The organism is Acidocella sp. MX-AZ03, assembly GCF_027626035.1.
GTDB classification, from domain to species: Bacteria; Pseudomonadota; Alphaproteobacteria; order Acetobacterales; family Acetobacteraceae; genus Acidocella; species Acidocella facilis.
The window spans coordinates 942934-1000604 of record NZ_CP110774.1; the positions used below are offsets into that span (position 1 = coordinate 942934).

Genomic DNA, 57671 nt, shown 5'->3' on the forward strand with positions numbered 1-57671 from the left:
CTTGGCCAGCCCCAGCGCCAGCGCCGTGGCGACGCTGCCGGCGATGATCGCGATGGCATAGACCCCCAGATGCGTCACCGCATTTGGGATCGGCAGCACGAAAATCCCGCCATGCGGCACCTTCAACTGTACGCCCATCGCCATCGAAATCGCCCCGGCCAGGGCCGAACCGGCCATGTTGCAGGGGATCACCCGGAACGGATCGCGCGCCGCGAAGGGAATCGCGCCCTCGGTGATGAAGGACAGACCCAGCGCGCCGGTGGAGAGGGCGGATTCGCGTTCATCCAGGGTGAAGCGGCTGGGGAACAGATAGGTCGCCAGCGCGATGCCCAAAGGCGGCGTCATGCCCGCGGCCATCACGGCGGCCATCGGTGTGTAGATCTGCGCGGAGAGCAGCCCGACCGCGAAGGCGTAGGCCGCCTTGTTCACCGGCCCGCCCATGTCGAACGCCATCATCGCGCCGAGCAGCAGCCCGAGAATCACGGCCGAGGAGCCCTGCATGGATTTCAGCACATTGGTCATGAAATTCATGATGTCGGCAATCGGGGTGCCGATCACGTAGACCATCGCCAGCCCCGTCACCAGCGTACCCGCCAGCGGCAGGATCAGCACCGGCTTCAGCCCTTCCAGCGCGCGCGGCAGCTTCAGGGTTTTGTTGAACCAGGAGGTGAAATACCCGGCCAGGAACCCAGCCGCGATGGCGCCCAGAAACCCCGCCCCCAGCAGTGAGGAGAGCAACCCGCCGATCATGCCCGGCGCCAGCCCTGGCCTATCCGCGATGGAATAGGCGATGAACCCGCCCAGGATGGGCACGAACAGGGTGAAGGCGGATTTCGCGCCGATCTCAAACAACGCCCCGGCGAAGCTGTGGGCGTGGCTCGGCTCGGTGGCGTAGATGCCGCCAAAGGCGAAGGCCAGCGCGATCAACAGCCCGCCCGCCGTCACGAACGGGATCATGTAGGAGACGCCGGTCATCAGATGCCGGTAGGGGCCGGTTTTCACCCCCGCCGCCTTCTGCGGCGTCGCCGTGCTCGTGGCGCCGCCCTGCAGCGATGCCTGCTCGAAGGCGCGGCGGATCAGATTTTGCCCATCATTGATCGCGGCTTTGGCGCCGGATTCGAACAGCCGCTTGCCGGCGAAGCGGGAGAGATCCACCTGCCGGTCGGCGGCGATGATCACCAGATCCGCCGCAGCGATCTCCTCCGGCGTCAAAGGCGTCTGCGCGCCGACGGAGCCTTGGGTTTCAACCCGGATCTCGTGGCCCAGCGCGGCGGCGGCCTGCAGCAGCCCCTCGGCGGCCATGAAAGTGTGCGCGATGCCGGTGGGGCAGGAGGTGACGGCGACGATCCGCTTCACCACCTGCTTCGGCCCGCCCAGCAAGGCGGCGGGATCGGCCAGCACCTGTTCGATGCTCGCGGTGACACGCGGCGCCGTGGCCTCGGGCAGCGCCGCGCCCTCGCCCACCAGCAGCACCAGGCTGGCCTGCTGCATCTGCGCGGCGCTGAGCTTGTTCAGCACGCCTTCGGAGGTATGCACCTCCACCTCGATGCTGCTTCCCTGCAGCTTGGCCGCCTTGCGCAAGGCCTCCGCCGCCAGCACGCCCTGCACAACCGCCTTGCCCGCGGCAACCGACGCGATAATCTCCGTCATACGCTCATCCCTTCCGCTTCCATTTTTGTCAGGTTTTTCACAACCACTTGGTTTGCCAGCGCCTCGATCTCCTCGCGCGGCGGCAGATTGGCCCCCGCGCGCCCGAGCTTGCCCGCCGCGAAAGCGGTGCCCAGCCGGGCGATCCGCTCCAGCCCCGCCCCGTCGCGCAGCGCCGCGATGATCCCCGCCATCATCGCATCCCCGGCGCCGACGCTGCTGACCACCCGCAAGGGCGGCAAGCCGGCGTGCACGGCCTGCCGGGCGGTGACGAAGACGGCGCCCTCGGCGCCGAGCGAGACGACGACCAGCTCGACACCGCCGGCATTCAATTCGGCCGCCGCCGCCAGCAGCGCCGCGTCGTCAGGCAAGACCCGGCCGGCCAACTCTTCCAGCTCCGCCCGGTTGGGCTTGATGGCGAAAGGCTTCACCGCGCTGCCCAGCCCGGCCTTCAGCGGCGCGCCCGAGCTATCCAGCAACACCCTTACCCCGCGCGCGGCCAGCCGGGCGATCAGACTGGCGTAGAAACCGGGCGCGATCCCGGCTGGCAGGCTGCCGGCCAGCAGCACCACGCCGCCAGGCACCGCCAAGCTCTCCAGACGGTCCGCCAGGGCAGCCTCCATCCCGGCCGGCACAATGAGGCCGGGCAGGTTGATGTCGGTAGTGTCGCCATCATGGCTGAGCTTGATGTTGGTGCGGGTTTCGCCGGGGAGGCGCAGAAACCCGTCCTCGATCCCCTTGGCGGCGAACAAAGCGGTGAAGGAAGCCTGGTTATCCGCCCCCAACAGCCCGCTGGCGGCAACCGGGCCGCCGCCCCAATCCGCGAGGCAGGCGGCGACATTCACCCCCTTGCCCCCGGCATGCACGAACGCCGCGCTGGCGCGATGCACCTGGCCGGGGTGCAGCCCGTCCAGCAGCACTGTCTGGTCCAGCGCCGGGTTCAGGGTGACGGTTAAAACCGGCGCGCTCACGGCAGCTCCAACGCCCGCACCTCGGCGGCGCTCGCGGCCTCCAGCGCCTGCTCGGCCAGCGCCTTCAGGGCGCTGAAGGCAACGCCGCGCAGCTTGGCCTTCACCGCGGGAATGTCGCGCGGGGTCATCGAAAGCTCGCTCACCCCAAGCCCAGCCAGCAAGGCCGCGCCCAGCGCATCGCCGGCGATGCCGCCGCACACGCCCACCCAGCGCCCATGCGCCCGCGCCCCCTGCACGGTCTGCGCGATCAGCCGCAGCACGGCGGGGTGCAGGCTGTCCGCCTCCGCCGCCAGCTCCGGGTTCTGCCGGTCGATCGCCAGCGTATATTGCGTCAGATCATTGGTGCCGATGGAGAAGAAATCGCAATGCGCGGCCAGGCTGTCGGCCTGGATGGCGGCGGCGGGCACCTCGATCATGATGCCGATCGGCAGCGCCGGCCCGTTCACCGCGGCGCGAACCTCCTCGCAGATCTCGCGCAGCCGGATGATCTCGGCCACCGAGGTCACCATCGGGAACATGATCGACACGTTCCCGCCCTGCCCCGCCGCGCGGTAGATGGCGCGCAGCTGCGGCAGCAGCAGATCCTGCCGGCGCAACAGCAGCCGGGCGCCGCGCACGCCCAGGAAGGGATTTTCCTCGCGCGGCAGATGCAGATGCGCCACCTGCTTGTCGCCGCCAATATCCAGGGCGCGGATGATCAGCGGCCGGTCCTCCAGCGCCTCGATCATGCCGCGATAGATCGCCAGCTGCTCATCCTCGCTGGGCGTGGCGCCGCTTTCCAGAAACAAGAATTCGGTGCGCATCAGCCCGACCCCCTCGGCGCCTTCGGCCAGCGCCATCGGCACCTGGTCCGGCCGGTTCACATTCGCCGCCACCTCGATAGGCACGCCATCTGTGGTGGTGGCCGGGCGGGCGCGCTCAGCCTCCTCACGCTCCCGGGTGGCGCGCAAGCCCGCCGCCCAGTTTTCCGCCGAGGCCACATCCTCCGGCGAAGGGTTGAGATAAAGCCGCCCGGTCTGGCCATCGACGATGGCGAGCTGGCCGGAAAGCGCCTCCTGCGCCAAGGCCTCGCCGCCGGCGACGATGGCGGGCAGACCCAAAGTGCGGGCCAGAATCGCGCTATGCGCGGTCGGCCCGCCCTGGATCATCGCCAGCCCCAGCACGCGGTTGATATCCAGCCCCGCCGTATCGGAGGGGGAGAGATCCTGCGCCACCAGAATGCAGGGCGCCTCCGGCAGTTCGGTGAGCGAGCCCGAGGCGATCGACGGGTCAAGCCAGGAGAGCACCCGCCGCCCGACATCGCGCAGATCCGCCGCCCGGGCGGCGAGCACCGGGTTGCCCAGCGCGCCGAGCCGGGCGGCCATGCGGTTCACCGCCTCATTCCAGGCAAAGGCCGGGCCATGGCCTTCCACCATCAGCTGGCAGCTCAGCGTGATCAGGTCCGAGTCGTTCAAAAGCTCGGCCTGCGCCTTGAAAATCTGCGCATCCTGGGCGCCCAGGCGGCGGGCGGTGGCATCCGCCAGCGCCACCAGCTGCTGGCGGGTGTTGGTGAGGGCCTCATGCAGCAACTGCCCGCCTTGCGCGAGCGCCACCGGCTGGTCCGGGATCTCCAGCGCGTCGCCCCGCAGCACATGCAGCCTGCCGATGGCCAGGCCCGGGCTGGCGGCGATGGCGGAAATCGTCAAGGGATTGCCGGGCGGGGTCCAGCCGCGTACCGGGGCGGCGGCCTGCTTGGCGGCAGCGGCGGCGGCATCCGCCACCTCCTGCGCGGTCAGCCCGGTGATCTTGGCGCGCAACGCCGCCAGGGCCGCCTCGGCGCCCTCACCTTCTGCGGACACCGTCACCGTATCGCCCCGCCGCAGCCCGAGCTGCAGCAGCGAAACCAGGTTGCGCGCATCCGCCATCTCCTGGCCATGGCGCACCCGAATTGGCACGCCATGGGCGCGCACCACATCCACCCAGGCACTGGCCGGGCGCGCATGCAGCCCGGCGGGGTAATCCACAACCCATTCAAAAGCCTGGCTGAAATCCTTTGCCGACGGCGCCTCCTGGCGCGGCCCGTCACTGGCCAGGGCGTGCAGGATGGCATCCGCATCGGCGGTGGAGAACAAAGCCTGCAGCCTGGCATCGTCCTGGATCAAGCGGGTCAGGCGGCGCAGGATGGTGATATGCGCATCGCCCTGGGCGGCAATCGCCACCACCAGATGCGCGCGCTGCCCGGCATTCCATTCCACCCCGGCCGGCACCTGCAGCACCGCGATGCCGTCGCGCTGGATCAGCCCTTTATCCTCGCCCAGCCCGTGCGGAATCGCCACGCCATGGCCAAGGAAGGTATTCGCCACCGCCTCGCGCCGCAGCATCGACTCCCCGAAAGCCGGCGCCACGCAGCCCGCCGCCACCAACAGCTGGCAGGCTTGCGCGATCGCCTCCTCCTTGCTGGCGGGCGTGGCGTTCAGCCGGACAAATTCCCGGCCCAGCAGGTGATCTGGCGGTGTCATCGACATGGCATTTCCTCAGACATATTTGAGGTCAACTGAAATCGTTTTCAGTTTCCATGTCAAGCATTATCCAGCATCGCAAGGCCATCAAGACGCAACATCATGCTTGTCTCTTGCTTTTTCCGGCGATTCAGCGCTCATTTGACTGAGAACGATTTCGTGCTTTTAGGCGAAACCGGAGGAAGCATGAGCGTAAGCATCAAAGACGTTGCAGCCAGGGCGAATGTGTCCCCCGCCACCGTATCCCGCGCCTTGGCCGGCGGGCAGGTGAGTGCCGCCTTGCGCGCCAAGGTCGAGGAGGCGGTGAAAGCCACCGGCTACCGCCCCAACCTCTCGGCGCGGCGGCTGCGCTCGCAGGAGTCGCAGACCATCGGGCTGATCGTGGCGGATATCTCCAACCCGTTCTTCACCGCCGTGGCCCGCGCCGTGGAGGATGAAGCCTACAAGGCCGGGCTGCGGGTGATCCTGTGCAATACCGACGAGAACCCAGAGAAGGAGGCGCTTTACCTGCAACTGATGGAGGAGGAGCGCGTCACCGGCGTCATCTTCGCTCCTACCCGCGCCACGGTGGGCAAACTCGCCAAACGCCAGTTCAATTTCCCGATGGTGCTGATCGACCGCGCCGAACCCGGCAGCGGCCAGGACGCGGTGGTGCTGGACAATGCTGGCGCCGCGGCCCTGCTGGTCGAGCATCTGCGCGACCGTGGCTACCGGCGCATCGAGGGGCTGTTCGGCAACGCCTCCACCACCGGCGTCGAACGCCGCCTGGGCTATGAGGAGGCGATGCGCCGCTTCGGCCTCACCCCCTCGGCGCGCTTCATCCCCCCAGCATCAAGGCGGCGGAGGAGGAGGTGGCGGGCTGGTTCAAACGCGGCCCCGCGCCGGAAGCGGTCATCGCCTCCAACGGGCTGCTGCTGATGGGGGTGGTGCGGGCCCTGCGCGCCGCCGGCAAATCGATGCCGGACGATCTCGCGGTGGCGGGTTTCGACAATGAGAGCTGGACCGATCTGATCGGCCCCGGGCTGACGGTGATCGAGCAGCCGGTGGCGACGATGGGCCGCACCGCCATGCAGCTCCTGCTGGAGCGGCTGGAGGAGCCAGACGCGCCACTGCGCAAAATGGTTCTCGGCGGGCGCTGCCTGACGCGCGGCTCCACCACCGGGCGCGAGCGGCCCTGAAGCTCACCCCGGCTCAGTCATTCCTGTAATCGGCGACATTCGCGGCGACGCTGTCCGCCACATGCTCCTTGGTAATCACGCCGCGCACATCCTCGGCGCGCGGGGCGCCGACGCCATCGCCCACCACCACCGCCATGATCGCCTGTTTTCCCCAGAGCCGGCGGATGACATCGAAAGCCATGGTGTTTTCGCGCACGATGGTGAAATCCCGGCTGGCCAGATCGCCGAGCGTGATCCCGCGCTCATCTTCCGCCAGCCCTCGCCGCAGCGCCATATTCACCCGCAGCACGCCGCGGATCTGCCCGGCTTGCGTCACCACCACATGGCGCATCCGCCCCGTCTCCTCCTCAGCGCTCAGGAACGCCTCGAAGCTGGTCTCGGCGGGCAGGATGGTCACGCTCCGCACCATGATGTCGCGCGCCCGGCGGACCAGGAACATGTTGGCATGCCGCGCCCGGGGAATGCTGTGGCCGCGCCCGACCAGCTTGACCGTATAGATATTCTCCGGCGAGAGCAGCCGGCGCACCCCGACCGCCACCGCGACCGCGACGATCATCGGCATGACGATGCCGTAATCGCGCGTCATCTCGAAGATCATCGCCACCGCCGTCATCACCGCGCCGGTGCCGCCGCCCACCATCGCCGCCATGCCGACCATGGCGAAGCTCGCCACGTCGATCGGCAACGGCACATGCAGCGCCTTTAGCAAAGCCGCGAAGGCGCCGCCGATCGCCGCCCCCATGAACAGCGAGGGTGAGAAAATGCCGCCCGAGGAACCGGAGCCGAGGCTGACCGAGGTGGCGAACAGCTTGGCCACGAACAGGAACAGCAGCAAGGCTCCGAGCATCGGCAGGCTGGTGCCGAGCTGGCCGGTGAGGATCGCCTCGATCGTCGCATAACCGACGCCATCGACATAATAATGCCCAAGCGTACGATAGAGCAGGTAGAACAGCAGCCCGACCATCGCCATGCCCAGCGCGTGGCGCAGATAGCGATTCGGGATCCGCTCGAACGCATCCTCCGCCAAATGCAGCCCCCGAATGAAGCCCCAGGCGGCGACGCCGATCAGCCCGCCCAGCACGGCGAACAGCAGCAAGGTCGCGGCGGCGTCCGGTCCGGTGCCCAGCGACGGCAAGGGCGGCACGAAGAACGCCGGCTGGTCGCCAAAAAAGGCACGCCCGATGAAGGTGGCCGCCCCCGTCGCCAGCGCCACCGGCAAAAACGCCGTCACGCCGATTTCGGGCATCATCAGCTCGATGGCGAACATCACCCCGCCGATGGGGGTGTTGAAGGTCGCCGCGATGCCGGCCCCGGCCCCGGAGGCGACCAGAATGATCCGCTGATCCGCCGGCATGCGGATGAGTTGCCCCAGCGTCGAGCCCAGCGCCGAACCGATCTGGATGATCGGCCCTTCCCGGCCGACCGCCGCCCCGGTGCCGATGGCCACCGCCGAAGCCAAGGATTTCACCACCGCCACCACCGGACGAATGACGCCGCTTTTATAGAAGATCGCGTCCATCACCTCCGGCACGCCATGGCCGCGCGCCTCCGGGGCGAAATTCACCACCAGAAACGTCACCACCAGCCCGCCAATGACCGGCACGAAAATGATGAGCGCGCCCCAGGGCGAGCCGGCGGTGAAGTGATTCGCGTCGTAATGCCAGGAGAGCTGCCCCAGGAAGCCGAGATTATGGATCAGCCCGATCAGCGCCCGGAACAAGGCCGCGCCGGCGCCGGTGAAAATCCCCAGCCCCAGCGCGATCAGCGACAAGGAGAGCAAATTGAGCGCGCGCACCGGCCCCCCATCCATCGGCGTCCGCTCTGGATCATCAAACGCCGCGCCGGATTCGACCTCGCGCTCGGATGTGGACAAGCTCATGGCCCTGTTTTCCTCCCATCGCCGGTCTTGCGCCAGGAGGATGGCGGCCGGCCGCCTCTCCCGGCCTCGTTCAGACCGGGTTGTGATAACATGGCGGCGAAGCCGGCAAACGGCAATGCGCAAAGCCGGCAGATCTGGGCTTTGACAGCCCGCGCCACCCCCCGATACTCTGCGCCAGCAGCCCGGGAGCGTCCTCATACTCACCAAATTCGAATATCTCATCGCCCTGGCGCGGGAGAAGAATTTCGGCCGCGCCGCGCAGGCCTGTGGCGTCACGCAGCCCAGCTTCTCGGCCGGCATCCGCGCGCTGGAGGAGCAGGTGGGCTTGCCTCTGGTCATTCGCAGCTCGCGCTTTCAGGGCTTCACCCCGGAAGGCGAGATCGTGCTGGGCTGGGCACGGCGCATCGCCACCGATCTGCGCTCGATGCGGCTGGAGCTGGCCACCGCCAGCGGCGGCCTCGCCGGGCTGTTGCGGATTTCGGTGATCCCGACGGCGCTGGCGGTGGTCGCCGGGCTCACCTCGCCCTTCCGCGCCCGCCACCCGAATGTGCGCTTCAGCGTGGAATCCGCCAATTCCGGAGAGATATTGCGGCAGCTGCAGAACGCTGAAATCGATGTCGGCGTCACCTATCTGGATAACGAGCCGATCGGCAAATTCCGCTTCACGCCGCTTTACAGAGAGCATTACCGGCTGGTGACCAGCGCCCTCTCCGCCTTTGGCGAGCGCGACGCGGTGAGCTGGGCCGAGGTCGCGCAGACGCCGCTTTGCCTGCTGACGCCGGATATGCAGAACCGGCGCATCATCGACCGGCTGCTGAGCCGATCCGGCGCGCATTTGCCGCCGGCGGTGGAATCGAACTCGATCATGGTGCTGCTCTCGCATGTGCGCACCGGCAACTGGTCCTGCGTGCTGCCGGAGAAGCTGGTGGAGATTTTCGGGCTGGGGCCGGGGTTTCGCTCGATCCCGATCAATGACCCCGAGGAGGCGCATATTGTCGGGCTGTTGGCGAGCGACCGCAGCCCGATGCCGCCGCTGGCCCAGGCGATGTTCACCCTGGTCATGGAGGGCGGGCTGGTTTTATAGTTTTGTGCTATCGCAGCACTGAATTACCCGGATTGAAATTCACCTTACGTTCGCGCATCTTCCGGCCATTAAGAGCAAGAAGGTGAAGCGATCCATGTCCGCCAGCTGGGATGCGTCACGCGCGCAAGAGATTGTTAATAAGTATCTGCCTATCAAAGGCCCGATGCTGCCAATCCTGCACGCGCTCCAGGAGGAGTTCGGGTTTATCAGTGACGAGGCAATGCGCCTGGTGGCGCAGAGCCTCAATGTCACCCGCGCCGAAGTCTATGGCGTGGTGTCGTTCTATCATGATTTCCGCCAGGCCCCGGCGGGCCGGCATGTGCTGAAAATCTGCCGGGCGGAAGCCTGCCAGTCGGTCGGCGGCGAAGCCCATGCCAACGCCTTGCTGCAAAGCCTCGGGCTGGAATGGGGCGAGACCACGCCGGATGGGCGGCTGACGGTGGAGCCGGTTTATTGCCTCGGGCTGTGCGCCTGCGGCCCCAACGCGATGCTGGATGGCGAGCCCCGCGCCCGGCTGGATGCGCAAGCCCTGCACGCCCTCGCCGAGGAGGCCGCCTGATGCGTATTTTCGTCCCCCGCGATGCGGTTTCCCTGGCTCTGGGGGCTGACCTTCTGGCCAACGCCATCGCCGCCGAAGCCGCCAGGCGCGGCGTTGCAGCCAAGATCATTCGCAATGGCTCACGCGGCATGTTCTGGCTGGAACCGCTGGTCGAAATCGAGACCCCCGAAGGGCGCACCGGCTTTGGCCCGATGACATTGGCGGATGTGGCCGGATTGTTCGCCGATCCCGCCTCCCACCCCAAGGCACTGGGGCTGGTCGAGGCCCTGCCCTTCCTCGCCAAGCAGCAGCGCCTGACCTTCGCGCGCTGCGGCATCATCGACCCGCTGAGCCTGGCGGATTATCGCGCCCATGGCGGCCTCGCCGGGCTGGAGCGGGCGCGCGGGATGAGCGCCGAGGCGATCTGCGCCGAGATCACCAAATCCGGCCTGCGCGGCCGTGGCGGCGCCGGCTTTCCCACCGGGGTGAAATGGGAGACGGTGCGCAAGGCCGAGGCGCCGCAGAAATACATTGTCTGCAATGCCGATGAAGGCGATTCCGGCACCTTCGCGGACCGCATGATCCTGGAGGCGGATCCGTTCTGCCTGATCGAGGGCATGGCGATTGCGGGGCGGGCGGTGGGCGCCAGCCAGGGCTATGTCTATTGCCGCTCGGAATATCCCAACGGCATCAAAATCTTCAACGAAGCGCTGGCGATCGCGCAGGAAACCGGCCTGCTCGACGGCTTCGCGCTGGAGCTGCGGGTCGGCGCCGGCGCCTATGTCTGCGGCGAGGAGACGGCGCTGTTGGAGAGTCTGGAGGGCAAGCGCGGCATGGTCCGCGCCAAGCCGCCCATCCCGGCGCTGCGCGGCCTGTTCGGCCAGCCGACGGTGATCAACAACCTGATCTCGCTGGCGACCATTCCCTACATCATGGCACAGGGCGCGGAGGCTTATGCGAGTTTCGGCATGGGGCGCTCGCGCGGCACCATGCCGGTGCAGCTGGCCGGTAACATCAAGCATGGCGGGCTGTTCGAGACCGCCTTTGGCATCACGCTGGGCGAGCTGGTGAACGAGATCGGCGGCGGCACCGCCTCCGGCCGGCCGGTGCGCGCGGTGCAGGCGGGCGGGCCGCTCGGCGCCTATTTCGCCCCGGCGCAATTCGAGACGCCCTATGATTACGAAGCCTTCGCCGCGCGCAACGGGCTGATCGGCCATGGCGGGCTGGTGGTGTTTGACGACACCGCCAACATGGCCGCGATGGCGCGCTTCGCGATGGAATTCTGCGCCCATGAATCCTGCGGCAAATGCACGCCCTGCCGCATCGGCTCGACGCGCGGCGCGGAGATTCTGGACCGGGTGGTGGCCGGCGCGTCCCGACCGGGGGATCTCGATCTGGTCAAGGATCTTTGCGAGACGATGAAATTCGGCTCGCTCTGCGCCCTGGGCGGTTTCACCCCTACCCCGTGCTGAGCGCGATCACGCATTTTCCTGAAGATTTTGGCGGCGCCGCGCTGCCTTTGGCGGCGGAATAGGAGTCCAACATGGGTCTGATCCACGAAGTCGATTACGGCACCAAGCCGAGCAACGCCACCAAGCTGGTGAGCCTCACCATCGATGGCCAGAGCATCACCGTGCCGGACGGCACCTCGGTGATGCGCGCGGCGATGGAGCTGGGCACGCAAATCCCCAAACTCTGCGCCACCGATACGCTGGATAGTTTCGGCTCCTGCCGGCTCTGCCTGGTGGAAATCGAAGGCCGCGCCGGCACCCCGGCCTCCTGCACCACGCCGGTGGCCGAAGGCATGGTGGTGCACACGCAGAATGCCAAGCTGGCGAAGCTGCGCCGCGGGGTGATGGAGCTCTATATCTCCGACCATCCGCTGGACTGCCTGACCTGCGGCGCCAATGGCGATTGCGAATTGCAGGACATGGCCGGCGCTGTCGGGCTGCGCGATGTGCGCTATGGCAACGAGATCGAAACCCATCTCGGCCAGGCCAAAGACACCTCCAATCCCTATTTCCAGTTCGACCCCTCGAAATGTATCGTCTGCTCGCGCTGCGTGCGCGCCTGCGAGGAAATCCAGGGCACCTTCGCGCTGACCATCGCCGGCTCCGGCTTTAACTCGAAAGTCTCGCCGGGCATCGGCGAGATGTTCCTGGGCTCGGAATGCGTCTCCTGCGGCGCCTGCGTGCAGGCCTGCCCGACCGCGACGCTGATTGAAACCAGCGTGCTCGAACAGGGCCAGCCGGAGCATTCCGCTGTTACCACCTGCGCCTATTGCGGTGTGGGCTGCGCCTTCAAGGCGGAGATGCGCGGCGAGGAGCTGGTGCGCATGGTTCCCTACAAGGATGGCCAGGCCAATCACGGCCATTCCTGCGTGAAGGGCCGCTTCGCCTGGGGCTATGCCACCCACAAGGACCGCATCACCAAGCCGATGATCCGCGCCAAAATCACCGATCCTTGGCAGGAGGTGAGCTGGGAGCAGGCAATTTCGCATGTCGCCGCCGAATTCAAGCGCATCCAGACGCAATATGGCAAGGATGCGATCGGCGGCATCACCTCCTCGCGCTGCACCAATGAGGAAACCTTCCTGGTGCAGAAGCTGATCCGTGCCGGCTTTGGCAATAACAATGTCGATACCTGTGCCCGCGTCTGTCACTCCCCCACCGGCTACGGGCTGAAGACGACCTTGGGCACCTCTGCCGGCACCCAGGATTTCGACAGCGTGATGGAGTCCGATGTCATCATGGTCATCGGCGCCAACCCGACGGACGGGCATCCCGTGTTCGGCTCGCGCATGAAACAGCGTCTGCGCCAGGGGGCGAAGCTGATCGTCATCGATCCGCGCCGCACCGACATTGTCCGCACCCCGCATGTCGAGGCCGCATACCATCTGGCGCTGCGTCCTGGCACCAATGTCGCAGTGGTGAATGCGCTCTCGCATGTCATCGTCGCGGAAGGGCTGGTGAACGAAGCCTATGTGCGCGAGCGTTGCGATTGGGATGAGTTCTCCGAATGGGCGGCCTTCATTCTGGACCCGAAGAACAGCCCGGAAGCGGTGGAGGAGGTCTCCGGCGTGCCAGCGCAAACCATCCGCGAGGCGGCGCGGCTTTACGCCACCGGCGGCAATGGCGCCATCTATTACGGTCTGGGCGTGACCGAGCACAGCCAGGGCTCCACCACCGTCATCGCCATCGCCAATCTCGCCATGGTCACCGGCAATGTCGGCCGGCGCGGTGTCGGCATCAACCCGCTGCGCGGCCAGAACAACGTGCAGGGCAGTTGCGATATGGGCAGCTTCCCGCATGAATTCCCCGGCTACCGGCATGTGGCGGATGACAATGTCCGGCATATTTTCGAGGCGGAATGGAACGTGCCGCTCTCCAACGAGCCGGGGCTGCGCATTCCCAACATGCTCGATGCGGCGATGGATGGCAGCTTCAAGGGGCTCTACATCCAGGGCGAGGATATCGCACAGTCCGATCCGGACACGACCCACATCACCAACGGCCTCAGCGCCATGGAATGCGTTGTGGTGCAGGATCTGTTCCTCAACGAGACCTCGAACTACGCGCATGTGTTCCTGCCCGGCTCGACCTTCCTGGAGAAGGACGGCACTTTCACCAACGCGGAGCGGCGCATTCAGCGCGTGCGCAAGGTGATGGCGCCGCGCAACGGCTATGCGGATTGGGAAGTGACGCTGATGCTGGCCAAGGCGATGGGGATGGCGCTCGACTACACCCACCCCAGCGAGATCATGGACGAGATCGCGCGCACCACACCGTCTTTCGCCAATGTCTCCTACGCGGCGCTGGAGGAGAAAGGCTCGATCCAATGGCCCTGCAACGACGCCGCGCCCGAGGGCACGCCGATCATGCATATCGGCCATTTCGTCCGCGGCAAGGGCAAGTTCGTCGTCACCGACTATGTGCCGACGGACGAGAAAACCGGCCCGCGCTTCCCGCTGTTGCTCACCACCGGGCGCATCCTCTCGCAATATAATGTCGGCGCGCAAACGCGGCGGACCGCGAATGTCGCTTGGCATGAAGAGGATCTTCTGGAAATCCATCCGCATGATGCCGAGCAGCGCGGGGTGAAGGACGGGGCCTGGGTGAAGCTCGCCAGCCGCTCCGGTGAAACCTCGCTGCGCGCGAAGATCACTGATCGCGTTGCGCCGGGCGTGGTCTATACCACCTTCCACCACCCGATGACGCAGGCCAATGTCATCACCTCCGACTATTCGGACTGGGCGACGAATTGCCCGGAATACAAGGTGACGGCGGTGCAGGTCTCGCTCTCCAACGGCCCGACCGAATGGCAGGAGCGCTACCAGGCACATAGCGAGAAGGCCCGTCAGATCGCGCCTCAGGAGGCCGCGGAATGAAGACCGAGAAACTCGTCTACATGGCCAACCAGATCGGCACTTTCTTCAACCATGAAAAAGAGGACGTGGCCGTGCGAGAAATCGCCGGCCACCTCAAGAGCTTCTGGGAAAAACGCATGCTCGCGAATATCTTCGCGCATCTGGAGCAGGGGGCAGCGGGCTAAATGAGCGTGTTCATAAAGCCTTGTCTCAACTGCACCAGGAACGAAACTGAAATTTTCCAGACATCAAAAAAAAGGGAGGGGAAATTCCCCTCCCTTTTTATTTACCCCTGCACCGGTATCGAGCCTTGCTCAGCCACCGGGGTAGCGGACCTGCCGAAAGACAGATACAGCCCAGCCGCCGTGATGATGACCGCACCGATGATGTTCCCGATCGTCACCGGGATCTCGTTCCAGATCAACCACTGCGCCACACTCACCTTCGCACCGAGCATGATGCCGCAGGGAATCACGAACATGTTCACCACGCAGTGCTCAAACCCTTGCGCGACGAAGGCCATGATCGGCAGATACATCGCGAAGATTTTGCCAATGGTCGAGCGCGTGACCAGCGCCATCACCGCGCCGAGGCTGACCATCCAGTTGCAGATCACACCTTTGAGCAGCGCCGTGCCCCAACCGGCCGCGCCCGCGCTCATATAGGGAACCACTTTCAAGGTGGCGATCGCGATAATTTTCGCCCCAATCGGGGACGGCGCGTCGGTGAAAAACTTCGTATCGATGGCGGCGAAGAGCAAAGCGTAAATCACGCTTCCAATGAGATTGCCGATATAGACCAAGACCAGGCCGGAGACGACCTGGCCGCCGGAAATCCGCCCGCCCATCTGCGCGTAAGGCAGCAGCGCGGCATTGCCGGTGAAAAGTTCAAGTCCGAGCAGGACAAGCAGAATGAACCCGACCGGGAAGAACAAGGCCGAAACCACGATATTGCCGGTGGCCACAAGCGCACTCACGAACAAGGTGGTGGTGAAACCCAAAAACATGCCCGAGAGAATGCCGGTCAGTAAGATGGTCTTTGCCGGAAGATTTGCCTTCTTTGTGCCGGCTTCCAGCATGGCGCCGGCCAGGGCCGGGGGATTAAGCCAATCCATGAATACTCTCCAAGAAAATTACACGCGATTATTGGATATTTTTGCGAGCACGGCGAACGACGGCACAAACGCGCCGAGCCGCCGAGTGCCACACTATCCTGGGAGATTTAACAAATGACAAGTATTTTATGGAGGATAATTCGATCTGTTGATGCGTGCGATGACTTTTTCACGCTAAGCCGTAAGCGCCTTGCGGACCTGCTCCGCGATCCGCACACCGGAGAGATACGCCGCCTCGACGCGTCCGTGATCCGTCCAGTCCCCGCACAGCGCTAGACGATTCTCGGCATCGAGCATCGGCAAACCATCCTGGACCGGCGGACAATTCGCATAGCGCCAACGATGCAGATCCGCGTGCTGCACCCGCAATTTCCCCTCGATCAGACGATCGAGTTCCGCGCGCATCACCGCCTCAACCAGAGACGGGGGTCTTCCATATGAACATCCGCCCAAAGATTATTGGACAGCACCACCAACCCTGGCCCGGCTTCATGCCCTGGCCTGGATTCACAAACCGCCAGCCAACTGAGCGGCCCGCTGATAATTTCCGCGGCATCGAACGCCAATTCCGCAGGCGCCTCCAGCCCCAGCATCAATGCAAAACAGCCCGACATGCGCGCGGCCTGGGCATTGACACGCAAGGCTGACTGATCGGGCAACAAAGCGGCCGCCTGCAACGCCGGCAAGGCGATGACCACGAAGGCAAACGGGCCGAACACCTCCCCGCTGTCACTCTGCAGGCGCCAGCCGGTTCCGGCTTCACGCAACTGCGTGATCCTGGTTTGCAATTTCACATCCAAGCCGCGCGCCCAATAAGCGGAGAGCGCGCTCATGCGGCCCGTCCCGACATAATGCGCCGTGTCATCATTCCAGAGCTGGCGACTTATCTCACACCCATTTTCAATTTTCGAAAACCGGCAGCGCCATGGGGAGACGATGCCGGCGCTGCGCAGCGCCGCAACCTCCGCGACAAAACGGGGATCGCGCGCGGTGAAATATTGCGCGCCGAAATCAAACGCGAACCCCTCCCGGCGGCGATGCGCCAGCCGCCCGCCCGGCCCACGCGCTTTTTCAAAAACGCGCACCGAAAAATGGCGCGAGAGAGCGCGCGCCGCCGCAAGCCCTGCCGTGCCCGCACCGATCACGGCGACGGATGATGAGGTCATGGCAAAATCTCCGTGCCGTCATAAGCGAATAGTTTGCCGGATTGCGCCGGCGTGGCCGCCTCCAGCACATCCAGCATTTGCTCGGCCGCATCCTCGGGCTTGCGCAACTGCCCAGGCGGAACCAGTTTCTGGAATGGACGCGACAATGCACTATCGACGGTGCCAGGGTGAAGGCCCATGATAACCGCGTGCGGCGCGCGCCGGGCGGTTTCGATCGCGGCACTGCGCAGCATCATGTTGAGCCCCGCCTTCGCCGCGCGATAACCGTACCAGCCACCTTTTTGATTATCGGAAATGCTTCCGATGCGGGCCGAAAGGGCCGCGAACCTGGAAGCACGGTCGCGCGGCAACAGCCCCAGAAAATGCTTCATCACCAGGCTCGGGCCGATACAATTTACCGCGAACGACATGGCGAGCGCGTCGGCCCGCAGATCACGCAACGCCTTCTCCGGCAGCATATTGGGCGCATGCAGGAGCCCGGTTGCGACGATGATCGTATCCAACACCCCGTCAGCCCCCAGCCGCGCCGCATGGAAGCTGAGGCTGGCTTCATCCAACAGATCGACCTGCGCGGGATAGATTCCGGGCGCGGCGGCAACCGGCTGGCGCGAGAGCGCATGCACCTCCCCCACGCCGCGTCGCCTCAACGCGTCAACCAAAGCGCCGCCAATGGCACCGCTTGCCCCGAATATAACCGCGCGATCACCGAGCCTACTCATGGCAGCTGACCATCCTCATCGTTACTTATTGATAACAAAAAATTAAAGGACTTCATCAGAATGACTTACGCTGCCAAAGAGAATATGGATCAGTACGCCGCACAGGACTGATCCATAAATTTGCACCCGAACATAACTAAAAATTCATTCTCATGAAGCATATCATCGTACTCCGTCGCCGCATGATCAATCGCTTGCCCCGAATGCGACCAACCTCCCCGCCAATTGTTTTCGCTTTCAGCCATCCCATATCTGGCTCTCAAAACTGCGGATGAGGGAGGCGGAAAATGCCGGGCTGGGCAGGTTTATGTCGATAGCCAACGACATCACGCCCCCCTCCCCTGGACCGCGCGCTGAAGCGCTTTTGCAGCCCGGCCATAATTGCTGGCGCATTGAACAGGCGGAGCGCTTCGCCGTCATCATCGACGCGGCCGATTATTTCATTGCCGTCCGCCAGGCGATGTTGGCGGCCAAACACAGCATCTATCTCATCGGCTGGGATTTTGACGCGCGTATCCGCTTGGGAGATGGGGGCGATGGCGGGCCTGTCGCACTCGGCGATTTCATCCTTTGGCTGGCGCGGCGCACGCCATCCCTGAATATCAGGTTGTTGCGATGGGACACCGGCGCCTTCAAGGCAATATTTCGCGGCGGCACAATTTTCTCAATTATCCGCTGGAAGCTGAATAAGCAGATTCGCCTCAAGCTTGATGGCGAACATCCGCTGGCGGGCTCACATCATCAAAAAATCGTTGTCATTGACGATCGAATCGCGTTTTGCGGCGGCATTGATATGACTCTCGGGCGGTGGGACACGCGCCGTCATCTTGACGACGATCCACAACGTGTCGGCCCCAACGGCGAAAAACTAAAGCCTTGGCATGATGCCACCAGCGCCTTCGATGGCCCCCTGGCCCGGGCCATGGGAGATCTCGCGCGTCAACGCTGGCGGGCGGCAACAGGGGAAGTGCTCACCCCGGAAACCGCCACGCATGATTGTTGGCCAGCCGCGCTACGTCCCAATTTTCATAATATCCGCCTGGCCATTGCCCGCACCATACCCAAAATGCCGGACCGCAAACCGGTTGCCGAGATCGAGCAAATCTATCTCGACCTCATCGCGCGGGCGAAAAAATGGATCTACGCGGAAAGCCAATATTTCGCCTCGCGGCGGGTGGCGCAGGCCATCGCCAAGCGGTTGGCCGAGCGTGATGGTCCGGAAATCGTCATCCTCAACCCGGTCAGCGCCGAAGGCTGGATCGAGCCCATCGCCATGGACTCCGCCCGCGCCCGCCTTGTCGAGGCGCTGCGGCGGATCGACCATCAGGGCCGGTTTCGGCTCTATCACCCGCTGACCAAAGGCGGCAACGATATCTATGTGCATGCCAAGATCACCATTGTCGATGGCGTGTATCTGCGGCTCGGCTCCTCCAACTTCAACAACCGTTCGCTGCGGCTTGATACTGAATGCGATGTCATCCTGCCGGCCCATGAGGCGGACAACCAAGACGGCGAGCTTCATTTCATGCCGTTGCTGCACGATCTCCTCGCGGAGCATTTCGATCGCACCGCCGACGAGATCGCCGCTTTGTTCGCGCAATGCGGCTCGCTGATCGGTACCATCGAAACATTGCGCGAAGCTGCCACCGGCCGCAGCCTCACGCCCTACCAATTGCCGGATCTGGGCGGCGTGAAAGAGTGGCTGGCCGACAATGAAATCCTCGACCCGGAAGGGCCCGACGAAATCTTCGAGCCGCTGAGCCGCCGCAGCCTGTTCAAGGGCTGGCGCTGGCCCGCGTTCAGAAGGCGCTAATTGAACCGGGCGGCGCCCGCCTCCGGCCTGCCGTGGGTGGCGCGGCTTGGGTGGATGGAACGCGGTGTTGGGCTGCAAACCCTCGGCGGGTTCTCGCTTTAGCCCCTGCAAACCCCCTATCCGCCCCATTTGGCGGATTTGACTTGACGCCCTGCCCCGCATCCGCGACGGGTGCGCCATGACACCCGCCGGACAACTCGCCGCCGCCATCGACCTTCTCGGCCTCATTGAGGCCGATCCCCGCCCCGCCGATGCGGTGGCCAATCATTTCTTCCGCACCCGCCGCTTCATCGGCGGCGGGGACAGGCGCGCCGTCTCGGCCCTGGTCTGGGGCGTTCTGCGCACCCGCCGGCATCTGGGCTGGTGGCTGGATTATCACCGCGCCCCGCACACCCCGCGGCTGCTGCTGGCGGCCCAGGCGCTGTTTTCCGGCCAGACGGTGAACAAGATCGCCATGGCCTTCGTCTCCGGCCGCTACGGCCCGCCACCGCTGCAGCCTGAGGAAATGGCGCTGCTGGAGAAGCTCTCCACCCGCACGCTGGAACATCCGGACATGCCCGAAGCGGTGAAATTCGAGATCCCGGACTGGATCCTGCCCAAGCTGCGCGCCCAGTTCGGCCCCACCCTCGCCGCCGAAATGGCGGCGATGAACGAGCCGGCAACGCTGGATCTGCGCGTCAATCTGCTGAAAACCGACCGCGACGGCGCCCGCATGGCCCTGGCCGCCGAGGGCTTGCGCGCCGAGCTGACCGAATATTCCCCCTGGGGCCTGCGCCTGCGCAACCGCCAGTCCGTCACCACCGGCAAAGCCTTCCAGGAGGGGCTGGTGGAGATCCAGGACGAAGGCAGCCAGCTCATCGCCCTGGCGGTGGATGCCAAGCCGGGCATGCGCGTCGCGGATTTCTGCGCCGGCGCTGGCGGCAAGACGCTGGCGATTGCCATGGGCATGGCCAATAAGGGCCATATCATCGCCTGTGACGTGTCCGCGCCCCGGCTGGAGGGCGCCATCAAGCGCCTGCGCCGCGCCGGAGTGCACAATGCCGAGCGCCATCTGCTGGAGCCCGGCGACAAGTGGGTGAAGCGCCAGGAGAAAAAATTCGACCGCGTGCTGGTGGACGCCCCCTGCACCGGCACCGGCACCTGGCGCCGCAACCCGGACGCCCGCACCCGCCTCACCGAGACCGATCTGGCCGAGCTGACGGTGAAACAGGCCGATATTCTCGACCGCGCGCAAAAACTGGTGAAGCCGGGTGGAAGACTGGTTTACGCCACCTGCTCCGTGCTGCAAGATGAGAACGAGGCACAAATCGAGGCGTTCATGGCGCGTCATCCTGAATTCTCCGTCCTGCCCCTGGAAGCGCCCGAGGCGCTCAAAGGTTCCGCGCATCTGCGCCTCTCCCCCGCCCGCAACGGCACAGACGGGTTCTTCGCCGCCATCATGGTGCGTGCCAGTTGATTTCCATACGCCGCGCCCGGTTGTCCGATGCCAGTGGCATTGCCGCCGTGCATGTGGCCACCTGGCGCAGCGCCTATGCCAATCTGCTGCCTGATGATTATCTCGCCAATCTCTCCCTCAACCGGCTTTGTGCCTATTATGAGCATTCCATCCGCGTCGGCGGCGGGCTGCATGTGATCTCCTGCTATGGCGAGCCCGGCGCCCCGCCGATTCTCGGCTTCTCCAGCGCCGCCCGCTGCCGGGAAAAAACCCTCGGTGATGGCGAGATCGAGACCCTCTATATGCATGAGGATTACCGCGACCGCGGGCTGGGCGGGCAGTTGCTGCGCAGCTCGGCCAAGCATCTGGCCCGGCTCGGCTGCCGCTCGGTCTATGCCTGGGTGCTGAGTGAGAATCCGTCCCGCTATTTCTACCAGCATCTCGGCGGCAAGCAGATCGCCTCTGGCACCACCTGGGTTGGCGGCGAGGAAATCCCCCAGATCGCCTTTGCCTGGGACCCGATCGAGACCCTGCTCGACGTAAATGCCTGAACCGCGCTTTCCCTCTGTTGCAAAGCCAAGCGCCCTCCTCTAGTTGGGCGCATGAGCCAGCAAAAAATCCTGATCCTGGACTTCGGCAGCCAGGTCACCCAGCTGATCGCCCGGCGCGTGCGCGAGAGCGGCGTGTATTGCGAGATCCTCCCCTTCAACGCGGATGTGCAGCGTATGCGCGATTTCGGCGCCGCCGGCATCATCCTCTCCGGCGGCCCGGCCAGCGTGGCCGACGAGGGCAGCCCCCGCGCGCCGGACTGGGTGTTCGAGAGTGGCCTGCCTGTGCTGGGCATCTGCTATGGCCAGATGACCATGTGCGTGCAGCTGGGCGGCGAGGCCAAGGGGGCCGAGATCCGCGAATTCGGCCGCGCCCATATCGATGTCGTCGCCGATTGCGAGCTGTTTGAGGGCACCTGGGCCGTCGGCGCGCGCGAGCAGGTCTGGATGAGCCATGGCGACCATATCTCTGCCCCGCCGCCCGGCTTCAAGACCGTCGCCGTCTCCGAAGGCGCGCCTTATGCGCTGATCGCCAATGACGAGCGCAAATATTACGGCATGATGTTCCACCCGGAAGTGGTGCACACGCCGCATGGCGCCCAGCTGATCAAGAACTTCACCCACAAGGTCTGCGGCCTCTCCGGCGACTGGACGATGGCCCGCTTTCGCGAGGCGGAGATCGAGAAAATCCGCGCCCAGGTCGGCACCGGCCGGGTCATTTGCGGCCTCTCCGGCGGCGTCGACAGTTCGGTCGCCGCCGCGTTGATCCATGAGGCGATCGGCGACCAGCTCACCTGCATCTTCGTCGATCACGGGCTGCTGCGCGCCGGTGAAGCGGATGAGGTGGTGAAGGTCTTCCGGGACCAGTTCAACATCAAGCTGATCCACCGCGATGCCTCGGATCTGTTCCTGGGCGAGCTGGCCGGTGTCACCGACCCGGAGCGCAAGCGCAAGATCATCGGCAAGCTGTTCATCGACGTGTTCGATGAGGAAGCCACCAAGATCGGCGGCGCGGAATTCCTGGCCCAGGGCACGCTCTATCCGGACGTGATCGAGAGCGTCTCCGCCCTTGGCGGCCCCTCCGTCACCATCAAATCCCACCATAATGTCGGCGGCCTGCCTGACTATATGAAGCTGAAGCTGGTGGAGCCGCTGCGTGAGCTGTTCAAGGACGAGGTCCGCGCGCTCGGCCGTGAGCTCGGCCTGCCCGAGACCATCGTCGGCCGCCACCCCTTCCCCGGCCCGGGCCTGGCCATCCGCGTGCTGGGCGCGGTCAGCCGCGAATCGGTCGCCATTCTGCAGAAGGCGGATGCGATCTATCTGGAAGAAATCCGCGCCGCCGGGCTCTATGACGCGATCTGGCAGGCTTTCGCGGTGCTGCTGCCGGTGAAATCCGTGGGCGTGATGGGCGATGGCCGCACCTACGACCAGGTCTGCGCCCTGCGCGCCGTCACCAGCACGGACGGCATGACCGCCGATGTCTACCCGTTCGACATCAACTTCCTCTCCCGTGTGGCCGGACGCATCGTCAACGAAGTCCGCGGCATTAACCGCGTGACCTACGACATCACCTCAAAGCCGCCGGGGACGATTGAGTGGGAATGATCCCGCGTCTGGCATAGGCTGGCACCAACCGGCACAAAATCAACAATAAGCCCCTGTAAAAAGGGGCTTTTTTGTACCTATACCCCGCATCGTCTGGCACCCGTTGGCAGCGCCAAGCACTGTTTTTTTATGGCACAATCGATGGTATCAATGGCTTTGGATACCATGGAATGACATTGATACCATGAGGGCCTACACGGGCGCTCATGGTATAAAAATGCCGTAACACAATGATTGTATTGAGTTTTATCTGCAAGACGGCGGGTGATGAAATCATGGTATTTGGGGCTGAATAAGGGGACGAGTCGTGCTGACCGATACCAAGCTGCGCAATCTCAAGCCGCAGGATAAGCTGTACAAGGTGAATGACCGTGACGGCCTCTATGTGGCCGTCACGCCTGCCGGGTCGATCTCATTCCGCTACAACTACGCGATCCACGGCAGGCAAGAGACCGTCACCTTTGGTCGCTACGGCGTTGGCGGCATCACCCTCGCGGAAGCCCGTGAACGGCTAAACGAAGCCAAGAAGATGATCGCCGCCGGGAAGTCGCCAGCGAAGGAAAAGGCGCGGGACAAGGTCCGCATCAAGGATGCGGAGACGTTCGGCGCTTGGGCGGAAAAATGGTTGCGCGGCTACCAGATGGCCGACTCAACCCGCGACATGCGCCGCTTAGTGTTGGAGCGCGAGCTGAAGCCGAAATTCGGCAACCAAAAGCTGGTCGAAATTACTCACGAGGACTTACGTGCGCTGACCGATGCCATTGTGGAGCGGGGTGCCCCCGCAACGGCCGTGCACGCTCGCGAGGTGGTATTACAGGTCTATCGATGGGCCATCGAGCGCGGCCAGAAGGTCGAGAACCCGGCGGAACTGGTGCGCCCGACAACCATTGCCAAATTCGAGCCGCGCGACCGGGCGCTGACGCCCGACGAAATCGGGCTGATGTACCAGTACATGGAACGCATCGGCACGACACCATCTATCCGGGCAGCGGTAGTGTCCGCGCTGTTGGTGGACTTTCATCCCTCGTAACGGTGTAGCGTGAGGTGGTCATCGGATCATTTGGCTATGGTGGAGTTGCGAGACTTCCCCCTGGAGCCTGGAGAACCCGATGACCGAGGAGAGATTACCACTTGCCGAGCTGCTGGCCAAAGCCGGTGACGGCGATTTTCTGCGCAGCGTTGCGGAAGCTGTGGTGCAATTGCTGATGGAGACTGATGTAGACGGCCTGATCGGTGCCGGGCGGTACGAGCGTAGCGGCGAGCGCGCGACGTATCGCAACGGCTACCGGGACCGGGCTCTGGACACGCGGCTTGGCAGCCTGCAACTGCGTATCCCCAAGCTGCGGCAAGGCAGCTACTTCCCGCCCTTCCTGGAGAGCCGCCGGACCTCGGAGAAGGCCTTGAGCGCGGTTATTCAGGAAGCCTGGATCGGCGGCGTCTCGACCCGGCGGGTGGACGAGCTGGTGCAAGCGATGGGGCTGTCGGGGATCAGCAAGAGCACGGTCTCGAAGCTGTGCAAGGACATTGACGAGCGGGTGAATGCCTTCCTCGACCGGCCGCTTGCCGGTGACTGGCCGTATCTGTGGCTGGATGCGACCTACCTCAAGCAGCGCGAGGGCGGGCGGATCGTCTCGGTTGCCGCGATAATCGCCGTGGCAGCGAACACTGACGGCCGCCGTGAGATCGTCGGCCTGCACATTGGTCCGTCCGAGGCCGAGACCTTCTGGGCAACCTTCCTCAAGAGCTTGGTGCGCCGCGGCCTGCACGGGGTTAAGCTGGTCATCTCGGATGCCCATGAGGGGCTGAAGGCGGCGATCCGGCGGGTCATGGGCGCATCCTGGCAGCGCTGTCGGGTGCATTGGATGAGGAACGCGCTGTCCTATGTCCCGAAGGCCCAGCAGAACATGGCATCCGCCGCGTTGCGCCAGGCGTTCATCCAGCCTGACCGCGCCAATGCCAGCCAGACCCTGCGCCATGTCGCCGATCAGCTCCGCGGCAAGTGGCCAAAGCTCGGCACGTTTATCGATGACAGCGAGATCGACGTGCTGGCGCACATGGATTTTCCCGCCCAGCACCGGACCAAAATCCACAGCACCAACCCCTTGGAACGCTTGAACAAAGAGGTCAAACGCCGCGCCGATGTCGTAGGCATCTTTCCAAACGAGGCAGCGATCATCCGGCTGATCGGTGCCGTGCTGCTGGAGGCAAACGATGAGTGGCAGACACAAAACCGGTATATGCAGATCGAGGGAATGGCTGAACTTACACCCCCGCTGATCAACGCTGAACCAAACCAGATTTCCACTGCAGCCGCATGATCGATGGCCACTTCAGCTACACCAGAATGTCCACCACATTGACGGACGCTACCCGGGCAGCGGCCAAGTTGTTGCTGCTCACAATGGTCCGCAAGAGCGAATTGACCAATGCGACGTGGGGAGAGATCAACTTCAGCGATGCCCTTTGGACCATTCCAAAGGAACGAATGAAGCGCCGCAACCCGCATCTGGTGTTCCTGTCGAGGCAGGCGCTGGATATTTTCATTGCCCTGAAAACCTTCGCGGGCGGTTCGGAGTATGTGCTGCCGTCTCGGTACGACTCGGACCTACCGATGAGCAGCGCCACGCTCAATCAAGTGCTGACACTGACGTACCGGCTAGCTCAGAAAGAGGGGAAACCCCTCGCTAAATTCGGGCCTCATGACCTGCGCCGAACGGCCAGCACATTGCTGCACGAAGCAGGCTACAACACCGACTGGATCGAGAAGTGCCTTGCACATGAGCAGCGGGGCGTAAGGGCTGTCTACAACAAGGCCGAGTACCGCGAGCAACGCACCGCAATGCTTCAAGACTGGGCGGACATGATCGACGAGTGGACGAAGCGGCCACGGACAGGGGCGTGATCGATCTAATTGGCCTCTTTGGTTGACACCAAAAAATAGGCAGGGAAACCTAGGAGGTTGGGCAGTTGTCGGAATTCGGATGGGAGCGCGGCCAGAGCCTTGGATACGGCTTGGCGCTCGACGCCCAGCCTTCGTGCGGCGTCCGATTGGCTAACGCCATATCGTTCCAGCATGACCATTTGCTTTTTGCGATCCGACAGCTTTCCGTCTGCCATCCTTCGCGCATGGTCGCGAAGCTCTGCCTCATCTCCGGGTCGGAGATGATGTTTGCGGATAAAGTGGTAGATGTAGCTATCAACTAGTGGATCGCCCGACTGCGCTTCGACTTTTTTCCAGTTGAGCTGCTGCCGGTTTGGTGGACAGCGAGTTAAGCTAGCACGGCCTTGGCCTCGAACTCCATGGGGCTGAGATAGCCCAATTTCGAATGCCTGCGTCGTGGGTTATAGAAACGCTCGATATAGTCGAACACATCGGCCCGGGCCTGGTCACGGGTGCGGTAGGTTTTGGCAGCCGTGCGCTCGGTTTTGAGTGAAGAGAAGAAGCTCTCCATTGCCGAGTTGTCCCAGACATTGCCGGCCCGGCTCATTGAGCAGGTAATGCCATTATCAGCCAGCAAGCGTTGGAATTGCTCGCTGGTATATTGCGAGCCCTGATCTGAATGATGAAGTAGCGCGTCGGCCTTGCCGCGGCGCCAGACGGCCATCATCAACGCATCCATGACCAGCGCCGCATCGCGTTCCGCCTTCATCGACCAGCCGACGATGCGCCGGGAGAAGAGGTCAAGAACCACGGCCACATACAGCCAGCCTTCGGCGGTCCAGATATAGGTGAAGTCAGCCAGCCATTTCTGGTTTGGCCGGGCGGCGGCAAACTTCCGATCAAGGATATTATCGGCGATCACCGCACGCTCGCCCTCGTCCTTCGGCTTGGCCCGGCGCTTCGGGCGCGCCCGGAAGCCGTTCTCGCGCATCAGCCGCTCAACCCGGTGCAAGCCGCAGGCCAGGCCTTCTTCGAGCACATCATGCCACACGCGGCGCGCACCATAGGTTCTGTCACTGGCCTTGAAGCTCGTGTCGATCGCCAACGCCAGCTTCCCATCGTACACAGCCCGGTCACAGGCAGGCCGTTTGAGCCAGGCATGGAAGCCGGAACGCGACACCTCAAGAGCCGCACACAGCCAGCTCACCGGCCAGATATGCCGGTGCTTCGCGATGAAGGCAAACTTCACGTCGACTCTCTCGCGAAGAATGCCGCGGCCTTTTTTAGGATGTCACGCTCCGCCTTGAGCTTGGCGACCTCCTTCTTGAGGGCCGCAATCTCAGCCAGATCGGCCCGTTGCTGGCCATGGCCAGGGAACGCCGTCGCAGGCGCCGCCGCCAATTCACGCATCCAGCGCCGCAACACGCTCTCCGCCAGATCCAGGTCACGCGCCGCCTGAGCAACTGATACGCCCCGCTCCGTAACCAGCTTTACAGCCTCGGTTTTGAATTCAGCTCCAAACTTTCGTCTCGCCATATTCGTCCTCCGGTTCATGGGTCACGATCTTATCCTCGTGTCCACCAAACCGGCAGCAGCTCAAGTTCCCCGATTGTTTGGTGAGTCTAGCTAACTCCATGTCGAATTGCGCGAGTGACCGCTTTGCCTTTCGATAAGCAGGATTCCAGTCGCCGTTCGGCAATTGGGGGCGATGGTCAGTGCAGTACACACTGCTTAGGCGCAGCACATCGTCCGGATCATCTCGCTTGGTGTTGTCGTTCCCAACTGCAAAAGCAGTCAGTTCAGCGGGTGCACCACAAAGGCGGCAGAATTCTTGAGCGCGTCTGCCGTTCAAGCGGGTGTCGCGTAATTTGGCCTTCAAGGGCGGCTTGCGGGCACAAGCACGAATCAAGTCCAGCAATGTTTCGAGTGTCGCAACAAATCGTTGATCTCTGGCGGTTTCTTCGGCCCGTGTCGAGACGAACGCTCGCAGCAACTGGCGTTGCAGGCGAGCCATCGAATTAAGTCCTACTAAGCGAACGATGTCACTGAGGGTCACGACGCCGCCAGCGCCGGGCATGTAGCTCAAATACTGTTGCGGAAGCGATGCTGTGTATCTGGCAACAGCAGGATCAATGAGTTCCTGTATCAGACGGTCGATGCGTTTGCCCCGCGAGGCTCCGGAGTACGGTCGCCAGCGATCCTGAAACTGCCTGATGGCTTCCGCGACAGTTGGATCACACCCCTCCCAGATTCGGATGACGGGAAAATTCTTCATGTCAACCATTTTAGCCAATCAATCGGTCGATGCAATCGGCATCGAAGGGCACCATCAAGCATAAGTTCGCAAATGCTGAAGGAGGCCAAAGTATGCACGTACCGACGAACAGAACTCTCATCAATCGCCGCCAGCTTCATGCGATGATCCCGTTGGCTGAGCGCACGATTTTTAACATGGAACAACGAGGGGAATTTCCTCGCCGGATTGTGCTCACCAGCCGAAATGTAGCGTGGGATTTGGCCGAGGTTGAGGACTGGATTGAAGCCCGCAAGGCGTCGAACATTCAAGCCTTTTGCCCCGGCTCAAGGGCGTGAACCATGGCGATTGACTTACGGGAGGCGTTCGAGAGCGACCCGCCTGTACTGGACTTCATATGGCCCGGCTTTCTCGCAGGAACAGTCGGGCGCTTGTAGCTCCCGGAGCCACGGGCAAGAGCTTTTGGGCATTGGAAGCCTCAATGTCGATCGCGTGCAGCGTTGCCGGTGGCGATCTTGTGGGGCTCACCCCTGCGCATTCTGGCCGCGTAGTATATCTGGCCGGAGAAGACCCGCCGCCTGCGCTTGTTTGCCGGGTTCACGCTATTGGCCAGCACCTGAATCAGCAGGCACGTGAGGCCGTCGCGGAAAACCTGACCCTTGAGCCTATCATGGGCAAGCGCTTGGACGTGATGAACGACCAGCACCTAGCCCGGATCATTGCGTTCTGCGCCGACGCCCGGCTGATCGTGCTGGATACCTTGAGCCGGATTCACAGCTTGGACGAGAACAGCAACGGCGACATGGCGCGGCTTGTCGCCACGCTGGAGTACGTCGCTGCCAGCACTGGGGCGTCCGTCCTTTACCTGCACCACGTCAGTAAGGGTAGCGCCCGCGAGGGCCAAACCGACCAGCAGCAGGCAGCGCGGGGCGCCTCCGCGCTGATCGACAATGCCCGCTGGTGCGGTTTCGTTGCAAAGATGACCGAGAAAGAGGCCGAAGAGCGGAGCGACCGCTCCTATGACCGACGGCCTATAGGCAATGAACGCCGCGGCCATTTTGTGCGGTTCGGGGTGTCCAAGCAGAACTATGACGCTACGCCGCTTGATCGCTGGTACTCGCGGCAAGCCGGCGGTGTGCTGTTGCCCGTTGAACTTGTGGAGGCCGAACAAGAGAGCAACAGGAAGGCGTGGCGTGGGTGCGCATGAACTGACCCACGCACGCCATGACCCCGGTCATTGTCTAGCGCCCGGATTGTTCCGCAGTCTTAAGCGGGGTGAGCGCAAGCGCGGAAAGCTGGATGTGGTGTATGACTACGGCGATGGTAAGCGCATTGAGTTCAGCGGACCAGAGCCACTGGGTGCGGACGATTTGCGTATTTTGCAAGGTCTGGTGGCAATGGCTGGCCCATCGGGCCTTGTTTTATCCCCTGAGCCTCGGACCGACGACGGGCAACAGCTTCGGCTACTCCTTGAGCCAAAGTGGGAAGCTGTCCAACAGAATGCTATGGTTGTTAAAGGCAGCTATCGGGCGTTGAGCCGTGAAATTGGCTATGCCAACATCGACGACACCAAGCCTGTGCGCGATTGCATCGAACGCCTCTGGAAGGTTTCTATCATCGTCCAGCACGGCAAAAAGCGTCAGGGTTTTCATTTGCTATCTCAGTATGCGAGCGACGAGCAGGACGGCAAACTGTACGTGGCTCTGAACCCATTGATTGCCCAAGCCGTCATGGGTGGTAGGCAGCATGTCCGCATCAATATGAACGAAGTTCGGGCGTTGCAGACCGACCCAGCCCGCCTAATTCATCAACGCCTATGCGGTTGGATCGACCCCGGCAAAGCACGGCGTGTGGAACTGGACACGCTTTGTAGTTACGTCTGGCCGGATGATGCCAGCGCCGAGGCCATGAAGAAGCGTCGTCAGACGGCCCGCAGGGCGCTGGCCGAGCTTGTCGCCGTGGGATGGAAAGTGGATGAGTACGCCAAGGGGAAATGGGAAATTAGGCGGCCTCCCCCACGGTAACTCTCCCCGATGCCCACGGTATCTTTCCCCAACCCCCACGGTATCTTTCCCCGGCCTAATCCAAAAAAGCTAGGCAGAGCTTGGCTTTGCGGCCTATTTGGAAAACCGATCCATGATTTTCCATAGAAAATCCATAATGCGCGCGAAGCGCCGCGCCTTGAAGGCGCAGCCCATCGCTCGCGGATCGGCCTTCGGCCTCAGTTTAAAAGGCACCAAAATGGGAAGGGTTGGACAACATAGCCACCTAATGTCATTGAGAGGCTCAGGGGTGACCTTGGGCCTTCTCCTCTTAGGATGTCCGGCCAAAAGAAAAGCCCGCTGAGCGGGCTTCTCGTGGTTTTCTAGGAAGTGTTACCGTTCGGAGTCGCCATGCCGCTGCACCCTCACAATCAGCATGTCGATGGTTTCACGCTGTTGCCGTGAGCCGTAGAGCGGCAAGCTATGGAATGCCCGCAACGCCTCCAAAGAATGAAGCGCCCCTTTGTAGGACATACGGCTATGCCACCCGGCAAGGGCGTCCAGTTTCGAGCCATGCCCCCGCGCGCGCAGCCGCTGACACAACCAGTAGGCCCCGAACACGAAGGCCGCGCAAAGAAGGGTAAAAACAAACATGGTTTGCAGGTATTGGAGAAGATTAATCATGGCTTGTCCTTGGCTGGTTGGATCACGTTTTCAATGTCCGGCCCTTTAGTAGGGTCGTCCTCCGGGTCATCCGAGGGCACCGTAGGCGGGGTGCCAAGAGATATGCCATGCGCGCCTTCCATGCCCGGCACGGAGATTGAGGCAAGAACGCCTGCCGTCCGTACAGCCCCCGCCAAGCCCATGTGTGTGGCACGGCCCGGCGTCAATGAAGCCGTTTGACCTGGCTGTAGATCGGAGCCGCTGGCAGGTGCACCACCAGCGGCCCCGCCTGGTGCCGTGGAGGCCCTTTCCGGCCCGCTGGGGCTGCTGGTCGCCCCTTCCCCTGCTGCGGCGTCAGACGCGCCGGAGGGCGTGCCAGCGGGGCGCTTTGCGCCGGAGCCGTCGCGTTGGCTTGCGCGCCCCCGGTCGAGGCCCTGCCAACCGACGACGATGCCCCGGTGCTGGCCGTGCCGTTCATCGGCTTGGCGGCGCTGGCCGCCCCACCCACGCGCGGCGCAATCGTGCTGGCCGCACTCGGGCCACCGGAGCTGCCACCCATCGCCCCGGCGGCTTTGGTGCCACCCATAACGGCGGAATCAATCAGGCCCGCGAGACCGCCGCCCGCAGCAGCCCCACCCGCCGAGCCAGCGGCCCCGCCAGCGACGTTGGCAACCCCGGCGGCGATGCCACCGACGCCACCCGTGGCAATGGCCGCTCCGGCAGCCGCGCCCGCAGCCATACCGCCAATCGTCCCGCCGCCACCAACGGAGATCCCGGAAATCAGTCCCTGAATAAGATCGGGAATAGTCTTGGTGAGGTAGGCGCACGTGAAGGCTAAACCCACCATCGTCCACATCGAAGCGTTATCAGTGTGCGTATAGGCTTTTTCCCAAGCGGTCGCGGATTGGGAGATCAATCCAACAAGCAGCGTCAGCACAAAGAGCTTTGCTCCAACTGCCACCGCATAGCGGGGCATTGCCATAGCGTATTCGCGGGTCCACTGACTCCCACCAAAACCCAGAAGAAGTACCGATGCGTTGACGACGATGTAGGACTCTATGAGGGTCACAGCCATAAATGCTGCAATGAAAGCAAAGCAAAGAAGGACGCATATGCTTGCCAGACCGATTGAAACGCCGACCAGAGGATTCAGCGTGTTTACGTTGCCTATGGTATTGGCAAATTTAACAGCTAACATGAACACGTCGCTGGGCTGCAAGGCGGACGATTGACCAATTGCGATGCCGCCCGCGTCTCGAAATGACTGAACAACCGCGTTGGCCCAATAGGTTGATCGTGTGAGAATTTCATAAAAGAAACCGATCACAAGCGAGTACTTGATGAGTTCGTGAACGATTTCACCAATATCAGCTTGCCGGATCGCTAAGGGCATGAACGTCATGACAAGCTGTATCGCGGCCAGCGACCAAAACAGCTTTTCAGCATAACCAAGAAGGCGGCCATTCCAAAGGGCCGAATTCTGCTGAATCAATTTCAGCAAGCCGTCAAATTGAACGCCGGAATGGGTTACAGTTTGCGCAAAAGCATCGGGAGCAGCCAGCAGCGTACATACTACGGCAAGGACTGGAAAAACGTACTTTGGTGCAAATATCTTTCGGGTATCCATAGCGGAATATCCTCAAAAGCTCTGAGGCTTATCGTGTGCAACAACCCCTTTTTGGAATTGCTTGACGGCGGATGACGTGCATGGCTGACGTGAACGATTGTGTTCCACGAAAGATGTGGCAGCTACTCCCGCCGCAAAAAATACAAGGCAGAGAAGCCCCATTACATACTTCGAGATCGTGACCATAGTGGCCTCCCTAGAACGACCGAGGGTGTCATTTGCGACGACACCGCTTTGGTAGGTTTGCGTGAAAGCGTTATCTACCGCTTGGCGTTGTATATTTTGGGCGTAGTACATGCTTTCGTTCTGAATCTGCGCGTTCATTATCTCGCGCAGCTTTTGCATTTGCTGGACCTGTTGAGCGGCAATCTGGTTTCCGGCCTGAATGGCTTGCAATCGGCCTTGCGCGGACTGTGATTGATTGACCAGACCGGCAAGCGTTTGGTCCTCTGCCGGAATCTGGTTTACATTGTCACCGGCAACCGCCATGGCGGTTTTGTTGGAGTCCAGACCGTTTTGTGTCCACTGGTTATAGAAGCTCTGCACGTAGCTGGGATTAGTGCCGATCTTATTTAGGTAGGTGCTATATCCCGGAAATTTCGACTGAAAATTGCTATCGAAGTTCGCCAAATTTCCGGCCAGCCCTGTGCTTTTGTTGTAGAGGCTTTGGATTTGGGTAATGTTGCTGGTTAGCTGCTGAAACGCGCTTGTCGGCAGAGAAAGCCCCTGCAAAAGCATGTTCTGATATTGCTGAATCTGCGTCTCAAGTTGCTGCGCCGTGTTGGCCGCCGTTTCGACTTGCTGGGCATACTGCATGACCTGCGAAAAGACGGTTGAGCAGTTTGTGCAGTAAACGATGAAGGCAGATGCTGGACGTGGCGCAAACGTAGAAGCGGCGCTAGCAGCCAAAACCAACACTAAGCGGCGCACGGACTTACCCGCGAGATAGGTCATTTCGCTGCCTCCTGTTGCGACCAAAAAGAAGGGCAATGTGCATTAGGCAATCTGTATTTGTGGCGATCATTGTGATGGATACGAAGACTGTCTAAATACCAATCTTCAATTTCATTCTCGATAGAGGCGGCAATAAGCTGGGCAAGGTCAACATGGCCTTTGCTCAATTCACGCTGCATGTGAGAAAGACTATCTCGCAAAACTGATAATTTGCGCCGTACACTCATGATCGTTCTCCTTGTTTTATCCCTGAGATGATCTTTTCAAATTCCAATTTGATTTCATCATCGGATAGGCCAAGATCGGCTAACCCTGTTTTTACGGCGATCCGGCCAATCCGGGTGGCAGCCTCATTCTGAAGTTTGGTGAGTCTTGCCTGAGCTTCTTCAAGTTCTCTTTGTGCTTCGATCCGCCGAGCGTTGAGGGTCTTTCGAGCCATCAAGTATTCCTCGTTTTGGTGTCTTCAATAACGAGAATTATCGGCCAATCTGGATCGATTTCAACGGACGAAAATGATGAGAGAACACAGTCAATACAAAGTAAAGGCGACTTAGGGCGACTTTGAGAGAATCAAGGAGATTTAAGGCGACTTAAGGCGACTTAGCGCGATTTTCTGATGAAAATAATTTTTTGAACATAGACATGCGCAGAGAACTAAGAAGTCGTCTAAAGTCGCACCAAAGTAGGATGGCAGGATGTGTGTTGTACCGGTACGCGCTGACGCACGCACCGGCCCACCACCGGCCTTACTCGCCTGCGGCTCGACGGAATCCTGCTCTGCGAGGCTCACGGTCGCTGCCGCGACAGACACGAAAGGAGGACGCGCAAGCGCATGACCGAGGACACCAAAGAGAGGCGCGGAGGCCGCCCGCGAGGGGCGCGGATAGAGGTATGGGTGACGCCGGAGGAACGGGCCGAGATCGCCGACCGGGCCGAGCGGGCGGGCCTGTCCCTGTCCGCCTACATGCGGGCGGCGGGCCTGAATCACCGCATCAAGTCCGTCTATGACCTACAGGCAGTCGGCGACCTTGTGCGGGTGAATGGCGACCTTGGCCGGGTGGCTGGTCTGCTGAAACTCTGGCTAGCCGAGAAGCCGGGACAAGGTGCCCGGCGGTTCTAGGTTGACCAGATGATGACCGAGTTTCGGACCATGCAGGCTGAGCTATCGGGAATTATGGGGCGAGCCGTCAAATAGTCGCCTCACTGACCTTCCGAGGGGGGCAACGTCCGAGTGGCACGTCTTCGCGTCCTTCGTGGTTTTACCCACGGTAATTCGTGGTTTCACACACGGCCATCAAAGCCAAGAGATTTTCATAATAAAATCAGAAAGATGCGTACATTCGATACGGCGTATAGGGTAGATTTTGTCCCTGAAACGGCCGTGTGTGAAACCACGAACATGCTTTTGGATTGCACAATACAATTCCCGCGCCATTCGGCCCGGCGATAACCCAAAGCTGCGGGCGGCTCATAGCGCCCGGATGACTTCATCTCCGGCCCTATTGAACCGCACCAGTTCACGCCGACCGTTCGGATGCTCTTTGATGAGCAAGCCCGCCGGGGTGTCGTCCTTGACGTAGTAGATCGGGAATCCGGCCTGTAGGTGTTCCTTGGCGGCGGCTCCATCGTCATGCTGAAGCGCGTGCAAGAGGTCATGCCAAAGCTCATCGTTGGCGTCGTCCATACTGTTCGGCTCCACGGTTTTCATCTGCTGGTATTCCATTCGCCTGAGGCAAGGTATCGGCGGTGAGCCGCTTGGTCCAGCGTCCAGAAAACGGTGGTTTTTTGGACACTACTAGAATAGCCTACTGGGGTTACCCGAATCGGCCCATAGGTGTTAACATACTCGTCAAGTTTTCAATGTTCTGGTTGCGTCAATGAATCAACGCATAGGATACGCTCGGGTGTCCACAGATGATCAGCACCTCGACCTGCAACGGGATGCTCTCACGCAGGCTGGGTGCGGCGTGATTTATGAGGAAGCGGCCAGCGGGAAGAACGCCGCCCGCCCGGAGCTTGAGCAGTGCCGGAAGGCGCTGCGGGCTGGGGATACCCTTGTCGTCTGGAGGCTGGATCGGCTTGGCCGCAGTTTGCCCGATCTCGTTCAGATCGTGGCCGAGCTTGAGCAGCAAGGTGTGGGCTTCGAGAGTTTGGCGGAGAAGATCGAGACAGGCAGTGCAGCGGGCAAGTTGGTCTTCCACGTTTTTGCTGCGCTGGCTGAGTTCGAGCGAGGCTTGATCCGAGAGCGCACCAAGGCCGGTCTTGCTTCCGCGCGAGCTAGAGGCAGGGTTGGCGGTCGGAAACCAAAACTGGACGATCAGCAGGTGCGTGAGATTAAGGCGTTGCTGCGCGATCCTGATATTCAGGTTGCTGACGTGGCTCGCCGCTATGGCGTGTCCCGGACCACCCTTTACAAGCACGTCGGTGTCATAACGGCACGCCACTAGGAACTTAGAATGAGACGACAGCTAGAACGAGTCATCGAAAACGCGCCTATTCAAATTGCTCCTACGTCACTTGTGGCGTCTGTGTGTCCTGTTACGGCGGCAACTGAAGCGTTGGCGACAGAAAGCGAGGGAGATGCACGCGGGGCCATTTTCACGCGCGCTGAGGTGGTTGATTTTATTCTCGATCTAGCTGGCTACACAGAGGATCAACCACTTCACGAAAAGCGACTTTTGGAGCCGTCATTTGGTGGTGGCGACTTCTTGCTGCCGATTATCAAGAGACTATTGGCTGCATGGCGAGCAGTAAGGCCACACAGCTCGGCGCTGGATGATCTGGCTAATGCGATCCGGGCGGTAGAACTACATCACAGCACTTTTCACCGCACTCGAACTGCCGTTATCGCAGCCCTCAGGCAGAATGGTATTGCTGCGAATGCCGCCACTGCGCTGGCAAATTTCTGGTTGTCGCAGGGCGATTTCTTGCGAGCGCCGTTGGACGGACAATTCGACTTTGTCGTGGGCAACCCGCCCTATGTTCGGCAGGAACTGATACCAGCACCACTTCTTGCCGAATACCGCAACCGTTATACGACGATGTATGATCGGGCCGATATCTATATTCCCTTCATTGAACGGTCACTGTCAGTCTTGTCAGATGGAGGCACCTTGGGCTTCATTTGCGCGGATCGCTGGATGAAAAACCGCTATGGTGGGCCACTGCGCAGTCTCGTCGCCAACAAATTCCACATGAAGGCTTATGTGGATATGGTGGATACACCAGCCTTTCATTCCGATGTAGTTGCATACCCGGCTATTACCATCATCAGCCGCGAGGCGCCGGGGCAACGCGCATCGCTCACCGTCCGGCCATCGACCGCGCAACGCTGACCACGCTGGCTAGTTTGCTTACCGTCGCTGAGTTGCCCAAAGAAAGTGGTTCGGTGCGCGAGCTTGCGGGTGTCGCTAATGGTTCTGAGCCGTGGCTGTTGGAGTCGGCGGACCAAATGGCTCTCATTCGCCGGTTGGAAGGTGCTTTCCCCTCGCTAGAAGAGGCAGGCGCAAAAGTCGGGATCGGTGTCGCGACCGGCGCTGATAAAGCCTTCATAGGGGATTTCGAGGCACTCGACGTAGAGCCAGATCGAAAGCTGCCTTTGGTGACAACCAAGGACATCATGACTGGAGAAGTAAAGTGGCGCGGTCAGGGAGTCATAAACCCATTTGCAGAACCGGGCGGGCTGGTTGATTTACGTGAGTATCCACGCCTGCGCCGTTACCTTGAGGCGCGGCGAGAAGCGATTGCCGGACGTCACTGCGCTCAAAAAATTCCAGCTAATTGGTATCGCACGATTGACCGTATCACGCCTGCATTAGCCGCGAGGCCAAAGCTTCTGATCCCTGACATCAAGGGTAAGGCGAATGTCGTCTTCGAAAATGGCACGCTCTATCCCCACCACAACCTCTACTACGTCATATCGGATGACTGGAATTTGCGGGCACTACAGGCGGTGCTGCTATCTGCCGTCTCTCGTTTGTTCGTTGCGACATATTCAACAAAAATGCGTGGTGGGTTCTTGCGCTTCCAAGCGCAGTACTTGCGTCGTATTCGCATACCTTTATGGGCTGATGTATCCAAACCCCTGCGCCGTGAACTGACCGAGGCTGCCATCAAGCGGGACATGCAAGCATGCAACCGAGCGGTGTTCAAGCTTTATGGCCTCAGCCACGACGAACGCTCCGCTCTCGGAGGCAATGGAGAATAAATGGCACTCGACCTTGTCAACTATGAACGGAAATCCAGCGAGGCCGTGAAAGCATTCTGGGGCAATCGCGAAGCAGCAAGGCAAAAGCAAATTGAGTCGGGTAAGGCCGATCAAGGTGAACGCGCAGGCGTCACTGCCGGTAAGAACATGGATGGATTCTTGGCGTTGGTGCTGGATATTATCAAAGCCAACGGGCTAGCCCATGCCGAGTTTTATCAAAACCGCGCAATGCTGACCCTGCCTGGCTATTTCCGACCGACCAAGTTGTGGGACCTCTTGGTGATCTACAAGAACGAGTTGATTGCCGCCGTTGAGTTGAAAAGCCATGTGGGTCCATCGTTCGGCAACAACTTCAACAACCGAACCGAGGAAGCCATTGGAACTGCACATGACCTCTGGACGGCGTTCCGGGAGGAGGCATTCGGCAAGCAACCACGTCCCTTCGTTGGGTGGCTAATGATGGTCGAGGATGCGCCAGAATCCCGCAGGGCTGTAAAGGACTCTTCGCCACACTTTCCAGTGTTCGAGGAGTTCAAGGGTGCATCCTATCTCAAGCGGTACGATCTGCTGTGTCAACGATTGGTACAGGAGCAGTTGTACACTACTGCCGCCGTCATTGCTGCGGAGCGCAGCGCAGTGAATACCGGGCATTTCACTGAAATGTCATCTATGACCAGCCTCAAGACGTTTGTAGCTGCTTTGGCCGGTCACGTCGCAGCAGAGGCGGCACGGTTGGGCTGATAACACAAGGGGGGATGGATGAAGCTGAGCGAATATACTGTCCGGGAGTTTCGAAGCATATGGGATTCCGGACCGATAAGGGTGGACGGCCAGACCACTTGTCTTGTCGGCAAGAACGAGGCCGGAAAGACAACCCTTCTGACGGCGCTTTACCGCACGAATCCCATTATTCCTGCCGATGCGGTGTTCGATGAGACCTATGACTATCCCAAGCGCGAGGTCGAGGATTACCGCTTTGCCGTCGAGAACGAGGACCGCGACGCGGCGGTTGTCGTTGAGTGCCTTTATGAACTTGATGCGGAGGATGCGGAGGCCGTCACTTCGATTTTCGGGCCCCAGGTTCTCCAAGGCAACACCTTCACCCGCAAAACCTATTACGGCAAAGCCAACAGCAGATTCTGCTTGGTAACGGACGACTCTGCTGCGCGTAAACACCTTGCTGACAATCCGGCGTTGCCGGACGACCTCAAGACTGCGCTCGCCGGGGCCGCCGACTGGAATACATTTGCTGCTGCGCTTGATGCGGCGGAAGCTACCGGCGCTGTCAATGGGCTGAAGGAGCTTGTGGCTAAGGTCCGCCAAAATGGCCTTAGTCACTATATCTTCAATTCGTTGATTTGGCCTCGCGCGCCAAAGTTTTTGTACTTCGACGAATACTATCAGATGGAGGGACAAGCCAATCTCAACGCCCTGATCGCTCGTGAGAACGCCAAGAATCTTGAGGATTCTGATTATCCGCTGCTGGGGTTGATCAATCTTGCGCGCCTCGATCACAGGAAGCTTGTCGAAACGAAGAACACCACCAAACTGAAAAACAAGCTTGAAGGAGCCGGAAACCACCTTACTAACCGGATCGTCAAATACTGGTCCCAGAATCGCCACATCCAAATGCGGTTCGACGTGCGCGATGCCAAACCCGAAGACCCAGAAAACATGCGGCAAGGTATTAATGTCTGGGGAGAAGTGTATGACACCGTGCATTGGGCGCATACTCCACTGCGCACACGTTCGCGCGGCTTTGTCTGGTTCTTCTCATTTCTCGCTTGGTACGAGGATATTAAACGTCAGAAACAGAACGTTATTCTGTTGCTCGATGAGCCTGGGCTTTCGCTGCATGGGCGAGCGCAGGCCGACCTTCTCAAGTACTTTGAGGCGGAGTTGTCCGCCCACCAACTGATCTACACCACCCATTCGCCCTTTATGATCGATCCCACAAAATTCGAGCGGGTGCGGATCGTACAAGATTTGGGCATCGACGCGAAGGAGCCGCTACCCAAGGATCAGGACGGCACGAAGGTTCTTACCAACATATTCGACGCCACCGACGACAGCCTGTTTCCGCTGCAAGGTGCGCTCGGTTACGAGATTCAGCAGACGCTGTTCATTGGCCCTAATTCGCTTGTGGTCGAAGGCCCAGCCGACATGTTGTTCTTGCGGGCCATGTCCGCCCAGCTTGAGCGCGAGGGCCGCACGGGTCTCTCCGAGGATTGGGTGATTACACCCACGGGTGGCAGCGGCAAGGTTCCAGCTTTCGTTTCGCTGCTCGCCCCACAGAAGGGAATGAACGTTGCCACGCTACTCGATATCCAGAACAGTGACCGCGCGTTGATCGAAGACCTCTATAAGAAAAAGCTACTCAAGAAGAAGCAGGTAGCCACTTACGCTGACTTTGCCAGGACCAATGAGGCGGACGTGGAAGATATGTTCGAGCGAGATTTCTATGTGCGCCTTGTCAATGCCGAGTTCGTCAAGGAATTGAATTCGCCGATTCCATCCACAGCATTGAACGCCAAGGAGCCACGCACGTTGCGCGCCATCGAAACCTATCTCCAAGCCAATCCGTTTAAAGCTGGCGCGTTCGGCCACTACCGCCCCGCCCGCTATTTTTCGGAGAACGTGGCCATGCTCTGGAAGGATGTTTCAGATGCCACAAAGGACCGCTTCGAGGCCGCCTTCAAGCACCTTAATGCGCTGCTGAAATAGGCTGCCATTATGCCAGTTCGACATGCGCTTGCGCCGTAACATCGTCGTGTCGCCCGGCTTGGCGCTTCAGATTGTAAGCGTGGTATTTTTCGTGGTAGTTTGTGCGGGGCGATTTGCAATATGTTGAAAAACAAAAGTTATTTTGGCATGTTTACAATCGAGTGGGAATGATTCAGCCCTAAACAGAACGGGTCGGGGACATCCTTCCCGGCCCGTTTTTATTCACGGCGCAAACGGCAGCCCGCTCTGAATCGTCGCCGCGCTCGGCAGGTCCTTGGCCTCGAACCCGCCGCCCAGATCCGCATATAGCGCGATGCTGGCCAGCAGCCGGCTTTGCTGGATCGACAGGGCCGTCTGCTGGTCGGAGAGCAGCGTCACCTGCGCCGTGACCACCGTGGTGTAATCAACCGTTCCGGCGCGATACTCATTCAGCGCGATCTGCGCGGCACGCTGCGCTTCCGCCACCGCCCGCGCCTGCACCTGCGCCTGCGCCGCATAGATCTGCAGATTGGAGAGATCCGTCTCCACCGCCTGGAAGGCGCTCAGCACCGTCTGCCGGTAGGTCTCGACACTCTCCAGATAGCCCGCCTTCGCCGCCGCCACTGCCTGCGCGCGCGTCCCGCCCTCGAACAAATCCCCGGTCGCCGAGGCGCCCAGCGACCACAGCGCGTTGGAGGCGCTGAACAGCGCGCCGATCGGCGTCGCCGAAAACCCGCCCAGCGCCGAGAGGCTGAGATCCGGGTAATACGCCCCCACCGCCACGCCGATATTGGCATTCTGCTCGGCCATGGCACGCTCGGCGGCGGCGATATCGGGCCGGCGCTCCAGCAGCGTGCTCGGCACCTGCGGCGGCGCCACCGGCACGCTGGCGATCTGCTGCCCGTCCGGGATGGAGATATCCGAAGGCGCATGCCCGGTCAGCAGCGCGATGGCGTGCTCATATTGCGCCCGCGTCGCCTGCTCGGAGATCAGGCTGGACTGCGCGCCATCCAGCTCCGTTTGCGCCGTCAGCACGTCGGCTTGCGAGACCGTGCCGGCGTTATATTTGTTCTGGGTGATCCGCAGACTATCCTGGTAGGCGGCGATGGTCTGGTTCAGCAGCGCGATATTCGCATCCGCCGTGCGCAGATACACGTAATCCTGCGCCAAGCTGGCCTGGGCGCTCAGCGTGGCATTGGCGAGGTCGGCCGCGCTCACCTGCGCGGCGGCGACATTGCTCTGCACCTGGCGGCGGATCTTGCCCCAGATATCCGGCGTCCAGCTCGCCTGCCCCTCGAAGGTGCCGGAGGTTTTCGGCCCACTGGAAAGCCCGGCACCGCCGGAGCTGCCCCCCTGCCCGCTGCGCGTGGCGCTGCCGGTGAGTGCTAGCGTCGGGAACAGGCTGCCGCGCGCTTCCTGCGCCAGCGCCACCGCCTGCTGGTAGGCGTAGAAATCCGCCGCCAGCGCGGCGTTGTTCACCGCCACCTGGGCTTCGAGCTTGTCCAGCGTCGGGTCCTGGAAATTCCGCCACCATTGGCCTTTTGGCGCGCCATCCGCCGGCTGCGCCCGCACCCAGCCCGGCGCGGTCTTGTAGCCGGCGGGCACCGCCAGCTTCGGCTTCTGGTAATTCGGCCCAACCATGCAGCCCGAGAGGGCAAACAGGCCGATGAACGCAATCCGCCTCATGGCGCCTCCACAATGCTACCTGAACGCGGCGCGGCCTTGTCCCGCCCGCCGCGCAATGTCGTGCCCAGCCGTTCCAGCCAGAGATACAGAACCGGCGTGGTGTAAAGTGTCAGCGCCTGGCTCACCAGCAGCCCGCCAATGATGGTCAGCCCCAGCGGCTGGCGCAAACTCGCCCCCTGGCCGATGCCGATGGCCAGCGGCAACGCCCCCAGCACGGCGGCGAAGGTGGTCATCAAAATCGGCCGGAAGCGCAGCAAGGCGGCGCGGAAAATCGCCTCCTCCGGCGCAATCCCCTCGCCACGCTGCAGCGCCAGGGCGAAATCGATCATCAAAATCGCGTTCTTCTTCACAATGCCGATCAGCAAAATCACGCCGATCAGCGCGATGATGGTCAGCGGCGTGTTCAACATCAGCAGGAACAACGTCGCCCCGATGCCGGCCGAGGGAATGGTGGAGAGAATGGTCAGCGGATGGATCGTGCTCTCATAGAGAATGCCCAGCACGATATAGACCGCCGCCAGCGCCGCCAGAATGATCAGCGGCTCGGAGGATTGCGAGGATTTGAACGCCGCCGCGGTGCCGGCGAAACTGCCCTTGATGCTCAGCGGCACATCGAGATTGCTCATCGTCTTCTGGATCTCCGCCGCCGCGCTGCCCAGCGCCGTGCCGCCGGGCAGCGAGAAGGAGATCGTCGCCGCCAGCTGCCCGCCCTGATGATTGACCGAGATCGGTGTGGTTCCCGGCGTCACCGTGGCGAAGGCCGAAAGCGGCACCATGGTTTCCTTGTTGGTGCTCACCGCGGTGCCGGAGGAGGCGCTCTTGCTGCCGGAAATCGAATTGATGGCGGCATTGGTGGCGCTGTCCAGCGCCACGCTGCTGGTGCGGCTGCTCGCGCTGGTGCTGGTGGTGCTGGCACTCACCGCCCCGGCGGCGAGCTGGGTGGCGCTGGTGCCGCTGGCGCTGCCGCCTGAGGTGCTCACATAGATGCGCTTCAGATCATTCGGCGTCTGCTGGTATTGCGGGGCGAATTCCATCACCACCTCATACTGGTTCAGCTCGTTATAGATGGTGGAGACCGTCCGCTGGCCGAATGCGTCGTACAAGGTCGCGTCGATCTGCTGCGGCGTCAGCCCCAGCCGCGAGGCCTGGGCGCGATCGATCTTGATGTCGGTCTCCAGCCCGCCAGTCTGCATATCCGAATTCACATCCAGCAGCGCCTTGTCCTGCTTCAGCGCGGCGACGATCTTCGGCACCCAGCTCTGCAGCGTCGCGGCATCATCGCTGGTCAATGTGTATTGATATTCGGCGTTGCTCTGCCGCCCGCCAACGCGCAAATCCTGTGCCGGCACCAGGAAAGTCTGCGCGCCGGGAATTTTCGCCAGCTGCGGGCGCAGCCGGGCGACGATGGCGGTGGCCGAGAGATGACGTTCGCTGAGCGGCTTCAGCGTGATGAACATCATCGCCGTATTGGTCGAGCGCCCGCCGGTAAACCCCGCCGCCGAGGCCACCGCCGGGTCCTTCTGGATGATCGCCTGCGCCGTCTTGAGCTTCGCCGACATCGCCGCGAAGCTGGTGGATTGATCGGCCTGAATATTGCCGATGATCATCCCGGTATCCTGCTCGGGAAGAAGCCTTTCGGCACCAGCACGAACAACACCAGGTTGAGGATGATGGTGACCAGGAAGCCGAACCCGACCAGCCGCGCATGGCGCAGCGCCCAGCGCAGCGAGCGCTCATAGCCATCGCGCGCGGCGGTGAAGCCGCGCTCCATCGCATCCAGCACCCGCCGCTTGCGCCCTGGTTCATGTGAAGGCGGCTTCAGCAGCAGCGCGCAGAGCATCGGGGTGATGGTCAGCGAGACGATCAGCGAGATGATGATCGCCAGCGACAGCGTCACCGCGAACTCCCTGAACAACATGCCAAGCAGCCCCGGCATCAGCAGGATCGGCACGAACACCGCGATCAAGGAGAGGCTCATCGAGAGCACGGTGAAACCGACCTCGGCGCCGCCTTTCAGCGCCGCATCCAGCGGGCTCATCCCGTCTTCCAGATGCCGCATGGTGTTTTCCACCACCACCACCGCGTCATCCACCACGAAGCCGGTGGCGATGGTCAGCGCCATCAGCGAGAGATTATCGATGGAAAAACCCAGCAGATACATCGGACCGAAGGTGCCGATGATCGAGACCGGCACCGCCAGCCCGGGGATCAGCGTGGCGCGCGGCGAGCGCAGGAACAGGAACACCACCCCCACCACCAGCAGCACGGCGATGAACAAGGTCCGCTCGGTATCGTCCACGGCGGCGCGGATGGACTGGCTGCGATCCATCGCCACGCCGATATGCACCGAAGGCGGCAAGGCCGCCCGCAAGCTCGGCAGCAGCTTCTTGATGTCATCGACGGTGTTGATGATGTTCGCATCCGGCGTGGCATGGACAATCACCAGCACCGCATGCTTGCCGTTATAATAGCCGGCATTCTGGGTATTCTCGACCGAGTTCTGCACATCCGCGACATCGGAGAGCTTCACCGCCTGGCCATTGCGATAGGCGATCACCAGACCGCGATATTGCGCCGCCGTCGTCGCCTGGTCGTTGGTGTAGAGCTGATAGCGGTTGGGGCCGACATCGAAATAGCCTTTTGGCGCATTCGCGTTGGCGCCGGCGAGGGCGGCGCGCACATCCTCCAGCCCGATGCCGTACTGCGCCAGCTTCCCCGGCTGCAGCTCCACCCGCACCGCCGGCAGCGCCGAGCCGCCCAGCTCCACCTCGCCCACGCCGGAAACCTGGGAGAATTGCTGCTCCAGCACGGTATCGGCGGAATCATAGAGCTGCGCCGCCGTCATCGTATCCGAGGTGAGTGCGAGCACCATGATCGGAATATCGGCCGGGTTGAACTCATGATAGGTCGGGTTGGCGCGCAGGCTGGTCGGCAGATCCGCCCGCGCCGCCTGGATCGCCGCCTCGGTATCGCGCGCCGCCCCGTTGATGTTGCGGTCCAGCCCGAATTGCAGCGTGATGCGCGTGCTGCCAATGCCGGATTGGCTGGTCATCTCCGTCACATCCGCAATCGCGCCGAGATGGCGCTCCAGCGGTGCAGCCACGGTGGAGGCCATGGTGTCCGGGCTGGCGCCGGCCATCTGCGCCATGACCTGGATGGTCGGAAAGGCGATCTTCGGCAACGGCGCCACCGGCATGCGGGTGAAGGCCAGCATGCCGGAGAGCGCGATGCCGATGGTCAGCAAGATGCTGGCCACCGGCCGGCGAATGAAGATCGCCGGGATATTCATGCGCGCTGCCCGCGCAGCCGCACCGCCAAAGCCTCAAAGGCGAGATAGATCACCGGTGTGGTGAACAAAGTGAGCACCTGGCTGACCAGCAGACCGCCGACGATGGCCAGCCCCAAAGGTGCCCGCAGCTCAGAGCCCATGCCGCCGCCAAAGATCAACGGCAGCCCGGCCAGCAAGGCGGCCAGCGTCGTCATCAAAATCGGCCGGAAGCGCAGCAAGGCCGCCTCATAAATCGCCTCGCGCGGTGCTTTGCCCTCATGGCGCTGCGCCTGCAAAGCGAAATCGATCATCATGATCGCGTTCTTTTTCACAATGCCGATCAGCAGCACGATGCCGATAATCCCGATCACCCCCAGCCCGTCGCCGGCCAGCCACAGGAACAGCAGCGCGCCGATGCCCGCCGATGGCAGTGTCGAGAGAATGGTCACCGGATGCACGAAGCTCTCATAGAGCACGCCCAGCACGATATAGACCGCGATGATCGCCGCGATCAGCAGATAGACCTCATTCGAGAGCGAGCTTTGGAACTGTGCCGCCGCCCCCTGGAAGGAGGTCTGCATCGCGGTCGGCAGCTTCACCTGCGTCTCCGCCCGCTTGATCGCATTCACCGCCTCCCCAGCGTCGCCCCTTGCGCGACGTTGAAGGAGATGGTGGTCGCCGGGAACTGTCCCAGATGCTCCACCACCAGCGGCACTTTGCGCACGCTGAAGCTGGCGATGGCCGAAAGCGGCACCATCCCGCCGGTCGAAGAGGAGGAGGGCAGATAGATATTCCCCAGCGACGCGATGGAGGTCATCTTATCCGCCGGCACGCCCATGATGACGCGGAACTGGTTGCTCTGGGTGAAAATGGTGGAGATGATGCGCTGGCCGAAGGCATCATAGAGCGCGCTATCCACCGTCGCCGGGGTGATGCCGTAGCGCGCCGCATTGGCGCGGTTGATGTCGATATAAACCGAGTTGCCCGAAGCCTGCAGCCCGCTGGCGACACCGGTGATCTGCGGCAGGCTTTGCAGCGCCGCCAACAGCTTCGGCACGTAGCTGGTGAAATCCCCGCTATTCGGGTCCTCGAGCACGAATTGGTACTGTGTCGGCGAGACGCTGGTATCCAAAGTCAGGCTCTGCACCGGCTGCAGGTATAGCGAAATCCCCGGCACACCCGCCACCGCGCGGTTGAGGCGCGGGATCAGCGCGCTGGCGGAGAGGCTGCGTTCGCTCTTGGGTTTCAGATTGATCAGGAAGCGGCCCTGGTTCAGCGTGGTGTTGGTGCCATCCACGCCGATATAGCTGGTCAGGCTGACCACATCCGGGTCTTTCAGCAAGGCATCCGCCAGCTGCTGCTGGTGCTGCGCCATCGCCGCGTAAGAGGTGCTCTGCGCCCCCTGGCTGATGCCCTGGATCTGCCCGGTATCCTGCACCGGAAAGAAGCTTTTCGGAATGAACACATACATCAAGCCGGTCAGCGCCAGCGTGGCGATGAACAGCGCCAGCGTGAGGCGCGCATGCGCCAGCACCCAGCTCAGCCCGCGCCCATAGGCGGCGACGATACGCGCGAATTGCCGCTCCGCCCAGAGCGCGATGCGCCCGGGTTTTTCCTGCGCATGCTCATGCAGAATCCGCGAACACAGCATCGGCACCAAAGTCAGCGACACCACCGCCGAAATCACGATGGTCACCGCCAGCGTCACCGCGAATTCGGAGAACAGCCGCCCGGTGACATCGCCCATGAACAGAAGCGGGATCAGCACCGCGATCAGCGAGACGGTCAGCGAGATGATGGTAAAGCCCATCTGCCCCGCCCCCTTCAGCGCCGCCTGCATCGGGCTCTCGCCCAACTCCAGATAGCGGGCGATATTCTCGATCATCACGATGCTGTCATCCACCACGAAGCCGGTCGCGACGATCAGCGCCATCAGCGAGAGATTATCGATCGAGTAGCCGCAGAGATACATCACCGCCAGCGTGCCGATCAGCGAGACCGGCACGGAGATCGAGGGGATCACCGTCGCGCGCAAACTGCCCAGGAACAGATAGATCACGGCGACGACAAGGAAGATGGAAAGCAGCAGCTCGAACTCGGCATCGCGCACGGAGGCGCGGATGGAAATGGTGCCGTCGCTCACCACCTGAATATTCATCGCCGGCGGCAGCCCTTGGGTGAGTGTCGGCAAGGCCCGCTTGATCGCATCCACCGTCTTGATCACGTTGGCGTTCGGCTGGCGCTGCACATTCAGGATGATCGCCGGCGTCCTGTTCACCCAGGCGCCCAGCTCCGCATTTTCCGGCGCGGAGACCACCTTGGCGACATCCTTCAGGAAAACCGGCGTGCCGTTCTTATAGGCAATGACCAGCTTGTTATATTGCGCGGGGTCGGTGATCTGGTCGTTATCGTTGATCGTGTAATTCTGCACCGGGCCGGAGAAACTGCCCTTCGGCGAATTGACGTTGAGATTGGCGATATCCGTGCGGACATTGTCGATGGAAATGCCATAGGCGGCGAGCGCCTGCGGGTTCACCTCGACGCGGATCGCCGGCTCATTGCCGCCCGCGAGGCTGACCAGACCGACCCCCGAAATCTCGGAAATTTTCGAGGCCAGGCGTGAATTCACCAGACGCTGCACATCGATGAGGTTCATCGTCTTCGAGGTGATCGCCAGCGTCATGATCGGCGCGTCGGCCGGGTTGACCTTGTTATAGATCGGCGGCGCCGGCAGATCGCTCGGCAACAAATTTCCCGCCGCGTTGATCGCCGCCTGCACCTCCTGCTCGGCCACATCCAAGCTCAGCGACAGATCGAATTGCAGCGTGATCACCGAGGCCTCGGCCGAGCTCTGGCTCGACATCTGGTTGAGCCCCTGCATCTGGCCCAGCTGGCGCTCCAGCGGCGCGGTGATCGATGTGCTCACCACATCCGGCGATGCGCCGGGATAGAAGGTCTCCACCTCGATGGTGGGGTAATTCACATCCGGCAGGGCCGCGACCGGCAGATACTGGAACGCCACCAGCCCGACCAGCACGAAGGCGATCATCAGCAGCGATGTCGCGACCGGCCGAAGGATGAAAAGCCGGGAGGGGTTCACTGGCCGGCGGCCTGGCCGTTCTGTTTCTTATGATGCCAGCCACCTGGCTTGCCGGATGGCGCCTGGCTGGGCGCGATGGCCTCCGGCGCCCCGTTGGTGGTCACCGTTTCGCTGCCCGAGGGGGTGATCTTGCTGCCATCGGTCAGCCGGTCGACGCCATCCACCACCACCTCATCGCCCGGACTCACCCCCTTGGTGATGACGGTGTTGATGCCATCGGTCGGGCCGGTGGTCACCGGCACCATCTTCACCGTATTATCGGGCTGCACCACATACACATAGGCGCCAGGCGCGCCCTCCTGCACCGCGGGGCTGGGCACCAGGGTCGCGTTCTGCAGCGTCTTCACCAGCAGATGCACATTCACGAACTGGTTGGGAAGAGCTTATTGTCCGTATTGGCGAAATCGGCGCGCAATTTCACCATGCCGGTGGAGGTGTTCACCTGGTTATCGACAGCCGAGAGCGTGCCATCCTCCAGCTTGGTCACATCGTCGCTCTCATAGGCGCTGGCCTGCAGGGTCCGGCCTTGTTCGAGCTGTTCCAGAATCTGCGTCAGATCCTGCTGGGCGACGGAAAACTCCACCGTGGTCGGGCTGATGGTGGTCACCACCGCCAGCCCGGTGGAGCTGCCAGAGGTGACGTAATTGCCCAGATCGACCAGCCGCAGGCCGATCCGCCCGGTCACCGGCGAGGTGATATGGCAATAGGCCAGATCGAGCTTGGCGGTGTCGATATTCGCCTGGTCGGATTTCACAGCCGCCGCATCCTGGGCCACGGTGAATTTCTGGTCCGAGACGGTCTGCGCGGAAATGCTGTTCTGCGCTTCCAGCTTCAGATAGCGCGCATAATCGGAGCGCGCCTGGTCCAGGCTGGCCTGGTCCTTGGCCAGCGCCGCCTGATATTGCTCAAGCTGGATCTGATACGGCCGCGGGTCGATCTGCACCAGGAACTGGCCCTTCTGGACCATCTGCCCCTCGGTGAAGCCGATCTGGGTGATATAGCCGGAAATCTGCGGCAGCAGCGTCACCGTGGCGGTGGGGGTGACGGTGCCCAGCTCATCCAAAGTCACCTGCATCGGCCCGCTGACGGCCTTGGCGGTGACCACCGATTGCGCGGCCGGGCGGTACCCGGCCTGCTTATGGCCGCTATGGCGCCACCAGATGAAGGCCACCAGGAGAATGACCACCAGGGCGATGACATACCGCCCCTTGCCGCGCTTGCGCTGCCCTTCGCGTACCGCCACCAAAGCCCACTCCTGCTCCAGATCCTGTGCGTTGCTATAAGGGCTCCGCTCTGCTTTGTCCCCGCGCGAACATTAACGGCAGGATGACAAATCGTAACCCGATCAGGGCAGCGAAGTGATCTCGGTGGAGGCGAGCGGCAGGCCAGTGGCCCAAGGCAGGGCGGCGAAGGCGCCGGTGACGGCAATACTGGCCAGCAGCACCAGCAAGGCGCGCCAGATATTCAGCTGCAGCCCGTTGCGGAACACGAACCAGCGATTCCACAGCAGATAGAGCCCGATCAGCCCCAGCACCGCCATCTCCACCTGGTCCATCTTCAGCCCGAACTGGACCAGGATCGAGCCGATGAAGGCCGCGACCAGGATCGCCGGCAGCACCAGCCAGAAGCACCAGTTCAGCGCCGTGGCGGTGCGCAGCCACAGCTCCCGGCGCCCGAAAAGCCGGGCGAATTCGTAAGTGATCACAGGCAGCGCCAGCACGGTGCAAAGCCGCGAGAGCAGCCCCAGCAGCGCGCTTTTCCAATCGCCCGCGACCAGGCTGAGCAGCGCGCCGACCAGCGGAAACGCGATCAACGGCGCCAGCGAAGCGGCAAATGCGTCCTCGCCGGTGCCGAATTCCTCGATGCCTTTGGCATTGCCGCGCGCCAGCAGCAGCAGACCGCGCATGATCATCCGCAAAACCCTTCGATCAGCGCCGCATACACATCCGCCAGCTGGTCCAGCTCGGCCACCGGCACCGCCTCATCCACCTTATGCATGGTGGTGCCGACCAGCCCGAACTCCGCCACCGGGCAAAACCGCGCGATGAAACGCGCATCCGAGGTGCCGCCGCCGGTATTGCGGTCCGGCGTTACCCCGGTGACGCGCTCGATCGCCCCCACCAGCGCGGCAATCGCCTCGCCCGGCTGGGTGAGAAAGGATTCGCCGGAAATCTTCACCTGCAACATCGCCCCCGGCGCGTGGCGGGCCAGCACATCCTTCAACCAGGCGGTGAGCGAGGCGCCGGAATGCAGATCATTGAAGCGGATATTCAGCTTCGCCACCGCCGCGCCGGGAATCACGTTGGGGGCGGGATTGCCGACATCGACCGAGGTGATCTGCAGCGTCGAAGCTTCGAAAAATTCCGACCCCTCATCCAGCCTGTGCGATGCCAGCTCCGCCAGCACCGGGATCAGCTTATGCACGGCATTATCGGCCAGATGCGGATAGGCGGCATGGCCCTGGCGGCCCTGCATGGTGATCACCGCATTCAAACTGCCGCGCCGCCCCACCTTCACCACATCGCCGAGCACAGCCTTGCTGGTCGGCTCGCCGACCACGCAGAAATCCGGGATTTTCCCGTTCGCCTGCATCCAGTCCAGCACCCGCACGGTGCCATCCACCGCCTCGCCTTCCTCATCCCCGGTGATCAGCAGCGAGACATGCCCCGGCACCCGCGAGGCCGCCGCCACGAACGCGGCGATGCCACCTTTCATGTCCACCGCCCCGCGCCCATAGAGCACGCCGCCCTGCTCCTCCCCATCGAACGGCCCGTGGGACCAGCCCTCGCCGGGCGGCACCACATCCGTATGGCCGGCGAAGCAAAGATGCTTTCCAGGGCCTTTGCGCTCGGCGAAAAAATTCTCGATCTCGCCGAAACGCAGCCTCGTCACCTCGAACCCCAGCTTTCGTAGCGCTACGATCAGCACGCCCTGCGCCCCCGCATCGGCGGGGGTCACCGAGGCGCAGCGCAGCAGATCGCGCAGCAGGGCGGGCGCGGAGATCACGCGCGCAGCAGCTCGTTGATCGAGGTCTTGGAACGGGTCTGCGCATCCACGCGCTTGACGATGATCGCCGCCGCCAGGCTGGGCGAGCTGGGCGTCTTGCCCGGCAGGCTGCCCGGCACCACGACGGAGTAAGGCGGCACCTTGCCATACATGATCTCGCCGGTCTCGCGATCGACGATCTTGGTGGAGGCGCCCAGGAACACGCCCATCGAGAGCACCGCGCCCTCACCCACGATCACCCCTTCCGCCACCTCGGAGCGCGCGCCGATGAAGCAATTATCCTCAATGATCACCGGATTCGCCTGCAGCGGCTCCAGCACCCCGCCAATCCCGACACCGCCGGAGATATGGCAGTTCTTGCCGATCTGCGCGCAGGAGCCAACGGTCGACCAGGTGTCGATCATGGTGTTCTCACCGACATAGGCGCCGACATTGGTGAAGCTCGGCATCAGCACCACGCCGGGGGCGATGAAGGCGGAGCGGCGAACCACGGCGCCGGGCACCGCGCGCATGCCGGCGGCGGCAAAGCGCGCCTCATCCCAGCCGGCGAATTTGATCGCCACCTTGTCGAACACCGGCGCATCGCCGACATTGCCCTGCACATAGTTCGGGTACAGGCGGAAGGAGAGCAGCACCGCCTGCTTCAGCCACTGATTGACCACCCAGCCACCCTCGCCCGGCTGCGCCACCCGGGCCTTGCCGGAATCCAGCAGCTCCAGCGCCGCCTCAATCGCATCGCGCACCTCGCCTTTGGTGGCGGGCGAGATGCTGGCCCGGTCGTCCCAGGCGGCTTCGATGGCGGTTTTCAGCGCGGTGCTCATAACTTCATTCCCTAAAAAATACAGAACGGACCAGGCGGCTGCCCGCCGGCCCCATCAATCGGCCAGCCCGCCTCAGGCGGCGATAATCTCCAGCCCGCCCATATAAGGCCGCAGCACGGATGGCACGGTGATCGAGCCATCCTCATTCTGATAATTCTCCATCACCGCGATCAGCGCCCGGCCGACAGCGGTGCCCGAGCCGTTCAGCGTATGCACGAAGTCAGGCCTGCCATCGCCCACCCGGAAGCGCGCATTCATCCGCCGCGCCTGGAAGGCGAGCGTGTTGGAACAGGAAGAGATTTCCCGGTATTTCCCCTGCCCCGGCACCCAGACCTCGAGGTCATAGGTCTTGGCGGCAGAGAAGCCGGTATCCCCGGCGCAGAGCAGCATCCGCCGATAAGGCAGCTCCAGCCGCTCCAGCACGGTTTCGGCGGCGCGGGTCATGCGCTCATGCTCCTCCGCGCTTTGCTCGGGCGTGGTGATGCTTACCAGCTCGACCTTGGTGAACTGATGCTGGCGCAGCATGCCGCGCACATCCCGCCCGGCGGAGCCGGCCTCGGAGCGGAAACAATAAGAAAGCGCGGTCATCCGCAGCGGCAGCTGCGCCGCCGGGGTGATCTCACCAGCGACCAGATTGGTCAGCGGCACCTCGGCGGTTGGAATCAACCAGCGCCCATCGGTGGTGGCGAACAGATCCTCGGCGAATTTCGGCAGCTGGCCGGTGCCGTACATGGTGGCATCGTTCACCAAAAGCGGCACCACCGTCTCGGCATAGCCATGCTCGCTGGTGTGCATATCCAGCATGAACTGGCCCAGAGCGCGTTCCAGCCGGGCGAGCTTACCCTTCAGCACGGTAAAGCGCGCCCCGGCCAGCTTCGCCGCCCCGGCGAAATCCATCATCCCCAGCGCTTCGCCGAGCTCGTGATGCTCCTTCGGCGTGAAGTCGAAATTGCGCGGCGCGCCCCAGGTTTTTTCGACCTTGTTATCCGCCTCGTCCTTGCCCTCGGGCACCGCCGCGTCCAGCAAATTCGGGATCTTGCCCAGCGTGTCGCGCAGCAGCGCATCCAGGCGCGGCCCTTCGGCGTCCAGCTTGGCGATCTCCTCGCGGATGCGCATGCCCTGCGCTTCCAATTCGGCACTATCCGCCTTGGCACGCTTGGCCTCACCGATCTTCTTGGAGACCGCATTGCGCTCGGCCTGCAGCTCCTGCTGGCGGGCCAGGGCGGCGCGGCGCTGCTCGTCCAGCTCCAGGATTTCGCGCGACAGCGGCGCGATGCCCCGGCGCGCGAGGCCCGCGTCAAACCCCTCGGCATCCTCGCGGATCAGCTTGATATCATGCATTCTCTTGGTCTTTTTGCTCAGCGGTGGCGGCCTCTTCGGCCTCGTCCTCATATTTCGGCTCGACGAGCTTCACGAAGAACAGCGAAATCTCGAACAGGAACAGCAGCAACGCCGCCATGATGCACTGGCTGGGCACGTCCGGCGGCGCCATGATGGCGGCGACGATGAAGCAGCCGACATAGGCGTAGCGGCGATAGCGCTTCAGCGTCGCATGGGTGACGATGCCAACCTTGCCCAGCAGCGTGAGCAGCACCGGCAGCTCGAAGCTGAGCCCGAAGGCGAAGAGCAGCTTCATCACGATGTTCAGATAATCCGAGACCTTGGGCAGCAGCGAGATATCCACCCCCTGCCCGCTTTGCTGGAAGGAGAGGAAGAATTTCCAGGCGATCGGGAAGAACACGTAATAGGCCAGCGCGCCGCCGGCGAAGAACAGGATGGGGTGACGATGAGAAAGGGCAGCAAGGCCCGCTTCTCGCGCCGGTACAGCCCGGGTGCGACGAACAGCCAGATCTGCGTCGCCAGGACCGGGAAGGAGATGAAGGCGGCACCGAACACCGCCACCTTCACGTCGGTAAAGAACGCCTCATAAAGCGCGGTATAGACCAGCTCCGGCTTCTGCCCCTGCGCCACCAGCGCGTGCGCCAGCGGGGCGGCCAGGAAGTCGTAAATCTTCGCGGAAAAATGATAGCAGACCAGAAACGCGATCAGGAAAGCGGCGGCCGACCAGATCAGCCGTTTGCGCAGCTCCGCAAGATGCTCGAGCAGCGGCATTTCCTTGTCGTCGATCTGGTCTTCATCGGCGGTTGTCATTTAAAAACCCCAGCGCCTGGTGCCAGGCGGAATGAAAGCGGTGTGGGCGCCTTGCGCGCGGCCTCGGGCGGGATGACGGCAGGGGCATCGGGCGGCGCCTCCTCGACCACGGCCGGCGGTTTGTAGGCGGTGACGGTCTGCGTCTCGACGCTGTCATTCACCTCCTTGGCGGTGGCGCGCAGGCTGCCATCCGGGTCCAAAGCGGTTTCGGCGGCGGTGCGGAAATCGAATCGGCGGAGCTTGTCGATCTCGCCCTTCACGTCCGAGAGATTCGCCTCGCGCATCATCTCGTCCAGATGGCCCTGGAATTCCGAGGCCATGCCGCGCGCCTTCTTGATCAGCCCGGTGACGGTCCTGATCGCGACAGGCAGATCCTTTGGCCCAATGGCAATCAATGCCACCGCCATGATCAGCCCGATTTCACCCCATGACAATCCAAACATCGCGCAGGCTTGCTAGCAGGCCCTCACGCGGATGGCAAAGACGCGGCAATCCGCGCCAGCGCCGCATCCTTCACCCCCAGCGCGCGCAGATGCTCGACGGTGTTTTCGAAATATTCCCGGCAGGTGCCGAGATCCCCCCTTCCGGAGGCGATCAGCGCCGCCGTCTGCTCCACCGAAAGCTCCTTGATATAGCGCGGATGGTCGGGATTGATGACGAAGGTGATCGCCCGCACCGGCTTGCCCCCGGCCTCAAGCCGCACCCAGCGGGCATTATAGGCGCCGCCATACATTTCCCGCTGCCAGAGCAGCCACAGCTCCTGGCGGATTTTCTCAGCCGCGATTCGGAACGCCACCCCCCGGCAGGCCCCGCCGCGGTCGAGCGCCAGCATCACACCCGGCGTCTCCGGCGTGCCGCGCCCGATGAACATGCGCAGGCAGAAACGCCGATGCCAGCCGCGCAGCAGGGCGCAGCTCTTCGCCTCGTAATCGAAGGCCGGATTCCAGATCAGCGAGCCATAGCCGAACACCCAGAGATCTTCGTCCGCCGGATGCGCGGCCAGGATCTCATCGAAAATCTGCTTCATCTCCGCTTCGGTGCGCCAGCGCATGTCCGGATGGGCGGCGGCATATTCGCGCTGGCGGGCACGCAAAGTGCCGTCCATCAGCGTCTCACGGGTGATGCGCAGCGGGCTCATTCGGGTTTCGCGTCTTCCACCCCCGCCGCCTCATCCGGCTGCCCCGCCTCCTGGGGCTGCGCATCGGCCTCGGCTGGCGGCGCGGCAAGGGCCGGTCCGTTCGCATCGATCAGCAGCTCCTCGCGCTTGGGCATCTCGCGCAGATCATTCAGCCCGAACTGGGCGAGGAAATTTGGCGTGGTGCCCCAGAGGGTCGGCCGGCCGGGGGTCTCCTTGCGGCCCTTGGGCGTGATCAGCCCGTTTTCCAGCAGCAGATCCAGCATGGTCTGCGAGAGCGCGGCGCCGCGGATTTCCTCGATCTCGGTGCGGGTGACCGGCTGGTGATAGGCGATGATGGCCAGGCTCTCCATCGCCACGCGCGGCAGCCGGCGGGCAGCTCCACCACCTTGCGCAGCGCCGGGGCAAGGTCCGGTGCGGTGCGCAACTGCCAGCCGCCGCCGACCATGACGATATTCACCCCGCGCGAGGCATAAGCGGTGACCAGATCGCTCATCACCGCATCCACATCCGTATCCACCGGCAGCAGATTGGCCAGCATCCTGGCCGTCACTGGCTGGGTGGCGGCGAAAATCGCCGCTTCGGCCAGGCGCATCGGCAGCGTAAAGGCTTCAGCCATCAGATCCGTCGCTCTCCTTCTTCCGTCGCATCAGAATCGGCCCGAACCGCTCATCCTGTTTCAAGTCTAGCTGCCCATGCTTGGCCATTTCCAGCCCCGCGATGAGGGTTGAGGAGATGGCTGCCCGGCGCGGAATGCCATCCTGCAGCCCCTCGGGAGAAACTGCTCCAGGCTCGCCCAATCGGGCAGCGAGCCCAGCATCCGGCCGACACGCTGCAACGCATCCTGCACCGAGAAATACACCATCGGCCGGGGCCGGTAGCGCTGCTTGGCGCCCGCCCGGCGGCGGGCCGCCAGATAAGCCGAGAGCAGGCTGGTCATGTCCAGCTTCAGGCGCGAGCGGTCCAGCTCGGTGAGGTCTTCCGGCAGGCCGCGCTCGAACACGTCCCAGTTCAGCTGCGGACGTTGCCCCATCCAGGCGGCGGCCACCCGCATCGCCTGCAGCTGCATCAGCCGGGATTGCAAAATCTCGGCGGCGAGCTCCGCATCCTCCGGCTCACCCAGCTGGGGTACCAGCAAACGCGATTTCAGCCAGGTCAGCCAGGCCGCCATCACCAGCCAGTCCGCCGCCAGCTCCAGACGCACCCGCCGCGCCCCTTCGATCACCGCCAGGAATTGCTCGACCAGCTGCAGGATGGAGATTTTCGCCAGATCCACCTTCTGGGTGCGGGCGAGTTCGAGCAGCAGGTCTAGCGGCCCCTCGAACCCCTCCAGCGACAGAACCAGGGTCTCAGTTGTCTCCAAAGCCATTTCCCGTCAGCCCCAGCACCAGCCGCTCGGCGGCCGGCAGCAGAAACCCCATCACGTCACGGAACGGGTCGAAATGCACGCCGAATTGTTGCAGCGTCACCGGCAGCACGAACAAAACCAGCAGCACCGCGGCGATGCCGAGATTTTCCGCCCGCGCCAGCCGCATCGCCAGCGGTAGCGGCAGAATGCCCACCGCGATCCGCCCGCCATCCATGGGCGGCAGCGGGATCAGGTTGAACAGCCCGAGCAGCAGGTTGATTTCGATGAAATAGGCCAGGAAATCCAGCCAGGGGATGGATTGCGCCGCCACCGCCGCATGCATCACCACGCCGCCCCCCAGCGCCAGGATGAAATTCATCACCGGCCCGGCCAGGGCGACGATCGCCATCAGCCGGCGCGGCTCGCGATAGGTGCCGAGATGCAGATTGAAGGGGGTGACCGGCACCGGCTTCGCCCAGCCATAGAGAAAGGCGATATGGCCGAGCGTGGCGAGCTGCCCCACCGCCAGAATCAGCGGCAGGATGAAAGAGCCCATCTTGTCCAGATGTCGAACCGGATTCAGCGTCAACCGCCCGGCCAGTTGCGCGGTCTTGTCGCCCATCCAATAGGCGACCACGCCATGCGCCAGCTCATGCAGGATGATGGCGATGCCCAGCCCGATCAGGATGCTAAGAAAATGCATCATCTATAGCGCCTCCAGCACGGCCCGGTTGCCGGCGAAATCGCCCGGGCAATAAAGCGCGATATCGCACCCCGCCGCCAGCGCCCGGCGCGCCCGCGAGGCCGGGTTCGGATCGCTGGAGAGCGCGCCCATGGCCAGATCATCCGAAACCAGCACGCCCTGGAACCCGATCTCACCGCGAATCAGATCGCGGATCACGATCTCGGACAAGGTGCCCGGATTGAAGCGGTCATATTGCTCATAGACCACATGCGCCGTCATCGCCCAGGGCAGATTCTTGTTGGCGATGAAGGGGATCAGATCATCCCGCGTCAGCTCGGGCACCACCGGCAGCGCCACGTGCGAATCGACCAGAGCCCGCCCATGGCCGGGCAGGTGCTTCATTACCGGCAGAATGCCGGCGGCAACGATGCCGCGCGCGATTGCCCCGCCCAGCCGGCCGACCATCGCGGCATCGCCGGTAATCGCCCGGTCCCCCACAACGTCCGAGGCGCCGGGGATGCGGATATCCAGCACCGGGGCGGCGGTGCAGGTGAAGCCGGCTTCGCGCACCATTTCGCCGAGCGCCTGGCCGTGGGCGTAGGCCTCCGCCTCGGTCTTCAGCGTGCCGGCGGCGGGCAG

General features: G+C 62.6%; 52 protein-coding genes and 5 pseudogenes (2 of these 57 only partly in view). 24 read left to right on the top strand and 33 right to left on the bottom strand.

Annotated elements, in window-relative coordinates; translation table 11 throughout:
• The 3 genes in view from GT370_RS05300 to ptsP are tightly spaced (each overlapping or abutting the next) and all read right to left on the bottom strand, a layout consistent with a single transcriptional unit that may run on beyond the window.
• Positions 1-1650, bottom strand: the 5' portion of a protein-coding gene (locus tag GT370_RS05300) for a fructose-specific PTS transporter subunit EIIC (RefSeq protein WP_008492823.1). Its footprint begins 24 nt before the window's first position; the window shows 1650 of its 1674 coding nt (coding positions 1-1650); it begins with the start codon at positions 1648-1650; its stop codon lies beyond the left edge, outside the window.
• Complete coding sequence (gene pfkB / locus GT370_RS05305; protein WP_008492822.1) at positions 1647-2618, bottom strand: 1-phosphofructokinase; 972 nt, start codon at positions 2616-2618, stop codon at positions 1647-1649. The genes GT370_RS05300 and pfkB overlap by 4 nt, the downstream gene beginning before the upstream one ends.
• Positions 2615-5122, bottom strand: coding sequence for a phosphoenolpyruvate--protein phosphotransferase (gene ptsP, locus GT370_RS05310; RefSeq protein ID WP_008492821.1), 2508 nt, complete (start codon positions 5120-5122; stop codon positions 2615-2617). Before ptsP ends, pfkB begins: the two co-directional genes overlap by 4 nt.
• Positions 5123-5302: 180 nt before the next feature.
• On the opposite strand from ptsP, the gene GT370_RS05315 reads away from it, so the two are divergent.
• The gene (locus GT370_RS05315; RefSeq protein ID WP_442865495.1) at positions 5303-6034 is read left to right on the top strand and encodes a LacI family DNA-binding transcriptional regulator; all 732 of its coding nucleotides are present in this window, start codon (positions 5303-5305) and stop codon (positions 6032-6034) included.
• On the top strand, positions 5968-6294 hold the full coding sequence (locus GT370_RS21275; protein ID WP_442865496.1) for a substrate-binding domain-containing protein: 327 nt from the start codon (positions 5968-5970) through the stop codon (positions 6292-6294). Before GT370_RS05315 ends, GT370_RS21275 begins: the two co-directional genes overlap by 67 nt.
• Positions 6295-6307: 13 nt before the next feature.
• Here the strand turns inward: GT370_RS21275 and GT370_RS05320 are convergent, their stop codons facing one another.
• Positions 6308-8173 carry a chloride channel protein gene (locus GT370_RS05320; RefSeq protein ID WP_008492818.1) on the bottom strand — a complete coding sequence of 622 codons (1866 nt, stop codon included), beginning with the start codon at positions 8171-8173 and terminating at the stop codon, positions 6308-6310.
• Positions 8174-8369: 196 nt separating this feature from the next.
• On the opposite strand from GT370_RS05320, the gene GT370_RS05325 reads away from it, so the two are divergent.
• The 5 genes from GT370_RS05325 to GT370_RS05345 all read left to right on the top strand — a co-directional run bounded on the left by GT370_RS05325 (position 8370) and on the right by GT370_RS05345 (position 14346).
• Positions 8370-9257: a LysR family transcriptional regulator gene (locus GT370_RS05325; RefSeq protein ID WP_039884714.1), complete on the top strand. Its 888-nt coding sequence runs from the start codon at positions 8370-8372 to the stop codon at positions 9255-9257.
• Positions 9258-9351: 94 nt separating this feature from the next.
• The gene (locus tag GT370_RS05330; RefSeq protein WP_008492816.1) at positions 9352-9816 is read left to right on the top strand and encodes a formate dehydrogenase subunit gamma; all 465 of its coding nucleotides are present in this window, start codon (positions 9352-9354) and stop codon (positions 9814-9816) included.
• Positions 9816-11267 carry a formate dehydrogenase beta subunit gene (locus GT370_RS05335; RefSeq protein ID WP_442865497.1) on the top strand — a complete coding sequence of 484 codons (1452 nt, stop codon included), beginning with the start codon at positions 9816-9818 and terminating at the stop codon, positions 11265-11267. Before GT370_RS05330 ends, GT370_RS05335 begins: the two co-directional genes overlap by 1 nt.
• A gap of 71 nt (positions 11268-11338) precedes the next feature.
• Positions 11339-14182, top strand: a complete 2844-nt coding sequence (gene fdhF, locus GT370_RS05340; protein ID WP_008492814.1) for a formate dehydrogenase subunit alpha — start codon at positions 11339-11341, stop codon at positions 14180-14182.
• A complete protein-coding gene (locus GT370_RS05345) occupies positions 14179-14346 on the top strand; it encodes a formate dehydrogenase subunit delta (protein ID WP_270184006.1) in 168 nt (55 codons plus the stop codon). The genes fdhF and GT370_RS05345 overlap by 4 nt, the downstream gene beginning before the upstream one ends.
• Before the next feature lie 101 nt (positions 14347-14447).
• On the opposite strand, the gene GT370_RS05350 is transcribed toward GT370_RS05345, so the two are convergent.
• From GT370_RS05350 to GT370_RS05365, 4 genes are all read right to left on the bottom strand, one after another.
• A complete protein-coding gene (locus GT370_RS05350) occupies positions 14448-15275 on the bottom strand; it encodes a formate/nitrite transporter family protein (protein WP_008492812.1) in 828 nt (275 codons plus the stop codon).
• 174 nt (positions 15276-15449) lie between these two features.
• Complete coding sequence (locus GT370_RS05355) at positions 15450-15680, bottom strand: hypothetical protein (RefSeq protein ID WP_270184007.1); 231 nt, start codon at positions 15678-15680, stop codon at positions 15450-15452.
• Positions 15680-16441 carry an NAD(P)/FAD-dependent oxidoreductase gene (locus GT370_RS05360; RefSeq protein ID WP_270184008.1) on the bottom strand — a complete coding sequence of 254 codons (762 nt, stop codon included), beginning with the start codon at positions 16439-16441 and terminating at the stop codon, positions 15680-15682. Before GT370_RS05360 ends, GT370_RS05355 begins: the two co-directional genes overlap by 1 nt.
• Positions 16438-17160 (bottom strand): SDR family NAD(P)-dependent oxidoreductase, encoded by a 723-nt coding sequence (locus GT370_RS05365; RefSeq protein ID WP_039884711.1) that lies wholly within the window; start codon positions 17158-17160, stop codon positions 16438-16440. The genes GT370_RS05360 and GT370_RS05365 overlap by 4 nt, the downstream gene beginning before the upstream one ends.
• A 271-nt stretch (positions 17161-17431) precedes the next feature.
• Here GT370_RS05365 and GT370_RS05370 point away from each other — a divergent pair, with 271 nt between their 5' ends.
• From GT370_RS05370 to GT370_RS05405, 8 genes are all read left to right on the top strand, one after another.
• Positions 17432-18973 (top strand): phospholipase D-like domain-containing protein, encoded by a 1542-nt coding sequence (locus GT370_RS05370; protein WP_270184009.1) that lies wholly within the window; start codon positions 17432-17434, stop codon positions 18971-18973.
• A 178-nt stretch (positions 18974-19151) separates the two neighbouring features.
• The gene (locus GT370_RS05375; RefSeq protein WP_008492808.1) at positions 19152-20429 is read left to right on the top strand and encodes an RsmB/NOP family class I SAM-dependent RNA methyltransferase; all 1278 of its coding nucleotides are present in this window, start codon (positions 19152-19154) and stop codon (positions 20427-20429) included.
• A gap of 20 nt (positions 20430-20449) precedes the next feature.
• Entirely contained in the window at positions 20450-20959 is a 510-nt protein-coding gene (locus tag GT370_RS05380; protein ID WP_008492807.1) for a GNAT family N-acetyltransferase, read from the top strand.
• A gap of 51 nt (positions 20960-21010) precedes the next feature.
• Positions 21011-22561, top strand: a complete 1551-nt coding sequence (gene guaA / locus GT370_RS05385; RefSeq protein WP_008492805.1) for a glutamine-hydrolyzing GMP synthase — start codon at positions 21011-21013, stop codon at positions 22559-22561.
• Positions 22562-22868: 307 nt separating this feature from the next.
• Positions 22869-23591 carry a tyrosine-type recombinase/integrase gene (locus tag GT370_RS05390; RefSeq protein ID WP_442865498.1) on the top strand — a complete coding sequence of 241 codons (723 nt, stop codon included), beginning with the start codon at positions 22869-22871 and terminating at the stop codon, positions 23589-23591.
• Between the two features lie 79 nt (positions 23592-23670).
• Entirely contained in the window at positions 23671-24879 is a 1209-nt protein-coding gene (locus GT370_RS05395; protein ID WP_008495841.1) for an IS256 family transposase, read from the top strand.
• Complete coding sequence (locus GT370_RS05400) at positions 24876-25463, top strand: tyrosine-type recombinase/integrase (protein WP_442865499.1); 588 nt, start codon at positions 24876-24878, stop codon at positions 25461-25463. Before GT370_RS05395 ends, GT370_RS05400 begins: the two co-directional genes overlap by 4 nt.
• Positions 25464-25528: 65 nt before the next feature.
• A complete protein-coding gene (locus tag GT370_RS05405) occupies positions 25529-25765 on the top strand; it encodes a hypothetical protein (protein ID WP_008492801.1) in 237 nt (78 codons plus the stop codon).
• A 65-nt stretch (positions 25766-25830) separates the two neighbouring features.
• Here the strand turns inward: GT370_RS05405 and GT370_RS05410 are convergent.
• Positions 25831-26978 (bottom strand): IS3 family transposase gene (locus tag GT370_RS05410; RefSeq protein ID WP_270183331.1). Its coding sequence is split into 2 segments (ribosomal slippage): positions 25831-26729 and positions 26729-26978, totalling 1149 coding nucleotides; the frame shifts between segments, so codons are not numbered across the junction.
• A complete protein-coding gene (locus tag GT370_RS05415) occupies positions 26953-27726 on the bottom strand; it encodes a hypothetical protein (protein WP_270184010.1) in 774 nt (257 codons plus the stop codon). Before GT370_RS05415 ends, GT370_RS05410 begins: the two co-directional genes overlap by 26 nt.
• Positions 27727-27809: 83 nt before the next feature.
• On the opposite strand from GT370_RS05415, the gene GT370_RS05420 reads away from it, so the two are divergent.
• The 3 genes from GT370_RS05420 to repC are packed head-to-tail and all read left to right on the top strand — an operon-like array spanning position 27810 to position 29720.
• Entirely contained in the window at positions 27810-28034 is a 225-nt protein-coding gene (locus GT370_RS05420; protein ID WP_008492799.1) for a helix-turn-helix transcriptional regulator, read from the top strand.
• 59 nt (positions 28035-28093) lie between these two features.
• Positions 28094-28903, top strand: coding sequence for a helicase RepA family protein (locus GT370_RS05425; protein ID WP_442865500.1), 810 nt, complete (start codon positions 28094-28096; stop codon positions 28901-28903).
• 46 nt (positions 28904-28949) lie between these two features.
• Complete coding sequence (gene repC, locus GT370_RS05430) at positions 28950-29720, top strand: replication protein C, IncQ-type (protein ID WP_442865501.1); 771 nt, start codon at positions 28950-28952, stop codon at positions 29718-29720.
• A gap of 351 nt (positions 29721-30071) precedes the next feature.
• On the opposite strand, the gene GT370_RS05435 is transcribed toward repC, so the two are convergent.
• From GT370_RS05435 to GT370_RS05455, 5 genes are all read right to left on the bottom strand, one after another.
• Positions 30072-30362, bottom strand: coding sequence for a hypothetical protein (locus GT370_RS05435; protein WP_008492795.1), 291 nt, complete (start codon positions 30360-30362; stop codon positions 30072-30074).
• Positions 30363-30564: 202 nt separating this feature from the next.
• Positions 30565-31968 carry a P-type conjugative transfer protein TrbL gene (gene trbL / locus GT370_RS05440; RefSeq protein WP_270184012.1) on the bottom strand — a complete coding sequence of 468 codons (1404 nt, stop codon included), beginning with the start codon at positions 31966-31968 and terminating at the stop codon, positions 30565-30567.
• 12 nt (positions 31969-31980) lie between these two features.
• On the bottom strand, positions 31981-32922 hold the full coding sequence (gene trbJ, locus GT370_RS05445; protein ID WP_270184013.1) for a P-type conjugative transfer protein TrbJ: 942 nt from the start codon (positions 32920-32922) through the stop codon (positions 31981-31983).
• Positions 32919-33149 (bottom strand): hypothetical protein, encoded by a 231-nt coding sequence (locus tag GT370_RS05450; protein WP_144052642.1) that lies wholly within the window; start codon positions 33147-33149, stop codon positions 32919-32921. Before GT370_RS05450 ends, trbJ begins: the two co-directional genes overlap by 4 nt.
• Positions 33146-33361 (bottom strand): TraC family protein, encoded by a 216-nt coding sequence (locus GT370_RS05455; protein WP_008492792.1) that lies wholly within the window; start codon positions 33359-33361, stop codon positions 33146-33148. Before GT370_RS05455 ends, GT370_RS05450 begins: the two co-directional genes overlap by 4 nt.
• A gap of 393 nt (positions 33362-33754) precedes the next feature.
• On the opposite strand from GT370_RS05455, the gene GT370_RS05460 reads away from it, so the two are divergent.
• Positions 33755-34042, top strand: a complete 288-nt coding sequence (locus GT370_RS05460; RefSeq protein ID WP_008492791.1) for a plasmid mobilization protein — start codon at positions 33755-33757, stop codon at positions 34040-34042.
• A 348-nt stretch (positions 34043-34390) separates the two neighbouring features.
• Here the strand turns inward: GT370_RS05460 and GT370_RS05465 are convergent, their stop codons facing one another.
• Entirely contained in the window at positions 34391-34645 is a 255-nt protein-coding gene (locus GT370_RS05465; RefSeq protein WP_008492790.1) for a hypothetical protein, read from the bottom strand.
• 154 nt (positions 34646-34799) lie between these two features.
• Here GT370_RS05465 and GT370_RS05470 point away from each other — a divergent pair, with 154 nt between their 5' ends.
• The 5 genes from GT370_RS05470 to GT370_RS05490 are packed head-to-tail and all read left to right on the top strand — an operon-like array spanning position 34800 to position 39853.
• Positions 34800-35369 carry a recombinase family protein gene (locus GT370_RS05470; RefSeq protein ID WP_039884708.1) on the top strand — a complete coding sequence of 190 codons (570 nt, stop codon included), beginning with the start codon at positions 34800-34802 and terminating at the stop codon, positions 35367-35369.
• A 9-nt stretch (positions 35370-35378) separates the two neighbouring features.
• A complete protein-coding gene (locus tag GT370_RS05475) occupies positions 35379-36257 on the top strand; it encodes an Eco57I restriction-modification methylase domain-containing protein (protein ID WP_270184014.1) in 879 nt (292 codons plus the stop codon).
• Positions 36258-36310: 53 nt separating this feature from the next.
• On the top strand, positions 36311-37129 hold the full coding sequence (locus GT370_RS05480) for a TaqI-like C-terminal specificity domain-containing protein (protein ID WP_270184015.1): 819 nt from the start codon (positions 36311-36313) through the stop codon (positions 37127-37129).
• Entirely contained in the window at positions 37130-37870 is a 741-nt protein-coding gene (locus tag GT370_RS05485; protein ID WP_008492787.1) for a PaeR7I family type II restriction endonuclease, read from the top strand.
• 18 nt (positions 37871-37888) lie between these two features.
• The gene (locus GT370_RS05490; protein ID WP_008492786.1) at positions 37889-39853 is read left to right on the top strand and encodes an AAA family ATPase; all 1965 of its coding nucleotides are present in this window, start codon (positions 37889-37891) and stop codon (positions 39851-39853) included.
• Positions 39854-40075: 222 nt separating this feature from the next.
• Here GT370_RS05490 and GT370_RS05495 read toward each other — a convergent pair whose 3' ends face one another.
• The 17 genes and pseudogenes from GT370_RS05495 to nagZ all read right to left on the bottom strand — a co-directional run.
• Complete coding sequence (locus GT370_RS05495) at positions 40076-41518, bottom strand: efflux transporter outer membrane subunit (protein ID WP_008492785.1); 1443 nt, start codon at positions 41516-41518, stop codon at positions 40076-40078.
• Positions 41515-42552 (bottom strand): efflux RND transporter permease subunit, encoded by a 1038-nt coding sequence (locus tag GT370_RS21280; protein WP_205619763.1) that lies wholly within the window; start codon positions 42550-42552, stop codon positions 41515-41517. The genes GT370_RS05495 and GT370_RS21280 overlap by 4 nt, the downstream gene beginning before the upstream one ends.
• Positions 42529-44807, bottom strand: a pseudogene (locus GT370_RS05505) (efflux RND transporter permease subunit); the annotation flags it as partial. The pseudogene GT370_RS05505 and the gene GT370_RS21280, both read right to left, overlap by 24 nt.
• A pseudogene (locus GT370_RS05510) lies at positions 44804-47886 on the bottom strand (efflux RND transporter permease subunit). The pseudogenes GT370_RS05510 and GT370_RS05505, both read right to left, overlap by 4 nt.
• Positions 47883-48251, bottom strand: coding sequence for an efflux RND transporter periplasmic adaptor subunit (locus GT370_RS05515; protein ID WP_270184018.1), 369 nt, complete (start codon positions 48249-48251; stop codon positions 47883-47885). Before GT370_RS05515 ends, GT370_RS05510 begins: the two are co-directional and overlap by 4 nt.
• A complete protein-coding gene (locus GT370_RS05520; RefSeq protein WP_270184019.1) occupies positions 48248-49129 on the bottom strand; it encodes an efflux RND transporter periplasmic adaptor subunit in 882 nt (293 codons plus the stop codon). The genes GT370_RS05515 and GT370_RS05520 overlap by 4 nt, the downstream gene beginning before the upstream one ends.
• Positions 49130-49231: 102 nt before the next feature.
• Entirely contained in the window at positions 49232-49798 is a 567-nt protein-coding gene (locus tag GT370_RS05525) for a hypothetical protein (RefSeq protein ID WP_008492780.1), read from the bottom strand.
• Entirely contained in the window at positions 49795-50892 is a 1098-nt protein-coding gene (gene dapE / locus GT370_RS05530) for a succinyl-diaminopimelate desuccinylase (RefSeq protein ID WP_008492779.1), read from the bottom strand. The genes GT370_RS05525 and dapE overlap by 4 nt, the downstream gene beginning before the upstream one ends.
• Positions 50889-51713 carry a 2,3,4,5-tetrahydropyridine-2,6-dicarboxylate N-succinyltransferase gene (gene dapD, locus GT370_RS05535; RefSeq protein WP_008492778.1) on the bottom strand — a complete coding sequence of 275 codons (825 nt, stop codon included), beginning with the start codon at positions 51711-51713 and terminating at the stop codon, positions 50889-50891. The genes dapE and dapD overlap by 4 nt, the downstream gene beginning before the upstream one ends.
• Positions 51714-51785: 72 nt before the next feature.
• A complete protein-coding gene (gene serS, locus GT370_RS05540) occupies positions 51786-53054 on the bottom strand; it encodes a serine--tRNA ligase (protein WP_008492777.1) in 1269 nt (422 codons plus the stop codon).
• A pseudogene (gene tatC / locus GT370_RS05545) lies at positions 53047-53864 on the bottom strand (twin-arginine translocase subunit TatC). Before tatC ends, serS begins: the two are co-directional and overlap by 8 nt.
• Positions 53861-54307: a Sec-independent protein translocase protein TatB gene (gene tatB / locus GT370_RS05550; RefSeq protein WP_270184020.1), complete on the bottom strand. Its 447-nt coding sequence runs from the start codon at positions 54305-54307 to the stop codon at positions 53861-53863. The pseudogene tatC and the gene tatB overlap by 4 nt, the downstream one beginning before the upstream one ends.
• 23 nt (positions 54308-54330) lie before the next feature.
• Positions 54331-55002, bottom strand: a complete 672-nt coding sequence (locus tag GT370_RS05555) for a gamma-glutamylcyclotransferase (RefSeq protein WP_008492773.1) — start codon at positions 55000-55002, stop codon at positions 54331-54333.
• Positions 54999-55618, bottom strand: a pseudogene (scpB, locus tag GT370_RS05560) (SMC-Scp complex subunit ScpB). The gene GT370_RS05555 and the pseudogene scpB overlap by 4 nt, the downstream one beginning before the upstream one ends.
• Positions 55611-56368, bottom strand: a pseudogene (locus tag GT370_RS05565) (segregation and condensation protein A). Before GT370_RS05565 ends, scpB begins: the two co-directional pseudogenes overlap by 8 nt.
• Entirely contained in the window at positions 56349-57053 is a 705-nt protein-coding gene (locus GT370_RS05570) for a site-2 protease family protein (RefSeq protein ID WP_008492770.1), read from the bottom strand. Before GT370_RS05570 ends, GT370_RS05565 begins: the two are co-directional and overlap by 20 nt.
• Positions 57054-57671, bottom strand: the 3' portion of a protein-coding gene (gene nagZ, locus GT370_RS05575; protein ID WP_051060171.1) for a beta-N-acetylhexosaminidase. Its footprint extends 234 nt past the window's final position; only the last 618 of its 852 coding nucleotides appear in the window; its start codon lies beyond the right edge, outside the window — the gene reads right to left on this strand; its stop codon occupies positions 57054-57056. It abuts the gene before it with no gap.

Excerpts from the sequence above, each read along its gene's own strand:
- GT370_RS05395 (WP_008495841.1), top strand. The coding sequence starts at position 23,671 with ATGACCGAGGAGAGATTACCACTTGCCGAGCTGCTGGCCAAAGCCGGT.
- GT370_RS05495 (WP_008492785.1), bottom strand. The coding sequence starts at position 41,518 with ATGAGGCGGATTGCGTTCATCGGCCTGTTTGCCCTCTCGGGCTGCATG.
- GT370_RS05355 (WP_270184007.1), bottom strand. The coding sequence starts at position 15,680 with ATGCGCGCGGAACTCGATCGTCTGATCGAGGGGAAATTGCGGGTGCAG.
- GT370_RS05525 (WP_008492780.1), bottom strand. The coding sequence starts at position 49,798 with ATGATCATGCGCGGTCTGCTGCTGCTGGCGCGCGGCAATGCCAAAGGC.
- GT370_RS05425 (WP_442865500.1), top strand. The coding sequence starts at position 28,094 with ATGGCCCGGCTTTCTCGCAGGAACAGTCGGGCGCTTGTAGCTCCCGGA.
- GT370_RS05400 (WP_442865499.1), top strand. The coding sequence starts at position 24,876 with ATGATCGATGGCCACTTCAGCTACACCAGAATGTCCACCACATTGACG.
- GT370_RS05415 (WP_270184010.1), bottom strand. The coding sequence starts at position 27,726 with ATGGTTGACATGAAGAATTTTCCCGTCATCCGAATCTGGGAGGGGTGT.
- GT370_RS05365 (WP_039884711.1), bottom strand. The coding sequence starts at position 17,160 with ATGAGTAGGCTCGGTGATCGCGCGGTTATATTCGGGGCAAGCGGTGCC.
- GT370_RS05375 (WP_008492808.1), top strand. The coding sequence starts at position 19,152 with ATGACACCCGCCGGACAACTCGCCGCCGCCATCGACCTTCTCGGCCTC.
- trbJ (WP_270184013.1), bottom strand. The coding sequence starts at position 32,922 with ATGACCTATCTCGCGGGTAAGTCCGTGCGCCGCTTAGTGTTGGTTTTG.
- guaA (WP_008492805.1), top strand. The coding sequence starts at position 21,011 with ATGAGCCAGCAAAAAATCCTGATCCTGGACTTCGGCAGCCAGGTCACC.
- GT370_RS05315 (WP_442865495.1), top strand. The coding sequence starts at position 5,303 with ATGAGCGTAAGCATCAAAGACGTTGCAGCCAGGGCGAATGTGTCCCCC.
- fdhF (WP_008492814.1), top strand. The coding sequence starts at position 11,339 with ATGGGTCTGATCCACGAAGTCGATTACGGCACCAAGCCGAGCAACGCC.
- ptsP (WP_008492821.1), bottom strand. The coding sequence starts at position 5,122 with ATGTCGATGACACCGCCAGATCACCTGCTGGGCCGGGAATTTGTCCGG.
- GT370_RS05455 (WP_008492792.1), bottom strand. The coding sequence starts at position 33,361 with ATGGCTCGAAAGACCCTCAACGCTCGGCGGATCGAAGCACAAAGAGAA.
- GT370_RS05435 (WP_008492795.1), bottom strand. The coding sequence starts at position 30,362 with ATGATTAATCTTCTCCAATACCTGCAAACCATGTTTGTTTTTACCCTT.
- GT370_RS05350 (WP_008492812.1), bottom strand. The coding sequence starts at position 15,275 with ATGGATTGGCTTAATCCCCCGGCCCTGGCCGGCGCCATGCTGGAAGCC.
- GT370_RS05485 (WP_008492787.1), top strand. The coding sequence starts at position 37,130 with ATGGCACTCGACCTTGTCAACTATGAACGGAAATCCAGCGAGGCCGTG.
- GT370_RS05370 (WP_270184009.1), top strand. The coding sequence starts at position 17,432 with ATGAGGGAGGCGGAAAATGCCGGGCTGGGCAGGTTTATGTCGATAGCC.
- serS (WP_008492777.1), bottom strand. The coding sequence starts at position 53,054 with ATGCATGATATCAAGCTGATCCGCGAGGATGCCGAGGGGTTTGACGCG.
- tatB (WP_270184020.1), bottom strand. The coding sequence starts at position 54,307 with ATGTTTGGATTGTCATGGGGTGAAATCGGGCTGATCATGGCGGTGGCA.
- GT370_RS05460 (WP_008492791.1), top strand. The coding sequence starts at position 33,755 with ATGACCGAGGACACCAAAGAGAGGCGCGGAGGCCGCCCGCGAGGGGCG.
- GT370_RS05450 (WP_144052642.1), bottom strand. The coding sequence starts at position 33,149 with ATGAGTGTACGGCGCAAATTATCAGTTTTGCGAGATAGTCTTTCTCAC.
- GT370_RS05465 (WP_008492790.1), bottom strand. The coding sequence starts at position 34,645 with ATGGAATACCAGCAGATGAAAACCGTGGAGCCGAACAGTATGGACGAC.
- GT370_RS05335 (WP_442865497.1), top strand. The coding sequence starts at position 9,816 with ATGCGTATTTTCGTCCCCCGCGATGCGGTTTCCCTGGCTCTGGGGGCT.
- GT370_RS05360 (WP_270184008.1), bottom strand. The coding sequence starts at position 16,441 with ATGACCTCATCATCCGTCGCCGTGATCGGTGCGGGCACGGCAGGGCTT.
- GT370_RS05490 (WP_008492786.1), top strand. The coding sequence starts at position 37,889 with ATGAAGCTGAGCGAATATACTGTCCGGGAGTTTCGAAGCATATGGGAT.
- GT370_RS05475 (WP_270184014.1), top strand. The coding sequence starts at position 35,379 with ATGAGACGACAGCTAGAACGAGTCATCGAAAACGCGCCTATTCAAATT.
- GT370_RS05555 (WP_008492773.1), bottom strand. The coding sequence starts at position 55,002 with ATGAGCCCGCTGCGCATCACCCGTGAGACGCTGATGGACGGCACTTTG.
- GT370_RS05320 (WP_008492818.1), bottom strand. The coding sequence starts at position 8,173 with ATGAGCTTGTCCACATCCGAGCGCGAGGTCGAATCCGGCGCGGCGTTT.
- GT370_RS05330 (WP_008492816.1), top strand. The coding sequence starts at position 9,352 with ATGTCCGCCAGCTGGGATGCGTCACGCGCGCAAGAGATTGTTAATAAG.
- GT370_RS05345 (WP_270184006.1), top strand. The coding sequence starts at position 14,179 with ATGAAGACCGAGAAACTCGTCTACATGGCCAACCAGATCGGCACTTTC.
- GT370_RS05470 (WP_039884708.1), top strand. The coding sequence starts at position 34,800 with ATGAATCAACGCATAGGATACGCTCGGGTGTCCACAGATGATCAGCAC.
- GT370_RS05570 (WP_008492770.1), bottom strand. The coding sequence starts at position 57,053 with ATGATGCATTTTCTTAGCATCCTGATCGGGCTGGGCATCGCCATCATC.
- dapD (WP_008492778.1), bottom strand. The coding sequence starts at position 51,713 with ATGAGCACCGCGCTGAAAACCGCCATCGAAGCCGCCTGGGACGACCGG.
- GT370_RS05420 (WP_008492799.1), top strand. The coding sequence starts at position 27,810 with ATGCACGTACCGACGAACAGAACTCTCATCAATCGCCGCCAGCTTCAT.
- GT370_RS21280 (WP_205619763.1), bottom strand. The coding sequence starts at position 42,552 with ATGGAATTCGCCCCGCAATACCAGCAGACGCCGAATGATCTGAAGCGC.
- trbL (WP_270184012.1), bottom strand. The coding sequence starts at position 31,968 with ATGGATACCCGAAAGATATTTGCACCAAAGTACGTTTTTCCAGTCCTT.